The sequence below is a fragment of the Veillonella sp. CHU594 genome (genome assembly GCF_003992265.1).
Lineage (GTDB): Bacteria > Bacillota > Negativicutes > Veillonellales > Veillonellaceae > F0422.
The window spans coordinates 1-57,671 of sequence record NZ_RQVB01000003.1; the positions used below are offsets into that span (position 1 = coordinate 1).

General features: G+C 39.3%; 46 protein-coding genes and 2 riboswitches (1 of these 48 running past the window's edge). Of the genes, 43 read left to right on the top strand and 3 right to left on the bottom strand.

All coding sequences use genetic code 11. From position 1 onward, the window contains the following. Positions 1 to 296 precede the first annotated feature (296 nt). Positions 297 to 2,447 carry an anaerobic ribonucleoside-triphosphate reductase gene (gene nrdD, locus EO111_RS01765; protein WP_127010338.1) on the top strand — a complete coding sequence of 717 codons (2,151 nt, stop codon included), beginning with the start codon at positions 297 to 299 and terminating at the stop codon, positions 2,445 to 2,447. A 25-nt stretch (positions 2,448 to 2,472) separates the two neighbouring features. Continuing rightward, positions 2,473 to 2,970, top strand: coding sequence for an anaerobic ribonucleoside-triphosphate reductase activating protein (gene nrdG, locus EO111_RS01770; protein ID WP_127010703.1), 498 nt, complete (start codon positions 2,473 to 2,475; stop codon positions 2,968 to 2,970). Between the two features lie 267 nt (positions 2,971 to 3,237). On the opposite strand, the gene EO111_RS01775 is transcribed toward nrdG, so the two are convergent. Continuing rightward, positions 3,238 to 3,786 carry a gamma carbonic anhydrase family protein gene (locus tag EO111_RS01775; protein WP_126940236.1) on the bottom strand — a complete coding sequence of 183 codons (549 nt, stop codon included), beginning with the start codon at positions 3,784 to 3,786 and terminating at the stop codon, positions 3,238 to 3,240. A gap of 71 nt (positions 3,787 to 3,857) precedes the next feature. Further along, positions 3,858 to 4,796 carry a nitronate monooxygenase gene (locus EO111_RS01780; RefSeq protein ID WP_127010340.1) on the bottom strand — a complete coding sequence of 313 codons (939 nt, stop codon included), beginning with the start codon at positions 4,794 to 4,796 and terminating at the stop codon, positions 3,858 to 3,860. Positions 4,797 to 5,126: 330 nt separating this feature from the next. Here EO111_RS01780 and EO111_RS01785 point away from each other — a divergent pair, with 330 nt between their 5' ends. From EO111_RS01785 to EO111_RS01930, 30 genes are all read left to right on the top strand, one after another. Beyond that, the gene (locus EO111_RS01785) at positions 5,127 to 5,681 is read left to right on the top strand and encodes a LemA family protein (RefSeq protein ID WP_009354181.1); all 555 of its coding nucleotides are present in this window, start codon (positions 5,127 to 5,129) and stop codon (positions 5,679 to 5,681) included. Positions 5,682 to 5,775: 94 nt separating this feature from the next. Continuing rightward, a complete protein-coding gene (locus EO111_RS01790) occupies positions 5,776 to 6,546 on the top strand; it encodes a YgcG family protein (protein ID WP_127010342.1) in 771 nt (256 codons plus the stop codon). Between the two features lie 190 nt (positions 6,547 to 6,736). Next, the gene (locus EO111_RS01795) at positions 6,737 to 6,874 is read left to right on the top strand and encodes a rubredoxin (protein WP_009354175.1); all 138 of its coding nucleotides are present in this window, start codon (positions 6,737 to 6,739) and stop codon (positions 6,872 to 6,874) included. A gap of 177 nt (positions 6,875 to 7,051) precedes the next feature. Next, complete coding sequence (locus EO111_RS01800) at positions 7,052 to 7,564, top strand: DUF177 domain-containing protein (protein ID WP_127010344.1); 513 nt, start codon at positions 7,052 to 7,054, stop codon at positions 7,562 to 7,564. A gap of 32 nt (positions 7,565 to 7,596) precedes the next feature. Beyond that, on the top strand, positions 7,597 to 7,776 hold the full coding sequence (rpmF, locus tag EO111_RS01805) for a 50S ribosomal protein L32 (RefSeq protein WP_009354192.1): 180 nt from the start codon (positions 7,597 to 7,599) through the stop codon (positions 7,774 to 7,776). A gap of 130 nt (positions 7,777 to 7,906) precedes the next feature. Further along, positions 7,907 to 9,193: a manganese-dependent inorganic pyrophosphatase gene (locus tag EO111_RS01810; protein ID WP_127010346.1), complete on the top strand. Its 1,287-nt coding sequence runs from the start codon at positions 7,907 to 7,909 to the stop codon at positions 9,191 to 9,193. Between the two features lie 64 nt (positions 9,194 to 9,257). Beyond that, positions 9,258 to 11,441 (top strand): DNA helicase PcrA, encoded by a 2,184-nt coding sequence (gene pcrA, locus EO111_RS01815; protein WP_127010348.1) that lies wholly within the window; start codon positions 9,258 to 9,260, stop codon positions 11,439 to 11,441. Between the two features lie 12 nt (positions 11,442 to 11,453). Beyond that, positions 11,454 to 13,442: an NAD-dependent DNA ligase LigA gene (gene ligA, locus EO111_RS01820; protein ID WP_127010350.1), complete on the top strand. Its 1,989-nt coding sequence runs from the start codon at positions 11,454 to 11,456 to the stop codon at positions 13,440 to 13,442. A 68-nt stretch (positions 13,443 to 13,510) separates the two neighbouring features. Continuing rightward, positions 13,511 to 13,963, top strand: coding sequence for a PaaI family thioesterase (locus EO111_RS01825; protein WP_127010352.1), 453 nt, complete (start codon positions 13,511 to 13,513; stop codon positions 13,961 to 13,963). Positions 13,964 to 13,980: 17 nt separating this feature from the next. Next, the gene (gene pheS, locus EO111_RS01830; RefSeq protein WP_127010354.1) at positions 13,981 to 15,003 is read left to right on the top strand and encodes a phenylalanine--tRNA ligase subunit alpha; all 1,023 of its coding nucleotides are present in this window, start codon (positions 13,981 to 13,983) and stop codon (positions 15,001 to 15,003) included. Positions 15,004 to 15,012: 9 nt separating this feature from the next. Further along, on the top strand, positions 15,013 to 17,457 hold the full coding sequence (gene pheT / locus EO111_RS01835) for a phenylalanine--tRNA ligase subunit beta (protein ID WP_127010356.1): 2,445 nt from the start codon (positions 15,013 to 15,015) through the stop codon (positions 17,455 to 17,457). Positions 17,458 to 17,530: 73 nt separating this feature from the next. Continuing rightward, positions 17,531 to 19,984: a DUF3656 domain-containing protein gene (locus EO111_RS01840; RefSeq protein WP_127010358.1), complete on the top strand. Its 2,454-nt coding sequence runs from the start codon at positions 17,531 to 17,533 to the stop codon at positions 19,982 to 19,984. Beyond that, on the top strand, positions 19,984 to 22,359 hold the full coding sequence (locus EO111_RS01845; protein ID WP_127010360.1) for an endonuclease MutS2: 2,376 nt from the start codon (positions 19,984 to 19,986) through the stop codon (positions 22,357 to 22,359). The genes EO111_RS01840 and EO111_RS01845 overlap by 1 nt, the downstream gene beginning before the upstream one ends. 97 nt (positions 22,360 to 22,456) lie before the next feature. After that, positions 22,457 to 24,547 carry a penicillin-binding protein 1A gene (locus tag EO111_RS01850; RefSeq protein ID WP_126940247.1) on the top strand — a complete coding sequence of 697 codons (2,091 nt, stop codon included), beginning with the start codon at positions 22,457 to 22,459 and terminating at the stop codon, positions 24,545 to 24,547. Between the two features lie 14 nt (positions 24,548 to 24,561). After that, the gene (tyrS, locus tag EO111_RS01855) at positions 24,562 to 25,770 is read left to right on the top strand and encodes a tyrosine--tRNA ligase (protein ID WP_127010362.1); all 1,209 of its coding nucleotides are present in this window, start codon (positions 24,562 to 24,564) and stop codon (positions 25,768 to 25,770) included. A 280-nt stretch (positions 25,771 to 26,050) separates the two neighbouring features. After that, a complete protein-coding gene (ppsA, locus tag EO111_RS01860; protein ID WP_127010364.1) occupies positions 26,051 to 28,423 on the top strand; it encodes a phosphoenolpyruvate synthase in 2,373 nt (790 codons plus the stop codon). 51 nt (positions 28,424 to 28,474) lie between these two features. Beyond that, the gene (locus EO111_RS01865) at positions 28,475 to 29,104 is read left to right on the top strand and encodes a CBS domain-containing protein (protein ID WP_009354020.1); all 630 of its coding nucleotides are present in this window, start codon (positions 28,475 to 28,477) and stop codon (positions 29,102 to 29,104) included. An 8-nt stretch (positions 29,105 to 29,112) separates the two neighbouring features. Then, a complete protein-coding gene (locus EO111_RS01870) occupies positions 29,113 to 29,931 on the top strand; it encodes a pyruvate, water dikinase regulatory protein (RefSeq protein ID WP_062402939.1) in 819 nt (272 codons plus the stop codon). 15 nt (positions 29,932 to 29,946) lie between these two features. Beyond that, positions 29,947 to 30,933 carry a deoxyguanosinetriphosphate triphosphohydrolase gene (locus EO111_RS01875; protein ID WP_127010366.1) on the top strand — a complete coding sequence of 329 codons (987 nt, stop codon included), beginning with the start codon at positions 29,947 to 29,949 and terminating at the stop codon, positions 30,931 to 30,933. Between the two features lie 270 nt (positions 30,934 to 31,203). Beyond that, entirely contained in the window at positions 31,204 to 31,506 is a 303-nt protein-coding gene (locus tag EO111_RS01880; protein ID WP_126940250.1) for a TetR/AcrR family transcriptional regulator, read from the top strand. Positions 31,507 to 31,548: 42 nt separating this feature from the next. Further along, positions 31,549 to 31,791 carry a hypothetical protein gene (locus tag EO111_RS01885; protein WP_127009420.1) on the top strand — a complete coding sequence of 81 codons (243 nt, stop codon included), beginning with the start codon at positions 31,549 to 31,551 and terminating at the stop codon, positions 31,789 to 31,791. Further along, the gene (locus EO111_RS01890) at positions 31,772 to 32,938 is read left to right on the top strand and encodes an efflux RND transporter periplasmic adaptor subunit (RefSeq protein WP_009354038.1); all 1,167 of its coding nucleotides are present in this window, start codon (positions 31,772 to 31,774) and stop codon (positions 32,936 to 32,938) included. The genes EO111_RS01885 and EO111_RS01890 overlap by 20 nt, the downstream gene beginning before the upstream one ends. Positions 32,939 to 32,947: 9 nt before the next feature. After that, a complete protein-coding gene (locus tag EO111_RS01895; RefSeq protein ID WP_126940251.1) occupies positions 32,948 to 36,112 on the top strand; it encodes an efflux RND transporter permease subunit in 3,165 nt (1,054 codons plus the stop codon). An 824-nt stretch (positions 36,113 to 36,936) separates the two neighbouring features. Beyond that, positions 36,937 to 38,736, top strand: a complete 1,800-nt coding sequence (locus EO111_RS01900) for a B12-binding domain-containing radical SAM protein (RefSeq protein ID WP_126940252.1) — start codon at positions 36,937 to 36,939, stop codon at positions 38,734 to 38,736. A gap of 1 nt (position 38,737) precedes the next feature. After that, a complete protein-coding gene (locus tag EO111_RS01905; protein WP_127010368.1) occupies positions 38,738 to 39,700 on the top strand; it encodes a TIGR01212 family radical SAM protein in 963 nt (320 codons plus the stop codon). A gap of 10 nt (positions 39,701 to 39,710) precedes the next feature. Next, positions 39,711 to 40,682 (top strand): PhoH family protein, encoded by a 972-nt coding sequence (locus EO111_RS01910; RefSeq protein WP_127010705.1) that lies wholly within the window; start codon positions 39,711 to 39,713, stop codon positions 40,680 to 40,682. Next, entirely contained in the window at positions 40,679 to 41,155 is a 477-nt protein-coding gene (ybeY, locus tag EO111_RS01915) for an rRNA maturation RNase YbeY (protein ID WP_126937302.1), read from the top strand. Before EO111_RS01910 ends, ybeY begins: the two co-directional genes overlap by 4 nt. Beyond that, complete coding sequence (era, locus tag EO111_RS01920; protein WP_127010370.1) at positions 41,148 to 42,047, top strand: GTPase Era; 900 nt, start codon at positions 41,148 to 41,150, stop codon at positions 42,045 to 42,047. Before ybeY ends, era begins: the two co-directional genes overlap by 8 nt. A gap of 162 nt (positions 42,048 to 42,209) precedes the next feature. Continuing rightward, the gene (locus EO111_RS01925; protein WP_127010372.1) at positions 42,210 to 43,511 is read left to right on the top strand and encodes a hemolysin family protein; all 1,302 of its coding nucleotides are present in this window, start codon (positions 42,210 to 42,212) and stop codon (positions 43,509 to 43,511) included. A 149-nt stretch (positions 43,512 to 43,660) separates the two neighbouring features. Further along, positions 43,661 to 44,353 carry a DNA repair protein RecO gene (locus EO111_RS01930; protein ID WP_127010374.1) on the top strand — a complete coding sequence of 231 codons (693 nt, stop codon included), beginning with the start codon at positions 43,661 to 43,663 and terminating at the stop codon, positions 44,351 to 44,353. Between the two features lie 132 nt (positions 44,354 to 44,485). On the opposite strand, the gene cytX is transcribed toward EO111_RS01930, so the two are convergent. Beyond that, entirely contained in the window at positions 44,486 to 45,679 is a 1,194-nt protein-coding gene (gene cytX, locus EO111_RS01935; RefSeq protein WP_127010376.1) for a putative hydroxymethylpyrimidine transporter CytX, read from the bottom strand. 143 nt (positions 45,680 to 45,822) lie between these two features. After that, positions 45,823 to 45,930: riboswitch (TPP riboswitch) on the bottom strand. A gap of 180 nt (positions 45,931 to 46,110) precedes the next feature. Then, positions 46,111 to 46,207, top strand: a riboswitch (TPP riboswitch). 66 nt (positions 46,208 to 46,273) lie between these two features. Here cytX and thiD point away from each other — a divergent pair. The 11 genes from thiD to dprA all read left to right on the top strand — a co-directional run. Next, on the top strand, positions 46,274 to 47,080 hold the full coding sequence (thiD, locus tag EO111_RS01940; protein ID WP_127010377.1) for a bifunctional hydroxymethylpyrimidine kinase/phosphomethylpyrimidine kinase: 807 nt from the start codon (positions 46,274 to 46,276) through the stop codon (positions 47,078 to 47,080). Between the two features lie 94 nt (positions 47,081 to 47,174). After that, positions 47,175 to 47,846 (top strand): thiamine phosphate synthase, encoded by a 672-nt coding sequence (gene thiE, locus EO111_RS01945; RefSeq protein ID WP_206168929.1) that lies wholly within the window; start codon positions 47,175 to 47,177, stop codon positions 47,844 to 47,846. A 378-nt stretch (positions 47,847 to 48,224) separates the two neighbouring features. Beyond that, entirely contained in the window at positions 48,225 to 49,100 is an 876-nt protein-coding gene (glyQ, locus tag EO111_RS01950) for a glycine--tRNA ligase subunit alpha (RefSeq protein WP_009354040.1), read from the top strand. 1 nt (position 49,101) lies between these two features. Then, on the top strand, positions 49,102 to 51,135 hold the full coding sequence (glyS, locus tag EO111_RS01955) for a glycine--tRNA ligase subunit beta (RefSeq protein WP_127010379.1): 2,034 nt from the start codon (positions 49,102 to 49,104) through the stop codon (positions 51,133 to 51,135). A 6-nt stretch (positions 51,136 to 51,141) separates the two neighbouring features. Further along, the gene (locus EO111_RS01960) at positions 51,142 to 52,041 is read left to right on the top strand and encodes a zinc metalloprotease HtpX (RefSeq protein ID WP_127010381.1); all 900 of its coding nucleotides are present in this window, start codon (positions 51,142 to 51,144) and stop codon (positions 52,039 to 52,041) included. Positions 52,042 to 52,163: 122 nt separating this feature from the next. Next, on the top strand, positions 52,164 to 52,505 hold the full coding sequence (gene rplS / locus EO111_RS01965) for a 50S ribosomal protein L19 (protein WP_009354025.1): 342 nt from the start codon (positions 52,164 to 52,166) through the stop codon (positions 52,503 to 52,505). A gap of 250 nt (positions 52,506 to 52,755) precedes the next feature. Beyond that, positions 52,756 to 53,649: a ribosome biogenesis GTPase YlqF gene (gene ylqF, locus EO111_RS01970; protein ID WP_127010383.1), complete on the top strand. Its 894-nt coding sequence runs from the start codon at positions 52,756 to 52,758 to the stop codon at positions 53,647 to 53,649. After that, on the top strand, positions 53,636 to 54,439 hold the full coding sequence (locus tag EO111_RS01975; RefSeq protein ID WP_127010707.1) for a ribonuclease HII: 804 nt from the start codon (positions 53,636 to 53,638) through the stop codon (positions 54,437 to 54,439). Before ylqF ends, EO111_RS01975 begins: the two co-directional genes overlap by 14 nt. 264 nt (positions 54,440 to 54,703) lie before the next feature. After that, on the top strand, positions 54,704 to 55,060 hold the full coding sequence (locus EO111_RS01980) for a YraN family protein (RefSeq protein WP_127010385.1): 357 nt from the start codon (positions 54,704 to 54,706) through the stop codon (positions 55,058 to 55,060). Between the two features lie 15 nt (positions 55,061 to 55,075). Then, complete coding sequence (locus EO111_RS01985) at positions 55,076 to 56,647, top strand: YifB family Mg chelatase-like AAA ATPase (protein WP_127010387.1); 1,572 nt, start codon at positions 55,076 to 55,078, stop codon at positions 56,645 to 56,647. Continuing rightward, on the top strand, positions 56,648 to 57,671 hold the 5' portion of the coding sequence (dprA, locus tag EO111_RS01990) for a DNA-processing protein DprA (protein WP_127010390.1). The gene runs 80 nt beyond the window's last position; only the first 1,024 of its 1,104 coding nucleotides appear in the window; the start codon lies at positions 56,648 to 56,650; the stop codon falls past the right edge of the window.

The window sequence follows — 57,671 nt, forward strand, 5'->3', positions numbered from 1 at the left end:
CTACAAAGTTATATATTTGATTGTTAGACAGGTTACTAAGTATTTGAAAAAACAATTAATTATTTCAGTGCTTATGAAATGACTAGACACTAAAAAAGCAGTACGAATTTTCTACATGTGTAGATACAGAATGGATAGAGCAGAAATTGCTCTTTTTATATGTCCATATTTTGATTTAAATGTGCACCGCATATGTTAATTTTTTTGCTTATGCATTGTTTGTATGATTCATACTAAATCTAATATACCGTATAGTTTATTATGTGCGGTGTAATTAGTATATAGGAGGCTGTATTATGATACATGTGATAAAAAGAGATGGTACTATTGCTGATTTTGATAAAGAAAAAATTATTATTGCTATAGAAAAAGCTATGCATAGTAGTACAGGTGTATATACGCCTGGATTGGCTTTGCAAATTGCTAATGAAATTGAGTCTTATGCAGAAAAAATGGGACGCAATATTACAATCTATGCTATTGAAGATCAAGTATATTATAAACTCCTGGAAAATAATAATCCTGCAACGGCTCGAGCCTATGAAAATTATAAAGCAGTACAAGCTTTCAAGCGTGTAGAGAATACCACAGATAAAGATGTATTTGGTTTATTGAATAAATCAAATGTAGCAGTTCTTGATGAAAATTCCAATAAAGATGCTTCTATTGTATCTACCCAACGTGATTTAATTGCTGGAGAAGTAAGTAAAGATATTGCACGTAGAAAGCTAATTCCTACAGATATCGTACAAGCTCATGACAGCGGTGCTATTCATTTTCATGATATGGATTATATCATCCAACCTATGTTCAATTGCTGTTTAGTGAATTTAGAAGATATGCTAACAAATGGGACTGTTATCAATGGTAAACGTATTGATACACCAAAGTCATTTCAAGTAGCATGTACGGTAACTACACAAATTATTGCACAGGTTGCATCTGGCCAATATGGAGGTCAAAGCATTAATGGGATTGATCGTATTTTGGCGCCTTATGTAAGAAAATCCTATGATAAATATTTAGAGTTAACATTACAAGAGCAGGTCGAAGTGTATGGTATGGCTCCAGATGTAGCAAAGGCAGAGGAAATTGCTTGGCAACGGACGAAAAAAGAGGTAAAAGATGGGATTCAAACTATCCAATATCAAATTAACACCTTAATGACTACGAATGGACAGGCGCCTTTTGTGACATTGTTCATGCATTTTGATCCGAATAGTGAACTAGCAAAAGAAGCTGCTTTAATTGATGAAGAAATTCTAAAACAGCGTATACAAGGCATCAAAAATGAGGCAGATGTATATATTACACCAGCCTTCCCTAAGTTGATTTATGTGTTGGATGAACATAATGTACATCCTAATAGTGAATATTATTATTTGACGGAACTGGCTGCTCAATGCACGGCGAAACGCATGTATCCTGACTATATTTCTGCGAAAAAGATGAAAGAAATCTATGAAGGTAATGTATTTGCTCCTATGGGATGTCGTTCCTTCTTATCTCCTTGGAAAAATGAGCAAGGTAAGTATGTATTTAATGGTCGTTTTAATATAGGTGTGGTAAGTCTTAACTTACCTCAAATTGGTATTTTAGCACAAGGTAAGGAAGATGCTTTTTTTGAGATTTTGGAAAAACGCTTAGAATTAGCTGAAAAAGCATTGTTGTTCCGCTATGAACTATTGAAAGATGTGACCAGTGATGTATCTCCTATTCACTGGCAATATGGAGCCATTGCACGCCTTCCTAAAGGGGCTCCGATTCGACCATTATTAGAAGGTGGATATGCGACGATTTCTTTGGGATATATCGGTTTATATGAGGCGACGAAGCTCATTGTAGGTACATCTAATACGTCAGATGAGGGTCATCGTTTTGCTAGAAAAGTAATGGAACGATTGCATGAAGCTACAGAAATTTGGAGAAAAACTCATAATATCGGTTTTGCTTTATATGGTACACCAGCTGAAAGTTTAACCAACCGATTCTCCTCCATTGATAGAGCTCGGTTTGGTGAGATTCCGGATATTACAGATAAAGGATACTACACTAATAGTTATCATGTGAATGTACGTGAAGAAATCAATGTGTTTGATAAATTTGCCTTTGAGTCAGAGTTTCAACGGTTATCCACTGGGGGATGCATTTCCTATGCAGAAATTCCTAATATGAATAATAATATCCCAGCTTTGTTGACGATGATGCAGTATATTTACGACACTATTTCCTATGCGGAATTTAATACAAAATCAGATTATTGCCATGAATGTGGCTTTGATGGTGAGATTATTGTTAATGATCAGGTGCAATGGGAATGCCCACGGTGTCACAATACGAATCGTGATACCTTAACGGTTATTCGTAGAACTTGCGGATATTTAGGAGAAAACTTCTGGAATGAAGGCCGTACGAAGGAAATTAAAGATCGAGTAATGCATATTTAATAAGATGATGAAAGAAGGATGTACAATGCGCTATGGACAGCTTAGACAATATGATATTGCTAATGGTGAAGGTATTCGTACATCCTTATTCGTTACTGGCTGCACTCATGGTTGTTATAATTGCTTTAACGAAGAGTATCAAGACTTTTCTGCTGGCCAAGAGTGGACCGAATCAGATACAGAGAGATTACTTTCCTATGTCAGTGCGCCTGCATGCAGTGGATTGACCTTACTAGGGGGAGAACCGTTTCAAAATATTGACGGATTGGTACCCTTAGTGGATAGAGTATTAGAGGTGGCACCGCAGAAACCAATTTGGGTCTATTCGGGATATACCTATGAAGAAATATTGGATTGCCCTAATAAACGACAATTGTTAGATCGGTGCCATATCTTAGTGGATGGGAAATTCGTGGATGATTTACGAGATCCAGGATTAGCATTTAGGGGTAGTAGTAATCAACGGATTATTGATATACAAGCGTCCTTGCAACAGGGAGATGTAGTGTTGTATATGGAATAATATGAGCTAGCTAAATTAATATTATAAAATAGCGGATATTTGAACTGTAATGTCAAATATCCGCTTTACATTGACTGATATTCACATTAAATATGTATGAGAGTCAAATAATTATAATAGATTTTTTAGAAAAGATAAGGATACGTCGAGCAACTTATTTTCTACTATAAGACAATAGGTATGCACGATTACGAGATAAAGAGTGAACTAAAAGAGCTGTATAGGGAATACTATACAGCTCTTTTTATAAAAATTCATTGAATTATTTTATACAATAGTTTGGCTAGGGTCCCACACTTCACCATCAGCATCTGGTAAGAATCCATATTCTTTAGTCCACAGTGTTTTGTATTTCACAGCTTGGTTGTGGATTTTTTCAATCATTTTTTCATCTGTACGGATGACTTTGGCAGGGCTACCTACTACTAGGGAGTAGGGTGGAATTTCTGTGCCTTCTAGCACGAGAGCGCCCGCACCGATGATGGAGCCACGGCCGATGTGACAACGGCTAAGAACGATAGCCCCCATACCCACTAATACGTGATCCTCTAGGGTAGAGGCGTGGATGATAGCACTATGACCAATGGTTACAAAGTCACCAAGGATACAAGCGTGGTCATCGTCTACGTGAAGTACAGAATTGTCTTGTACATTGGAGTAGCGGCCTACTACAATTTTATTGACGTCCCCACGAGCGGATACATTTTGCCATACAGAGGCATATTCTTTTAATTCTACATCGCCAGCAAGCTCAGCACCTGGCATAGCGTGACTTTTTGGATCTAATTTTGGATACTTTCCTTTAAATGGTAGCATAGTAACCTCCTAGATGTGGCTGTAAATAATTACGATATATGTAATGTATTAAATTTGCAGATATGATTGGTTTAGATAAATTGTTGTGCCTTCTTGATGGCTTCTTTGGCTTCTGCTACAACAGATTCTACGATGGTTTTGGCAGGCTCTACTTGTGTTAAGCGGTTCAGACCTTGGCCTACTTGCACAACACCGTTGATAGTGTCGCCTTCCACGGCAGCTTTTTTATTTGTACCGATAGCCATAGCTGTCAATTCACTTTTAGGGGCACAACTGTACTCAGCTTCTAAATAACGAGCTGTAAACTCACTTTTAAGACCACGTACTCCGTGATTGAAAGTAAGACCTGTTACAGTGGAGTCAGTATCTGTAGCGTTGATAATAGCTTCTTTACAGTTTTGATGCATTTTACATTCTTCCGCTAAGATGAAACGAGAGCCCATTTGGACGCCAGCTGCACCCATAGTAAGACCAGCAGCGAGTCCACGACCATCTACAATACCGCCAGCGATAATCACAGGGATATCAACTTCTGGCACAACATTTTCTAGCAAGGCCATCGTTGTTTGTGTACCAATATGACCACCTGCTTCTTGACCTTCAATGATGATGGCATCGGCCCCTGCAGCTGCTACACGTTTAGCCAATTTTACATTCGGAACTACGGGCATTACTTTGATACCTGCTGAATGTAATGGTTCGATGAAAGGAACAGGATTACCCGCGCCTAAGGTAACAAAAGCAGGTTTCTCTTCTACGATAACGGCTAAGATATCATCTAAGTTAGGTGCCATTAACATTAAGTTTACACCGAATGGTTTGTCAGTTAAGGATTTGCATTGACGGATTTCTTGGCGAACCCATTCTGTGTCACGACCGCCTGTGGCGATAACACCAGTAGCACCAGCGTTGGCTACTGCGGCCGCAAGGGTGTGCTCAGATGTCCAAGCCATAGCACCTTGAATAATAGGATATTGAATGCCTAATAATTCTGTTAAACTAGTTTTCATAATTCCTCCTATATAGAATAGTGATTCCTTTATTTAAATCACTGGAGCTTTCAACATGCTTTCATTATAGCCTAATGGAATGAAAAAATATAGTTGCTGTAAAAGATGATAAAAACAATGTATAATATAACTAAGCTTATCACTAAGAGATATGTGGCACATGGTGCATATATGATATTAAAATGATAGCAATACATATGTGTATTTTAATGAACGTAGAATAGTGATATGCTTGTATATGAGTTTATTAGGCTTAAAAAAGTTATCTATAAAGCTCATGTATATTATGGCAAATTAGGTATATAAGAATTATAGTGTAAAGGAGGACTTATGAAAAAGTCATGGTTAATTGGTTTAGGTATTGTAGGTGTACTTCTGATTTGGATATTTAGTTCCTACAATGGACTGGTACAAACGGAAGAACAAGTCAATGGTCAATGGGCACAAGTGCAAACGCAGTTGCAACGTCGATCTGATTTAATTCCGAATTTAGTGAATACTGTAAAAGGTTATGCGACCCATGAGAAAGAAACAATTCAAGCAGTGGCAGATGCACGGGCAAAATTAGGTGGTGCCAAAACAGTAGAAGAAACGGCGAAAGCGAACCAAGAATTAAGTAGTGCTCTAAGTCGTTTGTTAGTGGTAGTAGAAAACTATCCGAACTTAAAAGCAGATGCTAATTTCAGAGCTTTACAAGATGAATTAGCAGGTACAGAAAATCGTATTGCAGTAGCACGTAAGGATTATAATGGCAGTGTACAAGCCTATAATATGAAGATTCGTACCTTACCTACATCCATCATCGCTAGTCCTATGGGCTTTCAGGTGAAACCATATTTTGAAGCAGACCAAGGGGCGCAAAGTGCACCGAAAGTGCAATTTTAATCCTTTTAACATATGTACTTACAATGACTATGTATCGTTGGAAGGAATTGAGCTATAGTGCGATATAAAAGGGTATCTTTCATGAGGAGGTAGGATGAGAAAAAAATATACATGGACTACTATTCTCAGTGCTTTATTTGTAACAATAGCATTATTTTGGGGTAACCTGTCTGCTTTTGCCTTAGATGTACCGGGTCCACCAAAAAATGGGTATATTTTGGATCAAACACGGACCTTGACTAAAGAAGATGTTCAGAAGATGAATCGTATGGGGTTTGAGTTACAGCAAAAGACAAAGGCTCAAATCGCGGTTCTGATCATCCCTACTTTAGATGGTGAGGATGTAACAGAGTATGCAAACAAGGTGTTTCGTTCTTGGGGGATCGGTGAAAAGGATAAAAATAATGGTATTCTTTTCTTGATAGCCCTTAAAGATAAACAAATGCGTATTGAAGTTGGCTATGGTTTAGAAGGTGCAATCAATGATGCCAAAGCGGGCCAAATTTTAGATGACTATGCCATACCGTATTTTAAACAAGGTCAAATAGGTAAAGGAGTAGTAAATACCTATGCGATCTTAGTAGGTGAAGCGGCTAAAGAGTACGGTATCACCATTGACGGAAGTCGTACTTATGAAACACAAAATGTAGAGGGATTAACGCCTTTTCAAATGTTGCTTATAGGTGGAGGTATTCTCTTGTTACTCATTTTGGACTTCACTGTATTTGGTGGCGCTATTACACAATCTTTATTATGGGTATTAGCTTCTAGTCGAGGTGGTGGCTCCGGCCGTTCAGGTGGTGGGGGTTTCGGTGGATTCGGCGGTGGATCTTCTGGTGGTGGTGGTGCGAGCCGTCGATGGTAATAGATGTAGATTTGCTAAATGTAGATATCATGATGCAATATGTTCCTATTATGCGTAGTTTGCAAATAGGTATCTAAAAATAACATAGAAAATGATTGAGAATAGATTGAAAGTTTTCGATTGTAGTGGTATACTGATTATAGATAAAGTATCTGAGACAAATCTTATAGTACGAAAGGTGGTGCACACAATGGATAAAAAATACGTTTGCGTAGTATGCGGTTGGGTTTATGACGAAGCTGTTGAAGGCGTTAAATTCGAAGATCAACCAGCTGATTACCTTTGCCCAGTTTGTGGGGTTGGTAAAGACCAATTCGAAGAAATGTAATTAATTTTTCGATAAATTAATCCACATACATAAGGGCTCTCCTATAGGAGAGCTCTTTTTCACATGAGAGTTAATTGCTAAGTCTTGTATGAGTTTTCTGAATACTCAACAACATATAGGGCTAGTATTTGACAAAGATAGTATAGGTAGCTATAATAGTATAGTCGAGGTAAAATTATGAAACTGCAAGTAGAGCAAGCAAAAGAACAGATTGGACGAGTAGTCCCTTTTCTATGTACGACATCAAGTGATGATCTTGGTGACGTATCTGCTTTTCCTTGGAGCCGTCATGATATAACCATTAGTGGTGAGCTTCGTTATGATGGTCAACATTATGTGGTGAATGGTACCATAACAACAAATGGACAATATGAGTGCTCAAGATGCTTAACCGATACTAATTATACCCATACTGTTCCATTTGAAGAGACTTTTGGTGTTACACATTCCAACAATGGAGACGATGATATAATTTCTTTCGATGGGGAAGAAATTGATCTAACGGAGACCATTCGGGAAACATTAATCATCAATGAGCCCTCTCAAGTGTTATGTCAGGATGATTGCAAAGGATTGTGTGTTCAGTGTGGAGCAGATCAAAATGTTTCACCATGCTCTTGTGAATCCTTTGTGGTAGATCCTCGATTAGCAGTGCTAAGAACATTGCTGAAGGAAGAAAATGATGATTAATACCTAGTGATTATGTTAAGGAGGTGCAGATAATGGCAGTACCAAAGCGTAGACTTTCCAAATGCCGTCGAGATCGTCGTCGTGCTAACTGGAAATTAGAAGTACCTGGTTATGTAGCTTGTCCACAATGTCACGAACCAATGATGCCGCATCGCGTTTGCCCAACATGTGGTTCTTACAAAGGAGAACAAGTAGTTTCTAAAAATGCGTAATAGAAACGAATAAGAAGGCCTTGTAAACTGTTGTTTACGAGGTCTTTTTTGTATGCATTTTATGCCTAATTATGGTATAATAAAGAAACATTAATAAATAACTCAAGTGATGATTATAAGAGGTGACATTATGTTAAGAGATACAATTTTAGTAACAGGACATAAGAGTCCAGATACAGATTCTATTTGTTCTGCAATTTCCTATGCAAATTTAAAAAATCAAATGGGCTTCGGAGCACAACCAATTTGTGCTGGTCAAGCAAATAAAGAAACATCTTTTGCACTGAAGTATTTTGGCTTTGAACATCCAGAAATCGTAACTTCTTTTGCTGTAACAGTAGAAGATGTACTAGAAACAATTCCAGCTGTAGATGCAAAAGCTTCTTTGCAAGAAGTATTAGCATGGCGTAAACAATATGAAATGAATCGTATTCCAGTGGTAGAAAATGGTACTTCGTATGTAGGCACGATTACAGCACAACGCTTAATTGATGCTTTAGAAGGCGCTATGGGTGGCAATGCAAATGTAACAGCTAGTGAGATTTGTACAAAAACTTCTTGCCAAGTGATTAGTAAAGAAACAAAATTACGTGACTTTAAAGCTAACTCCCACATTGGTGGATATCCTGTAGTAGACAATGGTACATACTTAGGTATCATTCGTTCTAATGTAGAAGCTCCAAAGCAAAAAACAAAAGTTGTTCTTGTTGACCACAATGAAAAAGTACAAATTATTGACGATATCGAAGAGGCAGAATTAATCGAAAATATCGATCATCATCGTATTGGTGGGTTGGTAACAGACAATCCTATTTTCATTCATTATGAAACTGTAGGATGTACTTGTACAATTCTTGCTAATTTATACTGGCAATATGGCCAAGAGATTCCTAAAAATATTGCTGGCTTAATGCTATCTGCCATTATTTCTGACACAGTATTATTCCGTTCTCCTACTGGCACTGAAAAAGATAAAGAAACAGCTAAAAAATTAGCAACTATCGCTGGTGTTGACCTAGAAGAATATGGAATGTCTTTATTGAAAGCTGGTTCTGATGTATCTGATTATTCCGATGAAAAAATCGTGCGTACAGATTTAAAAGAATTTGAAGCAAATGGCAAAATCATCAGTATTGGCCAAATCCAAGTAATGGATACTACAGATATTTTGGGTCGTAAAGCATGCTTATTAAAAGCGATGGAAGAATTACGTAGTGCCAATAATTACAGCGCTTCTTACTTGATGATTACAAATATCTTAACAGAAGCAACAAACTTAATCTTTGTTGGAGATGCGAATGATGTGGTAGCAGCCGCATTTAATGCACAACCTGTGGACAATGAAGTATATTTAGAACATACATTATCCCGTAAAAAACAAGTAGTACCACCAATTGTGGGTGCTATGAAAGGCTAATCTATAATAGGGGGTGCGTTGTAGTGAAACACAGCGCACCCTTGTTATATGCAAGAGAGGTATTATGATATTTGACGGTTTAAATAAAGAGCAACAAGAGGCAGTATACGCAACTGAAGGGCCTCTTCTTATATTGGCTGGCGCTGGATCAGGTAAAACACGAGTGTTAACATATCGTATCGCCTATTTGTTGACACAAGGGGTAAGCCCCTATGAAATTTTAGCCATTACATTTACCAATAAAGCGGCTAAAGAAATGAAAGAACGTGTGGAAACCTTAGTAGGGGATACAGCACACCGTATTTGGCTTAGTACATTCCATTCCTTTTGTGCTAAATTTTTACGCTTTGAACTAGATTCCTTCATGGGATACAGTAAAAACTTTTCTATCTACGATTCTAGTGATTCTCAAGCAGTTATTAAACAAGCAATTAAAGCACTAAATTTAGATGATAAATATTACCCTGTAGGGGCTATGCAATCACAGATTAGCGATGCAAAAAATAGAATGAAATTAGCTAAGGATTTTCGCAGTGAAGCTCGTGATTTTTATTCACAACAAGTGTCTAAGGTGTACGATTATTATGAAGCAGAATTGCGAAAAAATAATGCTTTAGACTTTGATGATTTATTGCTAGTAGCTGTTAAATTATTACAAGAAAATCCAGCCGTACTAGAAAAGTACAGTCATCGTTTCCGTTATATTATGATCGATGAGTATCAAGATACAAACCATGCACAGTATACATTAGCATCTTTATTAGCTTCTAAATGGAATAATTTATGCGTGGTAGGTGATGTGGATCAAAGTATCTATGCTTGGCGTGGTGCTGATATTCAAAATATCTTGGACTTTGAGAAAGATTATCCTAAGGCAAAGCTTATTAAATTAGAGCAAAACTATCGGTCTACGAAAACAATTTTAGAGGCGGCTAATGCAGTTATTGATTACAATGAGGGGCGCCCTGAAAAAGTATTGTGGACAGATAAAGGAGAAGGTGCCAAAATTCGTCATTTTGAAGCTCAATCTGAACAAGAAGAAGGAGCTTTCATAGGAGATACCATCAAAAAACAAAAGGAAATTCATGATCGTAGTTATGGAGAGATGGCTATTTTATATCGCACGAATGCCCAATCGCGTGTACTTGAGGAATCTATGATCAAACGCGGTATTCCTTACACTATGGTGGGGGGTACTAAGTTCTACGATCGTAAAGAAATCAAAGATATTTTGGCGTACTTACGTATTTTAATCAATCCATTTGATGATATCTGCTTGCAACGTATTATTAATGTGCCAAAACGTAGTATTGGATTAACTACAGTCGGTAAATTACAGGATTTTGCAAGAGAAACGAATAATTCACTATTTATGACATTGAGTCAATTAGACCAAATTCCTACTATAAAAGGTAAAACGAAAGAAAAGTTAGAAGAGTTTATGGGTTTAATTTTTACCTTAGTCAACGAGGCTACAGAGCTTTCCGTACAAGGTATTATTGAGGCCGTACTAGATCGGACTGGATATGTAGTGGAACTAGAGAATAGTACAGACCCACAAGACCAAGCTCGGCTGGAAAATATTGGTGAGTTGGTGTCGGTAGCCAAAGAGTTTATGGATACAAATCCAGAAGGTACTTTACAAGACTTTCTTGAGCAAGTAGCATTGGTGAATGATGTAGATTCCTTTGAACAAGAAGAATCCAAAGTGACGTTAATGACTTTGCATGCTGCAAAGGGACTAGAGTTCCCCGTGGTATTCTTAGCTGGTTTAGAAGAAGGATTATTTCCGCATAGTCGTACCTTGATGAATCCTGAGGAAGTAGAAGAAGAACGCCGTATTGCCTACGTAGGGATTACGAGAGCCGAAGAAGAGCTATATGTATCCAATGCCACTACACGGACTGTATTTGGTAAAACTACAGGGTATTTACCATCTCGTTTTTTGAAAGAAATTCCTAGCGAACTCATGGAAGAAGTACGGACAAAACGAACTGTGAAGGAAGAATTACAACGAAATGTACCATTTCATCAATCTGTAGCGAATCGACCTGTTACAAAACCTATGATTCGAAATCCACAAGTAGTAGATTGGACTGTGGGAGATACTGCTATCCATGCTAAATGGGGTGAAGGAACTGTAGTGGATGTAGTTGGTGAAGGGGCCAATGTAAAATTAAAAATTGAGTTCCCTACACAGGGATTGCGACAAATTATGGCTAAGTTCGCTCCTATACGAAAAAAATAAGGAAATCATACAATGAGTATTCAAGAAGACATTCAACAATTACAAAAAGAATTAGCCCATCATGCGTATTTATATTATGTGAAAGATGCTCCCATTATTTCTGACTATGACTATGATGTATTATATCGAAAATTAGTAGAGTTAGAAACAGCACATCCAGAGTATATTGTGCCGACCTCTCCTACACAACGTGTGGGAGCCAAGGTGGAAGGAAGCTTTGAAAAAGTAGTACATGGACAACGAATGCTTAGCTTGAGCAATGTGTTTAATGATGCTGAAGTAGAACAATTTGGGGTGCGTTGTGAAAAAGAGTTGGGTCACGCGCCGCAATATGTAGTGGAATTAAAGATTGATGGCTTAGCGGTTAACTTACATTATGAAAATGGTCTCTTTGTACGTGCGGTCACACGTGGTGATGGTCGTGTAGGGGAAGATGTAACAGCGAATGTAAAAACCATTCAGTCTATTCCACTAATCATTGACAATGCGCCTCCTTTCATTGAAATTCGTGGAGAAGCCTATATGCCGCATAAGGAGTTCAAACGAATCAATGAAGAACGAGAAGAGGCTGGCTTACAAACGTTTGTAAATCCACGTAATGCGGCAGCAGGATCGTTGCGCCAACAAGACCCAGCCATTACGGCGAGTCGAAATTTAGACTTTTTTGCCTATGCGATTGGTTCATCAGAAGGATCTAACATACATACACAACAGGAATTATTAGAGCAACTCGAAGCTTTTAAATTTCATGTGAATCCTCATTATAAATTGTGTAGTTCCATCGTAGAGGTGATAGAACACATTCATTACTGGGATGTAGAACGTCACAATTTGCCATATGATACGGATGGAATGGTTATCAAAGTGAATGACTTTGAAGACCAAGAGACATTGGGGACCACAGCGAAGGACCCCAAATGGGCGACGGCCTTCAAGTATCCACCAGAAGAAGTGGAAACGATTGTGAAGGACATTACAATCAATGTAGGACGTACAGGAGTGCTCACGCCAACGGCAGAATTAGAGTCTGTGTTCGTATCTGGCACGAATGTATCACGGGCAACTTTACACAATGAAGACTTTATTAAAGAAAAAGATATTCGTATTGGTGATACGGTACGTATTCATAAAGCTGCAGAAATCATTCCAGAGGTAATTTCTGTGGTAGTAGATAAACGAAAATCGGATTCTGTGCCTTATGAAATGCCCAATGCTTGCCCGGTGTGTGAATCTCCTACGGTGCGCCGTGAAGGAGAAGTGGCTATTTATTGTAGTAATGAACATTGCCCAGCGGTAGAGAAGGAAGGTATCATTCACTTTGCATCCCGTGATGCTATGAACATTGATGGATTAGGTCCTAGTATTGTAGAAGCGCTAGTGACAAATCATCGTATTGAAACGGTAGTGGACTTGTATCATTTGAAGGAAGAGGATATTACATCCTTAGAGCGAATGGGCAAAAAGTCGGCCCAAAATTTACTAAAAGCGATTGACGATTCTAAACAACGCGGCTTAGGTCGGGTTTTATTTGGACTGGGTATACGTTTAATTGGTGCAAAAGCAGGGCAAACCATTGCGAAATACTTTACTTCCATTGATAGCTTAATGAATGCCACCATAGATGAGTTGACTAATATTGATGAAATAGGACCTACCATGGCGAAAAGTTTAGTAGAATATTTTGGAAACAAACGAAATCGCCAATTGATTGAAGGGTTACGTCATGCGGGAGTACGGTTAGAAGAGGAAGTACAAGAAGCCGCTGGCAATGAACTGGAAGGACAGATCATTGTATTGACTGGTAAGCTTACTTCCATGGGACGTTCTGAAGCAGGGGCAATTTTAGAAGCTCATGGAGCGAAGGTAACAGGTTCTGTCAGTAAAAAAACTACTTTGGTCATTGCCGGTGACGATGCAGGTAGTAAATTAACAAAAGCAGAACAATTGGGGATCCCTGTGATGGATGAACAAGGATTATTAGATTTAATCAAGGATTTCTAAGTCTATCTATTGATAATGAGGTAGTTTTTCCTCTATAATAAAGTGATAAGCTTGGAAAGGTTAGATATATGGAATATAGAACATTATTAGAATACTTTCAAGAGCATACAAGTTCACATCCTTTTGAGGTGCTACATCATGTTACACTTAAGAATGTGTCACCAGGACATGTGGAACTAGACTTTCACAGTGAAGAACAATTGCACAGTAATCCGCGAGGCGATGTGTATGGTGGGGTACATTTGAGTTTATCAGATTATCTCATGGGATTGGCTTGTATTACACTAGGAAAGCAAGTGACAACGGCTCAAATTAATGGTAATTTTGTAAAATCATTGCCGAACAATGCAAGAATCCGCGGTGTATCCAATGTGGAACACAAAGGTCAAAGTACAATGGTTACATCCTGTCGTTTGTATAATGATATGGGAGAACTTGTCTATATGGGAAGTGGAACTTTTATGGTTCTTGACGATTTGGTATTACCAGAATTGCCATGGTCGTTGTTAGATGAAGAATAGTTGGAGGATAGGAATCAATGAAAGAACAATTGCAAGCATTGCAAGAGAAAGCAATCGCCCAAATTCAAGGGGCTGCGAACTTGCAGGAATTACAAGATATTCGTGTTACCTATTTAGGTAAAAAGGGAGAAGTTACCTCCTTATTAAAAGGATTGGGCAAACTATCTCCAGAAGAGCGTCCTGCTATGGGGGCCTTGGTAAATACAGTGCGTGTAGCGTTGGAAGAAGCCTTAGATACAGTACAACAACAAATGGAATCTGCTGTATTGGCAGCTAAATTAGAACAAGAAACTATTGATATTACATTACCAGGTCGTCCTGTTCGTAAAGGCCATTTACATCCATTAACAAAAATCAACGAAGAAATTGAACAGTTTTTTGTGTCTATGGGCTATGCTGTAGAAGAAGGTCCTGAAATTGAGTCAGACTATTTTAACTTTGAATGCTTGAATTTAGCGGCAGATCATCCAGCTCGTGATATGCAAGATTCTTTCTATATTACCGATTCCGTATTACTTCGTACCCATACATCTCCAGGGCAAGCGAGAACATTGCAAGGTAGCGAAAAAAATGCACCTATCCGCATGATCGCACCGGGAAAAGTATATCGTTGGGACTATGATGCCACACATTCTCCAGTATTCCATCAAGTAGAAGGTCTTGTTATCGATAAGAAGATTACCTTCTCTGACTTGAAAGGAACCTTGGAGTTGTTCTTGAAACACATGTTTGGTGAAGATACAGCTGTACGTTTCCGTACAAGTTTTTTCCCTTTCACAGAACCAAGTGCAGAAGTAGATATTTCTTGTTGCATGTGCCACGGTGAAGGATGCCGTGTATGCTCTCATACAGGGTGGTTAGAAATTCTTGGTTGCGGTATGGTCCATCCTAATGTATTGAAATTGAATGGTTATGATTCAAATGAAGTACAAGGCTTTGCCTTCGGCATGGGCGTAGAACGTATTGCAATGTTGAAATATGGTATTAATGATTTACGTTTATTCTATGAAAATGATAAACGTTTCTTAACGCAATTCTAGGAGGTTACTGTGAAAGCTAGTTTACAATGGATGAAAGACTATGTATCTGTGAATCTTGGCGAGAACCCTCAAGAATTTGCAGATGCCTTAACACAAGCTGGGATTCCAGTAGAAGAAGTGATCAACTGTGATACAGGTATTAAAAAAATCTATACAGGAAAAATTGTAGAAATTACAAAACATCCTGATGCAGATAAATTACAAGTGTGCCAAGTAGAATGCTTAACAGAAGAAGGTGAGCCTGTTACGAAACAAATCGTAACAGCAGCTACTAATGTGGCAGTGGGACAAATCGTTCCTGTAGCGTACCATAAATCTCGTTTAGCAGATGGTACAGAAATTAAAAAAGGCAAACTTCGTGGACAAACATCAGAAGGCATGTTCTGTTCTGTAGCAGAATTTGGCTTATCTACAGATGTAGTGTTACCAGAAGAAGCTACTGGTATTTATATCTTCCCTGAAGGTACAGCTATTGGACAAGATGTAAAAGAAGTACTAGGTCTTAATGATGTAGTCTATGAATTTGAGTTGACGCCAAACCGTGCGGACTGTTTCTCCATGGTTGGTTTAAGCCGTGAATTTGCCGTATTAGATAAAACAGAAGCTACATTCCCAGAGGTAACAGTCCAAGAAGAGGGACCATCTATTGAAGGTCGTTTGAATATTTCTATTGCTGATACAGAGTTATGCTCTCGTTTCATGGGACGTTTGATTGAAAATGTAAAAGTTCAAAAATCTCCATTATGGTTACAAAATCGTTTGCGTAATTGCGGTATTCGTCCTATTAATAATGTAGTGGACGTAACGAACTATGTAATGTTGGAATTAGGTCAACCAATGCATGCTTACGACTATGATCATCTTCATGGACATAGTTTAGTGGCTCGTAAAGCTACAGAGGGAGAAGTGATTCAAACCTTGGATAGCAATGATCGTACATTAGCAAACACTATGCTAGTTATCGCTGATACTGACCGCCCTGTAGGGGTGGCTGGTGTCATGGGTGGTGCTGATAGTGAAGTATCCAATGAAACAACAACGGTTGTATTGGAAGCTGCTGTATTTAATGGGGCTTCTATTCGTCGTACCTCTCGTGCATTAGGCTTGCGCTCTGAAGCATCTGGTCGTTTTGAACGTGGTGTGAATAGCGAAGTGACACCACTAGCTTTAGATCGGGCAGCACAATTGTTGTTGGATATTACACCAGGTGCTGTAGTAGCAAAAGGTGTGATTGATGTATATGCAGCGCCAAAAGAAGTGCGTACAGTGTCTTTCACGAGTGAAGCTGTGAATTCGTATTTAGGTACTAATATTGCAGAAGAAGAGATGATCACTATCCTAACAACTTTATCCTTCGACGTGAAAGTTGATGGTGAGGCCTTAGTGGCTACTATTCCATCTTGGCGTGATGATGTAACAGGCATGCCAGATATTGCAGAAGAAGTAGCACGCATTCACAACTATGATAATATTGCACCTACTACGCCATTGGCACGAATCCAAACGGGAACAGTATCTCCTATGCATGCCTTAGTACATGATGTGAAACATGCTTTGGCTGAAGCTGGTTTAGATGAAATTATTACTTTTAGTTTCATGCATAAAGATAGTTTGCAAGATTTGTTAATTCCTGAAACAGATAGCAGACATCAAGCGATTCCTATTCTAAACCCAATTTCTGAAGAGTTTCCGGTGATGCGTACTACTTTAGTACCTAGCGTCTTAGAAACAGCAAAACGCAATGTAGCTCAAAAGAATTTAGATTTAGCCGTTTTTGAAGTAGCTGCTGTGTATGAGCCTAAGGCATTGCCGCTTACAGAATTGCCAAACGAACGGATGATGGCAGCAGGGGTTATCCTAGGCAAATGGGATCGCCAAGAATGGAATGTAGCGGCTAGAAATGTAGACTTCTATGATCTAAAAGGTATCATTGAATCTGTACTCGCTAATCTTGGTGTTGAAAATTATGCAATTAGCCGTAGTAAAGAGTATTACTTACATCCAGGTGTGAGTGCTAGTATCTCCGTAGAGGGTGTTGAAATAGTACGCTTTGGTGAACTACATCCACAAGTAGCAAGTCATTATGGCATTAGTGGTAAAGCATATTTATTTGAAATGGATTTAGAAGCATTGTTACAAGTGAACCGCAAAGGAATTTCTTTTACAGCAATTTCTAAATTCCCTGGTACTAGTCGTGACTTAGCGATTGTAGCACCAAAAGAAGTGCAAGCTATTGATGTGTTAGAAGTGATGAAACGAGAAGGCGGCGAATATCTTGAGAGTGTTCGTATCTTTGATGTATACGAAGGGGAACATATCCAAGAAGGATATCGTAGCTTGGCGTATACCTTGTCTTTCCGTTCTCATGAAGGCACATTAGTAGATGCTGATATTGAAGATAGAATCCAAGCGATGTTAGCAAAATTAGCAGATAAAGGTTGCACTTTACGATAATACGTAAATCCTACGGGATGTAACAATCGGTCATCTCTCTTATGGGATGACCGATTTATTATAAGGAGTTGTGATGGAATTATTAGCCCCAGCAGGGACAATGGAAAACTTTATGGCCGCCCTTGAAGCAGGGGCTGATGCCATTTATTTAGGCGGTAAGGTCTTTAATGCGCGATCTCATGCGGGAAATTTTGACTATGATGAATTGCGTGAGGCTTTGCGATTAGCCCATATATTACAGGTGGGTATCTATGTAACGGTGAATATCTTGGTAGGTGACCGCGAAAGTAAAGCCTTAGCAGAGCATCTACGGGAATTAGAACGCATTGGTGTAGACGGCATTATTGTGCAAGATCTTGGTGTTGCAAGAATAGCGCGTCAAGTAGCGCCTACCTTAGAGCTTCATGGTAGTACACAAATGACAGCTACTAATTTGGAGACTGTACAATTTTTAGAACGATTGGGCTTTACTCGAGTTGTCTTATCTAGAGAATTGAGCTTGGATGAAATTCGTCATATTTGTAAACATGCGAAGGCTGAAATTGAAGTGTTTATTCATGGAGCACTTTGTATTTCCTACTCTGGACAATGTTTGATGAGTAGTTTCATTGGTGGACGTAGTGGCAACCGTGGGTCTTGTGCCCAACCATGTCGCTTGCCATACCAATTGGTTACTTTAGATGGTGAACAAATTACTCATGATAAAGAGACCTATATCATGAGCCCTAAGGACTTAAACTATAGTGCGTATATGAAAGAGCTCATTGAAGCAGGTGTAGCTTCATTCAAAGTAGAAGGACGCATGAAAAAGGTATCCTATGTGCATGAAGTCATCGGTACGTATCGGACTATCATCGATAGATCTGGACAAGCCACAGAGGCAGATTTTACTCGCTTAGAAGAAGGATTTAATCGTGGGTTCTCTACGGCTTATTTAGAAAATAATGGTTCTAAATCGATGATGACTATCAGTGCTCCTAACCATTTAGGGAAATACTTGGGAGAAGGACAGGTTAAAGGCCGTACGTTATCCTTGCGCACTAAGGAGGCTGTGGCGGAAGGTGACTTGCTGAAAGTCATTGCCCATACGGGAGATGTGCACTATATTACGGTGACGGCGGATATGACTTCCGATCGTGATATGTATCGGATTCCACTTACGGAAACTATTAGTGCAGGCAAGGTGTATCGCGCCAGTCAAGGGGGATATACGAAACAACGGGGGTTAAAAGATTTTACTCGTAAATACAAATCCTATATGTTTTTAGATGGCGAAGAAGGTAGGACTGTGTCATTGACGATGATGTTAGCTTCTGGTCAAACGGTAACAGTCACTGATGAATATGTATTACAAATGGCTAATCATAAACCTACTTCTGTGGAGAAAATTACAGAACAATTAGGTCGTTTAGGAAACACTCTATTTGAGTTAGATCATGTGACGGTTCCAGAAGGTTCTTTCATGTGGCCTAGCAGTGTCTTAAATAGTCTTCGTAGACATGCTGTGGAGGCTATGGAAGAATTGCTAATAGAACAATACGTGGCATCATGGGAAGCACGTAAAGCGAACTTGCCCACAGGGATGGAATTATTAGGAGATATGACAAAAACAGTAGGACAGGTGTTAGGATTTACACAGGTGCATACCCTAGAATCTAATACAAAACAATTAGAAATCTTAGTGGATTCCTTAGAAGGTCTGCAGCAGGCAATCATGACGCCAGTAGACCGTATTGTGTTTGGCGATCCATTACACAGAATCCCAGTAGCATATCCTGTATATGAAGAAGCTGTACAAATGTGTCGTGAGGCTAACAAAGAAATTATATTTAGTACCCCAAGGGTGATTAAGGATAATGAAAGTATAGCCTTTAGGGATATGCTAACCCATATGGTAGAAGCCAATCCAGATGGGATTCGAGTGCATTTCTTAGGGGCTTTGGAAGTATTACATCAACTGGGATATACAGGTGTGGTGGAAGGTGATACAGGATTGCAAACCTTTAACTCTCACACCTTAGGTATACTCAATGACTTAGGATTTAGTACTGTCAATGTGTCCTTAGAGGCTACCTTGCATCAAATGAATACGATGGCAAGTAAAAATATTATGCCTATTGGAGCTATTGTGCAAGGCCGTGTAGAATTGATGATTTCTGAGTATTGTCCTATCAGCAGTTTTGCCGGTACAGGTTATAAACGAGGTTGTCCTGTGGTGTGTACGAAACAAGACTATGCTTTGCAGGATAGAAAGGGTGAACTATTTCCAATTTATACAGATCCATTCTGTCGTACCCATATTATGAATAGCCGTGAGTTAGATATGAAAAGCTATATAGATGACTTACGACGTTCTGGGTTACAACGTCTAGTCCTTGACGGAAGACAACGAAGTCCTAAATGGATTGCTAACGAGGTGAGTATGTATCGTCAATTACTAGAGGGGGCTGTGAAAGCACCGAGCAAAGAAGGAGCTACTCATATCACAAGGGGACACTTTTTTAAAGGAATATTAGGGGAATCATAATGAATAGTGAACAAGTCTTAGACTTTCAACATATACGGCAAAAGCTGGCAGATGTGTGCTCCTCTGCCATAGCTAAAGAATATGCACTGAATTTGCAACCTATGCACAACCGTCAAAAAATTGAAGATGCCCTAGATGAAACCGTGGAAGCTATGCGCTCCTTAGAGCAAGAAGTGGAGCAACCCATCAGTGGCACGAAAGATATTCGTACAACTTGTACGAAAAGTCGTAAAGAAATTATTTTGACTCGTGAAGAGCTTTGGGACTTGCATACTACTATCTTGGCATATAATCGGATGCATCGTTTTTTTAAAGAAAAGTATCTGCTCTACCCATTATTATCTTTGTGGGTACAGGATTTGCCAAGTCATGATAAGCTGACCAAGCGCTTTGAACGAACTTTTGATGCCTATGGTGTGTTACTGGATGGCGCTACACCTAAACTACAACAGTTGCGAATGACCATGAGTCGTACAAAGAATGCTATTAAAAATGATTTACAGCGAATATTACAGGATAAGGATAATCAAAAATACTTTCAAGAAGCTATCGTTACTATGCGTAATAATCGTTATGTGATTCCTGTAAAACAAGAATATCGAGGAGCATTTCCTGGTCTTATTCATGATAGATCTGCTACAGGTGCCACTTTATATATTGAGCCTATGCGATTGGTAGACTTAAATAATGAATTACAAGAAGCTACCTTGGCAGAAGAACAAGAAGTACTTCGTATTTACAAAGAATTAACAGAGTTGGTACGAGCTCATGCAGACACATTATTAGATGCATGTAAACGTGTATCCCATGTAGAATTTGTCTATGGAAAAGCAGAATTAGCCATACGGATGAAAGCTGTCCGTGCCATCATTAGTCAAGGTCGAGAAGTGAACTTACTACAAGCGCGTCATCCTATGCTAGCTCCGAATGTGGTAGTTCCTACTACCATCACTTTAGGGACGAAGTATCGTATTTTGTTGATTACAGGTTCTAATACAGGTGGTAAAACAGTGTCTCTAAAAACATTGGGATTGTTGGCGTTAATGAATCAAAGTGGCTTATGTATTCCAGCTGACAGCGGATCTGCTTTACCAATCTTTCACCATATCTATGCAGATATTGGAGATGAACAAAGCATTGAAGCCAGTTTGAGTACATTCTCTGCCCATATGTCGCAGGTAATTCGGATACTGAAAAAGGTAGGACCAAATGATTTAGTATTACTAGATGAATTAGGTTCTGGCACGGATCCCGAAGAAGGAAGTGCTTTAGGGATTGCAATCATTGAATACTTCCGTAAAAAAGGAGCGCTCATGATGGTGAGCACGCATTATAATGAGTTGAAAACCTATGCGTATCAAACGGAAGGTATTGAAAATGCTCATGTAGAGTTCGATGAACGTACATTGCGACCAACCTACAGATTACATATTGGTGTAGCAGGTAGTTCACATGCACTTAGCATTGCAGCACGCTTAGGATTACCGCAAGATGTGGTGGACTTAGCTCGCAAACAATGGGAACTGAATGGACGTAGTGCTATGGAAGATATGCTTCGTGACTTAAATCAAGAGCTTAGAAAAACGCAAGAACGGGAACGAGCTTTGAAAAAAGAACAAGAAGAAGTGCGCCGTATGCGTACCCAAGTGATGCGTGATAAAAAAGCATTACAAGATAAGAAAAAGGTCATCTTAGAAAAAGCACGCGAAGAAGCGCAAAATATGAAACGATCTATTCGTATTGAAAGTGAACAAATCATTAAAGAGTTAAAAGGTTCTTTTAATGAAACGGACAAGCAAAAACGTCAGGATGCTATATCTAAAGCTAGAAAAGGCGTATCCAATGTAGCTGTTCCAACAGGGACTATTGAAAAACGAGATCCTTTAGATGTGACTAAGGTAAAAGTGGGCGATGTTGTGTTCCTAGATAACTTACAATCCTTAGGCACTATATTGGCTATTCAAGGAAAACGGATTCAAGTTGACATGAATGGACTGACAGTGACTGTGAAAGAAAAGGATTTATTAGCAGCCACTCGTGAGGAAGCCAGTGCCTTATTGCGTAAAGAAAATCCTGTACCTATGTCCAATCGTCAGCGGAAACGATCTGGTATGGCGGTCATTCGTCAACAACAAGCTTCTACTGAGTTAAATATTATTGGTAGAACTGTGGATGAAGCTATTGTAGAAGTAGGAAGATTCATTGACCAAGCTATACTAGCTGGATTAAATTCGGTGCGTATTGTTCATGGTAAAGGAACGGGAGCTTTACGGTCTGGAGTTCATGATTATTTAAGGACCTTGCCAGGTATTAAAAGTTATGACCTAGCTAGTTTAGATGAAGGTGGTGCAGGAGCGACGACTGTAATCCTATAAATGAATCCTTTATGGAATTCTAATTTGTGCAAAAATCTGCAATAGAGTATAATTAAGGGAGTTCTATAGGAAATAATGAGCTTTAGAGAGGTGACGTATGAATCCTAGTTCATCAAGACCCATTCCTCCTAGGAGACGGGTAGTGCAAAAGAAACCGATAAAGAAAAAATCATCTTGGAAACGTTCTTTTTGGATTTTCTTTATCTTATTTATATTGATTGTAGCAGGTGCAGGTTGTGGATTTTTAGGTGCCACTATGTCTTCTTTACCGGACGTGGCTAATGTAAAACCAGCAGCATCTTCACAAATATATGATGCGAATGGTGATTTAATTACTACAGTCCATTCAGAAGAAAATCGATTACCTGTGAAGTTGTCAGAAGTTCCAAAAAACCTTCAGAATGCTTTTATTGCTACAGAAGATAATCGTTTCTATAGCCATCATGGTATCGATCCTATTGGTATCTTACGCGCTGTATGGGTAAATATTATTCATGACGGTGTTGCAGAAGGTGGATCTACGATTACGCAACAGTTAGCACGAAATGCTTTCTTAACACAGGATCGTACCTTTAAACGTAAGATTATGGAAGCTTTATTGGCGTTGCGTATTGAACAACACTATACAAAACAAGAAATTTTAGAAATGTACATGAACCAAATTTATTTTGGTCAAGGTGCATATGGTGTACAAACAGCGTCTCATGTATACTTTGATAAAGATGTGCAGGACCTGTCATTAGCGCAGATGGCAATTTTAGCGGGCTTACCGCAAAGTCCAAATTATTATTCTCCATTTAATAATCTAAAAGCAGCTAAAGCGCGTCAGGCTGTTGTATTGGGACAGATGGTGAAATATGATTATCTATCAGCTGATCAAGCAGAAGAAGCCAAAAATGCGGACTTACACTTGCTAGATAAACCAAAATCTTCTAATGGATATGGCAGAATGAGTTACTTTGTAGATTATGTTATTAATGAAGTATCGGAACGATATGGTGATAATGCAATTTATAAAGAAGGTATGAAAATTTATACTACCATTGATATGAAGGCACAAAGGGCTGCTGAACAGGCTATGGAAAACTTACCAAATTATTATACGGATGAAAATGGCTTACAGCAGCCACAAGGGGCATTGATTTCTATTAATCCTCATAATGGTCATATCGTAGCTATGGTGGGTGGACGTGGTACAGATTCCTTTAATCGTACTACTATGGCGGTACGTCAACCTGGCTCAGCCTTTAAGCCATTTGTATATCTGGCAGCTTTGAAAAATGGAGATACTCCAGGTACAGTATATGTAGATAAACCATCTGAATTTAATGGCTGGAAGCCTCAAAACTATTCTCGTAGACATTCAGGCGCTATGACAATGCGTAATGCAGTAGCTCACTCTAATAACGTAGTAGCTGTATTAGCAGCAGATAAGGTGGGTATGTCAAATGTGTTGGACCTAGCTGAGAAAATGGGGATTTCTACATTAGATAAACATGGTGATGATAACTTAGCTGTTGCATTAGGTGGTTTGACAAAAGGTGTGACACCTATGGATATGGCGGTAGCCTACGGGGTGCTTGCCAATAATGGTGTGAAAGTTAAGCCTGTAGCTATTACGAAAATTATAGATCGTAATGGTAATATTGTAGAGGAAGGTTCTGTTGAGGAAACTCGTGTTGTAGAGCCAAAATATGCATATATGATGACAAATATGCTTGAATCTGTAATTAAATTTGGTACAGGTGGTAATGCTTATTTTGGTCGTCCAGTAGCAGGTAAAACTGGTACTACCGATGAAGAAAAAGATGCTTGGTTTGCAGGTTATACGCCTGATTTAGTGACAGTGGTTTGGATGGGTGATGATAGTGGATCTGAAACTTTACATGGTACCACAGGTGGTCAAACACCAGCTATCATCTGGAGACAATACATGCAAGCAGCTTTAGCAGATACTCCAGCATCTAACTTTACAGTGCCAGAGGGGGTAGGTCCTGAAGCTTATGCAGGCAATACAAACCCAGCTACAGATAAGAAAAAAGATGAGAAAGACAAAAAAGATAAAAAAGATGGAGATGTAGAGGAGGATACTAGTACAACATCCAATGATGAAAGCCCATCTAAATCTAAAAGTAATAAAGGGAAGGAGCCCGTTGTTGCTCCTAGATCATCTAAAAATTCACAGTAACATAGGAGATAATCATGATTAGTGCAGCAGAACAGTTTCGCCTCATTTCCCATGGGGTAGCTGATCTTTTACCAGAAGATGAATTTAAAAGGAAATTAGAAAAATCCGTGGCAACAAATACGCCATTGATTGTCAAATTAGGATTAGATCCAACAGCTCCAGATATTCATTTGGGCCATACTGTTGTTTTGCGTAAGCTTAAATTATTCCAAGATTTTGGACATAAAGTTATCATTTTAATTGGTGACTTTACAGCTCGTATTGGTGATCCAACTGGTAAAAGCGTAACTCGTCCACCTTTGACCGAAGAACAAGTGATTACTAATGCGAAAACATACCAAGAGCAAATTTTTAAAGTCTTAGACCCTGAAAAAACAGAAGTTCGTTTCAATAGTGAATGGTTAAGCAAATTGGATTTTGCGGATGTATTGAAGTTAGCCTCCAAATATACAGTAGCTCGTATGTTGGAGCGAGATGATTTCCACAAACGATATACAGAAGGTCGTCCTATTAGTATTCATGAGTTCATGTATCCATTGATGCAAGGTTACGATTCTATTGCTTTGAAAGCTGATGTGGAATTTGGTGGTACTGACCAAACATTCAACCTGTTAATGGGACGCCATTTACAAGGCGAAGAGGGGATGCCCGAGCAAACCATTATTACAATGCCAATTTTAGAAGGCCTTGATGGGGTTCAAAAAATGAGTAAATCCCTTGGCAACTACATCGGTATTAACGAAGCTCCTTCTGAAATGTATGGCAAAGCTATGTCGATTCCAGATGAATTGATGATGCGTTACTTCATGCTTGTTACCGATATGTCTATTGAAGAACAAGAACAATTGGCTAAGGACTTAGAGTCTGGTGCGGCCCATCCAAGAGATGTAAAAATGAAGTTGGCTCATACCATTGTTCGTTTATACCATGGTGAAGAGGCAGCCAACTTTGGTCAAGATGAGTTTGTTCGTGTGTTCCAAAAACATGCGATGCCAACAGATATTCCAGAATATAAAGTGGCTATTACAGAAGAACCTGTTTTCGTACCACAATTATTATCTGATGCAGGATTAACAGCAAGTAATGGAGAAGCGAGACGATCCATTAAAGCAGGCGCATTCAAAATTGATGGCGAAAAATGCAATGAAGAACATATCGTATTAAAAGATGGTATGGTATTGCAAGTTGGGAAACGGAAATTCATCAAAATCGTCTCTTGCTAGTCTATGTAGCCTGTGGCGGTTTTAACTAAATAGGATAAAGGGAAGAGCACGGCACATTCCTTCGCAAGCTATACAGTGGTTATGCTTGCTCAGGAACATGCCGTGCTCTTCTTGTGTTTGTGTGAGTTAGATAGTAAGAGACGCCACAAGGCTACTACGTCTAACTGCGTTCCTCTGCCAACTCAATTAGGCATACATATAGAATAATGCTTGACTATTTATTATATGTGTTGTACTATATAATTAAATTGTGAATACTATTTCTAATGGAGGATGAATCATGAGTCGTGATACTGCATATGTTCTTTGGTTTGATGAATTGCATCGTGAGGATGTGGATATTGTTGGTGGTAAGTCTTCTTCTTTAGGAGAAATGACTTCTTCTACGAATGTACCTGTTCCTTATGGATATGCTACAACAGCCCATGGCTATCGTTATTTCATGGAAGAAACTGGTTTAGTAGATCGAATTAAAGCTAAACTAGAAGAGTTACATGATGTGGAAAACTCTGCTTTGTTACGTAAGGTGACTGCAGAAGTGCGTCAAATGATTATGGATGAGGAAATGCCAGCTCCATTAGCTGAGGCTATTCGTGAAGGCTATGAAGAGTTAGCACGTAAAGTAGGGGAAGAAAATCCATTTGTAGCGGTACGATCTAGTGCCACTGCAGAGGACTTGCCAGATGCTAGTTTTGCAGGTCAACAAGATACGTACTTAAATGTTCGTGGCGCAGATATGATTATTGCTAAAGTAAAAGAATGCTATGCATCTACTTTTACTGACCGTGCTACCTACTATCGTGTAAAACAAGGTTTCGATCATATGACAGTAGCCTTGTCAGCAGCCATCCAAATGATGGTATACTCCAAAGCTGCAGGCGTTATGTTCTCTGTGAATATTATGAATGGTGATGACAAATCCATTATTATCGAAGGATCTTGGGGTCTTGGTGAGTATGTAGTGCAAGGTACAGTAACACCAGATAATTTCACTGTAGATAAAGGGACGATGCAAATTACAGATCGTATGATTAACGATAAAAATCTTGCATTAGTACGTAAACCAGAAGGGGATTGCGTTGAAATTCAAATTCCTGAAGACCAAGCTCGTCAACAAGTTATCACAGACGAACAAGTTATCGAATTAGCAACTTATGCAAAAGCAATTGAAAAACATTATGGTTGCTATATGGATATGGAATGGGGCATCGATGAGCGCGATGGAAAAGTATGGATTTTACAAGCCCGTCCAGAAACTGTATTCTCTCAAAAGAAAGAAAAAGAAGAAACTGTAGTGGAAGCGACTACAACAGAACGTAAGATTGTTGTAAAAGGTCTTCCTGCGAGCCCTGGTAAAGCAGCAGGTCGTGCCCATGTCATCGAAAATCCAGAAGATATCGATGATTTTAAAGAAGGAGAAATCCTTGTTACTACTATGACTGCTCCTGACTGGGTACCGGCGATGAAAAAAGCTAAAGCTATTGTCACAGATGCTGGTGGTATGACTTGTCATGCGTCTATCGTAAGCCGTGAGTTGGGTATTCCATGTATTGTAGGTACCAAATCTCGTAGTGAAGAGGCAACGAAAACCATTTCTGATGGTCAAATGATTACTGTAGATGCTACCAATGGTATTGTCTATGATGGAATTTTAGAAGAGGCTACCAAAAAAGTAGAACCGGCAGCAGAAGCTCGCTATGTAGAGCCAACACCGATTACAGCCACTAAAATCTACATGAACTTAGGCGATCCAGACTTGGCTGAAAAATATGGTGTATTACCTTGTGATGGTATTGGTTTGATGCGTGAGGAATTCATTTGGACTACATTTATTCATGAACACCCAATGCATTTAATCGAAACAGGTCGTCGTGATTTTGCCATCGATACATTAGCCGAAGGTATGCGTAAAGTATGTGCAGCCTTAGCCCCTCGACAAGTTGTATTGCGTTTGAGTGACTTCAAATCTAGCGAATACCGTGATTTAAATGGTGGTGATAAATACGAGCCAGAAGAATCTAGCGCGTTACTTGGATTCCGTGGCGCTTCTCGCTACTATGATGAACGCTATGCACCAGCGTTCTTGTTAGAATTAGAAGCTATTAAAAAAGTACGCAATGAATTCGGTTTTAAAAACTTGCAAGTTATGATTCCATTCTGTCGTACTGTGAAGGAAGCAGCAGAAGTAACTCGTATTATGGCAGAACACGGCTTACAACGTAATGCAGACTTCAAAGTATGGTTGATGGCTGAAATCCCTGCGAACATTATCTTGGCGGATCAATTCAATCAATATGTAGATGGTTACTCTATCGGTTCCAATGACTTAACGATGCTTGTATTAGGCTGTGATCGTGATAATGAAACTGTACAACATATTTATGATGAAAGAAACTTGGCTGTAAAACGTGCTATTAAACATTTAATTGAAACAGCACACAAAGATGGCAAAACAGTATCCATCTGTGGACAAGCACCAAGTGTGTATCCAGAGTTCTGTGAGTTCTTAGTAAAACATGGTATTGATTCTATTTCTGTAAATCCAGATGCTGTGGTGTCTACGAAAAAAATGGTGGCACAATTAGAACAACGCATTATGTTAGATGCTTTGACAGGCAAAGGTCGTCAAAATACAGAAGCTTTAGATTGGTAATAGATGAGGAGGCTCTGGAAGGAGCCTCCTTTTTCATAGAAAGGTAATAATATGAATCTTTCAAAACGACAAGAATCGATTGTACAAATTGTACAACAAGAAGGGCCTATCACTGGTAAAGCGATCGCTACAAAATTGGACTTAACGAGGTCAGCGTTGCGATCAGATTTAACGGTACTGACAATGATGGGTATTTTAGATGCACGGCCAAAGGTAGGGTATTACTATGTTGGTAAAGTGGCAAATAATCCCTTAGCGGCTGAGATTAATAGTTTCACAGTGGCACAAGTTATGTCCAGTGTGGTAGCAGTCAGTTCCACAGCATCTGTGTATGACACAATTGTTACCATGTTCACAGAAGATGTAGGAACTATCTTAATCTGTGATGATGGTATATTAAAAGGCGTGGTTTCTCGTAAAGATTTATTGCGTGCCTCTCTTGGTGGGTCTGATTTAAATACTATGCCTATTTCCATGATCATGACACCTACTAGTAAAGTCGTAGTGGCATATCCCGATATGCCTGTTGTGGAAGCAGTAGAACGGATGATTGATTTTGAAATCGATTGCGTACCGGTAGTAGATAAGGTATTATTAGAGACAAGTAAAGAATATCGTGTAGTAGGTCGTATTTCTAAAACCACAGTGACCCGTTTATTTTGGGACTGTGGAAAACGATAGGAGTAATTATGGCTAAAATTATTTATGCAATTTCTGACTCCCTAGGAGAAACAGCTGAATCAGTGGCACGTGCTACGGCAAGTCAATATGATAAGGAAACGATTGATATCGTTCGTGTGCCCTATATTAATGATGAATTACAAATAAATGAAGTGGTAAAAGAAGCTGCTACCGGCGGACATGTGATCTGTCATACCATTGTATCACCAGCATTGCGGTCTTATTTAGATACAGCTTGTAAAGCACAGGGTGTGCAAGCCGTAGATATTATGGGCCCTGTTATGGATGCAGTAGGAACTATGACAGATACAGAGCCTAGATTAGCACCTGGTATGATTCATAAACTAGACCAAGAATATTTCAAAAAGGTAGAGGCTATTGAATTTGCCGTGAAATACGACGATGGTAAAAATCCAAAAGGCTTTGAAAAAGCAGATATTGTCATTATTGGTATTTCTCGTACTAGTAAGACACCATTATCTATGTTCTTAGCCTATAAAAAAATAAAAGCAGCCAATTTACCATTGGTACCAGAAGTACCGTTACCAGAAGAATTGTTCCAAATTCCAGGGCGCAAGATTGTGGGGTTAATTATTGATCCTTTCAAATTGAACAATATTCGTGAAGAACGTCTTCGTACCATGGGACTACATGCGGACGCTAATTATGCGAATGTAAGCCGTATTGAAGAAGAGTTAAATTATGCAAAAACTGTGATGAGACGGTTGCATTGTCCAGTACTTGATGTAACTAATAAATCTATCGAAGAAACAGCTGGTATGGTGATGCAAATCATTCAAAAAAATCGTGTCATGGATACACGCTAAGCTAGGAGGTGTCATATGAGTATTCGTGAAATGCTAGAAGAACGAGAATATACTATGTTAAGTCCTTATGCGGCTAAAAGTAGAGAATCTGTAAGAGATCGTAGGGAAGAGCCTGATCCATATCGGACGGATTTTCAACGAGATCGAGATCGTATTTTACATAGCAAATGTTTCCGTCGATTAAAACATAAAACACAAGTATATATTGCTCCAGGGGACCATTATCGGACTCGTATGACACATACCTTAGAAGTGGGACAGATTGGACGTACCATTGCACGGGCGTTGCGGTTGAATGAAGATTTGACAGAGGCTATCGCTATGGGGCATGATGTGGGACATACACCATTTGGACATGTGGGGGAATACGCCCTTCGTGATATGGTAGGTCATTTCAATCATAATGAGCAAAGCTTGCGCATGGTGGAAAGTATAGAAAAGGATGGACAAGGTCTTAACCTCACAACTGCTGTTCGTGATGGTATTTTAGGGCATACAGGCTCTCATATGCCTCTTACCTTGGAAGGGCAGATTATACGCACTGCTGATCGTATCGCCTATTTGTGTCATGATTTTGATGATGCGTTGCGAGCACATATGCTCAGGGTGAATGATTTACCGAAAGAAGTGGTACAGGTCTTCGGAGATACCCATTCCAAAATGATTACTGCCATGGTCACAGATATGGTGACATCCTCTATGGATCAACCGGTGATTTCTATGTCAGAACGTGGTGTGGAAACTATGAATATTTTCCGTCGTTTTATGTTTGAACGTGTCTATCGGGCACCGTCGTTAATTCCAGATCGGAATAAAGGTGACTATGTGGTAAAACACTTATTTATGTACTATAAAGAACATCCCGAGGCGATTCGCCATGAAATCCATCATGACAATCCCATTACAGACCAAGATATTGTGGACTATGTGGCGGGTCTGACAGATAACTATGCGATAAAACTATTTACTGAGTATTATATTCCTAAAGTATGGGATAATTAATCTGCTTTCAAAGAAATGCTGCGCTAAGGCGTGGCATTTTTTGCTTGCAAATTTAGGTTATTCATACCCTAAACTCTTTAAAAATAAAAGTTTGGGTTATTCATACCCTAAACTTTCTAAAAATGAAAGTTTGGGGTATATAGACATCATCGAATTGATGAGTTTCTTAGTTTGACATTTGTTCCTATTTTAAGTAAACTAAAGAGTAGTACTGAGTAGTATACTTTGAGTTTTAATAGATATAAAAGAGAGTATGAAAGGAGGGCTATATTGGTTACGGTTAAAGAGAAAATTTTAGCAGCGGCGGCCATAATGATTGAAGAGCAAGGCATATCATTCCGCATGGATGATTTAGCAAAAGCACTGACTATCAGTAAACGTACGTTGTATGAACAATTTCGTTCTAAACATGAAATTGTAGAAACCATTTTAGTCCATGGGGCAGAAGATTTTTACAGACAGCATGAGAATATTGTGAACAATAAAAGTCTTACTGTAGAAGAAGTATTAGATAGGTATTTTAAAGTACGATCAAATTTGTATGCGGCTTTCAGTGGAGAATCTTTCATATAAATCTTCTTATATATACCGCAACTACAAGAAACGTTGAAAACTTTGTTCAAGAAAGATTGGGACTTACTTAAACACTATTTACTACACCAACAAGAGCAAGGAACTATTGCTCGCTATGTGGATGTTGATATTATCATTATGATGTTGCAAGGTGCTGTACGACGCATTGTGTTTGAAAGCTCCAATCATCATGAGGATATTTATAAATATATGCCAAAGGTTATTTCAGTTATATTACAGGGTATTACAAATAAGGGTGAAATGAATGAAAAAACAAGCGTATAATGGTTTAGTGGCAGCTAGCTTGGCAGCCCTTGTACTTGTATCTGGTTGTGGTGGACAAGCTCCGGGGCAAGGTCCAACGGAGGTTAACTCCTATAAAATCACAGCTACTGATACAAATGTACAAGAATCTTTCAATGGTACTGTATTGGCACAAAATTCTATTGTGATTCGAGCGAATGTATCCGGTCGAGTTGTTGAAAAATATGTAAAAGGGGGCGACACGGTAAAAGCCGGTCAAGCATTGTATCGTCTCGATGGACGTCAATACGAAGCGAACCTAGCTAGTGCACAAGCCAATGCAGCACGATCTAGCGCAGCGTACCAAAACTCTCAAGTCGATTTACAGCGCTATCAAACATTAGCAAATGAAGATGCCATTGCCCGCCAAACACTGGATACACAAGCTAGTGTGGCTGCACAAAATCGCGCAGCCTTAGAAGCTATGGAAGCACAAATCCGCTTAGCGGAAAATAATTTACAAGATACGGTTGTATATGCGCCATTTGATGGTACATTGGAAATGGATGATGTAGATTTAGGTACATTCGTTACAGCTGGACAAACAGCACTTGTCACATTGAACTCTACCGATCCAGTATATGTACAATTTAGTATGAGTGAAGCAGAGTACTTAGAATATAAAAAAGCACATCGTTCTGTAGATGGCGAAGTAGAATTGAAATTGTCCAATGGTGAAATCTATGGTACCTATGATGATAATCACAAAATTGTAAGCACAATTAAAGGTCGCATTGTGGAAGCTGCCAAAAACTTAGATAGCGGTACAGGTCAGCTGATTTTAAAAGCAGCATTCCCAAATCCAAATCATATGTTGTTACCAAATATGTATGCATCCGTTATTACTAGCGGTGAAACTATTCAAGGCGCTATCTTAGTGCCATCTCGTGCTTTATTACAAGTATTGGATAAAACATTTGTGATGGTCATCCGAGATGGTAAAGTAGAACAAGTGCCTGTCACAACAAGTGGTACCAGTGGTAAATACACCATCATTCGTCCTTCCAAAGATGGTAAAGGTTTAACAGTAGGCGATGAAATCGTTGTAGATGGCTTAACAAAAGCGAAAAATGGCGCAGAAGTAAAAGCAACTTTATTAAGCAAAGAAGATATTGAGAAAGGTAATTAGGGTGATATTGTGTCAAAATTCTTTATTAATCGCCCTATCTTTGCCATCGTAATCTCTATTATCATTACATTGCTAGGGTTGATTTCCTTATCAAAACTGCCGATCGACAGATATCCACAGATTTCTCCACCGCAAGTACAGGTACGTACTGCCTACATGGGGGCCAATGCTGAGGTTGTAAGCGAATCGGTAGCGGCAGTCATCGAAAAACAAATCGTTGGCGTCCAAAATATGGATTATATGCAATCCACGAGTACAGGGGATGGTTCCTATAACTTGACAGTTCAATTTGAGCAAGGAACTGATGCCGATATGGATACGGTAAACGTACAAAACCGTGTAGCCCGTGCCTTGGCATCCTTGCCATCCGAAGTACAAACGGTGGGCGTGACCACTACGAAATCTTCTGGTGATATGGCCATGGTATTCTCCTTGGTATCGCCAAATGGTAGTTATGATAGAACTTTCTTGAAAAACTATGCCACTAACTACATGATGGATGCCATCCAATCTGTGAATGGTGTGGGTACAGTGCAGGAGTTCGGTGCTGACTATGCTATGCGCATTTGGCTAGACCCTACAAAAATGTCTAAGTATGGCGTTACCATAACAGATGTAAGCAATGCGATTCGCAGTCAAAACAAACAGGCTGCAGCAGGTGCGTTAGGTTCCGATCCAATTGACAAAGATCAAGCTTTCAACACATCTGTGAAAGTACAAGGTCGTTTGGCTGAAATTTCAGAATTTGAAAATATCGTAATTAAAAAAGATAAAAAGAATAATTTATTGCATTTAAAAGATGTAGCTCGTGTTGAATTAGGGGCACAAAGTTATTCTGTAGAGCCTACAAGCTTCTCAAAAGAAACGGGCAATGATAAACCAGTAGCTGTATTTGCTGTTTCATTAACGAATGATGCGAATACATTAGAAACAATCAATGCTGTAAAAGAGGTTATTCACCAACAAGAAGAAGCATTCCCACCGGATATGCAAGCGAAGATTATTGTAGATAATACAAAATTTGTAAAAGCTTCTATGAAAGAAGTAGTAAAAACCTTTGAAGAAGCCTTGATTCTCGTAGCGATTATTGTGTACTTGTTCTTGCAAACATGGCAGTCTACAGTGATTCCAATGATTGCAGTGCCAGTATCTTTGATTGGTACTTTTGCGGCGTTCCAAGTAATGGGCTTTACTGTTAATACATTGACTTTGCTAGCCATGGTGTTAGCGATCGGTCTCGTCGTGGATGATGCGATCGTCGTAATCGAAGCTGTAGAATATGAAATGCGCTACAATGGGTTGAAACCAAAGGCGGCTACCGTAGCAGCCATGGAAAAAGTACAAGGCCCTGTTGTTGGTATTGCTTTCGTATTGATTTCCGTATTCGTTCCAGTGGCCTTCATGGGTGGTTTAACGGGGGTATTGTATAAACAATTCGCTTTAACAGTAGCTATTTCTGTTATTATTTCTGCCTTTGTAGCATTGACATTGACGCCTGCATTGTGTGGTATTATGTTAAAACCACATAAGCCAAAAGAGACTACTAATATAGTGGGTCGTTTCTTGGAGTGGTTTAATGGATTCTTGGATCGAAGAATCGATCAGTATGGTATTCTTTTAGCTCGTTGGTCCAATCGTCTATGGGCCACATGGTTGGCATTGGCTATCTTCTTAGGTGCAGCTTTTGGTATGATGCGTATGGTGCCAAGTGGATTCGTACCTGCTGAAGATAGTGGCTATTTTCTGGTTGCGGTATCCTTGCCGCCAGGGGCGACTTCTAGTCGTACAAAAGATGTATTAACTGATTTAGGTCATTTCTTGAACGAAGATAAAGATTCTGATGGGACCATCACAGTACCTGGCTTTGATATCTTAGCTGGGGCAGCACAAACGAGTGGTGGTGTAATCTTTACATCCTTAACAGATTGGGGTGAAAGAACGCAACCAGATCAACAGCTTGGCTTAAAGATTCGAAATACTTTCATGCATGGTTCTAAAGATCCACGAGGAACGATTATTCCGTTGAATCCACCATCCCTCCCAGGTCTTGGTAAGACGGGTGGTTTCTCCATGTACCTCATCAATAAAGCGGGTCATAGTACAGAACAAATGAATGCGGTAGTGCAACAGTTCTTAGGAGAAGCTCAAAAACGTCCTGAGTTCCTTAGTATTTATACGACTTTCAATACGGCCACACCATCCTATAATTTTGATGTGAATCGTGATAGAGCGGCTCGTGATGGTGTAGCTGTGACAGATATTTATACAGCCTTACAAGGATATTATGGTGGTATGCAGTTAAATGACTTTACTAAGTTTGGTAAAAACTACAAAGTTATGTTACAAGCGGACAATCAGTTCCGTACCGATCCTAGTATGAATCATCTATTGACTGTTCGTAATGCAGCAGGTCAAATGGTGCCAGTTGATACGTATATTACACCGCAAAAAACGACATCTGCCTTTGTGGTAACACGATATAACAACTTCCCAGCAGTGAGCATTGGTGGTAATACTAAGCAAGGTGTTAGCTCTGGTGATGCTATCAAAGCCTTAGAAGAAGTGGCGAAAAATACATTGCCACAAGGATATACCTATGATTGGGGTGGACAAACTCGTGAGGAAATCAAAGCGGGATCCCAAGTGTTGATTATCTTTGGATTCGGTATTGTCTTTGTATTCCTTGTGTTGGCTGCCTTGTATGAATCTTGGAAAGTGCCATTTGCAGTATTATTATCTGTTCCAACAGGTATCTTTGGTGCTGTTCTTGGTCCATGGTTATTCAATATGATTGGTGCCATGATGAAATCTACACATTTCTTTGCCTTGGATATTTACTTCCAAATCGGCTTACTTACATTAGTGGGCTTGGCAGCGAAGAATGCGATCTTAATCATTGAATATGCTAAGATTCGTGTTGATGAAAGAGGTATGAACTATGTAGACGCAGCTATTGAAGCAGCGAAGATTCGTTTACGTCCTATCTTGATGACGTCCTTTGCATTCATCATTGGATGCTCGCCATTGATGTTGGCAAGTGGCGCTGGTGCTGGTGCCCGTGCATCCTTGGGTGTGACCGTAGTATTTGGTATGATTACAGCCACATTCTTTGGAGTGGCAATCATCCCTATGCTGTTCATCATTATAGAAAAACTAGGCTTTAAACGTCACTAATTAGGCTATGCAGCCTCGTTGGTCGTTGCTTGTAAGGCTATGCAGCCTTGTGGCGGTCTTAATTGAATATGATAAAAAGGGAAGAGCACGGCATACTCCTCACAAACGGTATTTCATAATGTTTGTTCGGAGCACGCCGTGCTCTTCCTGTGTTTGTATCATTTTGTCAGTAAGGGCGCCACAAAGGCTGCTACACCTAACTGTGTTCCTCAGAGTATAGTTAGAGCACGGCATACTCCTTACAAACGGTATTTCATAATGTTTGTTCGGAGCACGCCGTGCTCTTCCTGTGTTTGTGTAATTTTGTCAGTAAAGACCGCCACGAAGGCTGCTACACCTAACTGCATTCCTCCGGGGTAGGAAACTATATTGATACATGTTAATAGTTTGGGTAATTTTGTAGTATAATGAAGATTAGAAGAGTCATTAACGTGTTGTTAGGCTCATCTCTTCCTATTATGGGAGGAGGTGATACTATGACTGCATATGAAAAATTATCTTTATTGATTCAATTTTCTATGTTAATTGTAGAAGTTATTCGTTGCTTTTATAGCTAATGAAAACGCCTAACGAAATGAGGTTTTACGGCCCTCACACGTTAGGCGAAATCAAATTTTGACTTTTTGAGATGAGCCTAACGCCAGCTACACGTTGATGGCTCTTCTTTTTTACATGTCAAGTATACCATACTTTGCAAAAAAATACTACTTGTTCCTACGTCTAACTGCGTCCCTCTAAGAGTTAAATTATGGGAGAGGTTTGTGTTTTGTGGTATAATGAAATAATAGCCGATGAACTAAGTTCATTCGATGAGTGAGGTACAAATGAAAGTTATTATTTCAACGTTGAATTCAAAATATATACATTCTTCTTTGGCGTTGCGCTATTTGCAGGCTTATGGAAGAACGAAAGACGAGGCATATGAGATAGTGGAATACACTATTAATATGCCTATTTTAGATATTTTAAATAATGTCACTACGTTAGACGCAGATGTAATAGGCTTTGCTTGTTATATCTGGAATATCGATATGACATTGCATCTATGTTCTATGATCAAAGCGGTCCGCCCTAGTACTAAGATTATCTTAGGGGGGCCTGAGGTGAGTTATACAGCGCGGGAACTATTAGAAGACCACCCGTGTATTGACTATATTGTACAAGGGGAAGCTGAGGAGGCTTTCACTTCGTTTGTGAAAGCAATTCGTACAGGTCACTCTCCTGTTGATCCTGTCATACCTGGTATCCTAGGTAGAGAACAAGGGAACATTCAAGGGTCTGAAGAGGCTGTAGAGGTGAAGGACCTAAGTACAATACCATTCCCGTACACAGAGGAAGATATGCTTACCTTAGGGAATAAAATTGTCTATTATGAATCTTCTCGTGGTTGTCCCTTTAGTTGCCAGTATTGTTTATCTGGAAATCGCAACACTGTACGATTCTTTCCCCAAGAACGGGTAATCGAAGAGTTAGCTTGGTTCGTAGAGCACAATGTAAAACAGGTGAAGTTTGTGGATCGTACGTTTAACTGTGCGCCTCATCATCATATTCCATTGATGGAGTGGATGCGTGACCATGGGGGACAGACGAACTTTCACCTGGAAATGGAATCCATTTTAATGACTGAAAAAGAAGTAGATATTCTAAGTTCTACTCGTCATGGTCAAATACAGATTGAGGTAGGCGTTCAGAGTACGCATGATAAGACCTTAGAGGCGATCCATCGGCGCAATGATTGGGGTCGTATTCAATCTGTGATACCACCAATCATCAAGGCTGGGCGCACCCATGTGCATATGGACTTAATTGTAGGTTTGCCATATGAAAGTAAATCTATTTTCGAGAAGTCCTTTAATGATTTATTCAGTTTGCAACCTCATGCGTTGCAGATTGGGTTTTTAAAGTTATTAAAAGGCTCTGGCGTGCGTTCCATGGCAGAGTACGAGTATATTGCCAATCCGAAAGCACCTTATGAAGTATTACAAACCCATGTCTTGCCTTATGATGATGTACGCATGTTAAAACATTTTGAAGATGTGTTTGAACGGTTCTATAATAGTGAACGGTATCGCACAGTTTTTGGGTACATTAGTGAAAGCTTAATCCAAGAAGGATCGGCCTTTGCCTATTTTGAAGAAATGACCAAGCTATGGTTAGAAAAAGGGAATCAAGACCGTAAATTAAATGATGCTGATCAAATAGCATTCCTTTATGAGTTCTTTACCTTGAAAGAGGACCAAGTGGCCTGTGATTTATTGCGCTACGATGTATTGACATCTTTCAATGGGAAAATCCGTGATGAACGATTTGGTTTATCTAAGGATAGAAAGCAAGAAATGCAAGATGCCGAGATATTCTGGCGTGAGGAAGCATTAGTTCGACAATACATTTCTAACTATTCCTTTGTGGAGTGGCGTAAAGTGAGACAAGATTACCACACGATAGAGGTGTGTGGTGCTACATTGCCATACTTAGGGATTTCAAGGGGTTCTTATAGTGCTGTAGAGGTCATCATCGATGTAAAAGGTGAGACGAAACCTTTTATACGTCCTCAACAATGTGTAGATACGAATTTGAATTATCCAGAACATATTGCTAGTTCAACTATCAGGGAGGAGGTGTGATATGAGTGATACCACAAAGCCAAAGCGGTATCGTATGATATCTGCTTTTTACAAAGAGCGATATGGGGAAAAGGCTTATAAAATTCCAGTGGCATTACCGTTGACATGCCCTAATCGCGATGGATCAGCAGGTGTAGGTGGATGTACCTTCTGTGGTGAAATTGGAGCAGGCTATGAAAATCGACCAGCCTCTATGACGGTGAAACAGCAAATTCATGAAACAGTGGTGCATATTGCGAAAAAATATAAAGCCTATAAATATATACCGTATTTTCAGAATTTTAGTAACACCTATTTACCACCAGAGAAGTTTCGCCAGTATGTGGAAGAAGCTTGCTTAGAACATGTGGTAGGCATTGCCATTGCCACACGTCCAGACTGTGTACATGATGCCTATTTAGATATTTTAAAAGATATACAAAACAAATATGGTATTGATGTCTATGTAGAATTAGGCTTACAATCGGTGAACTATCATACATTACAAAAGGTAAACCGAGGACATACGATGGCGGAGTTTATCGATGCAGTATTGCGCATCAAGCGTTATGGATTTGAAGTGTGTGCTCATATGATACTGAACCTTCCATGGGACACCATGAACGATGTTATTGAAGGAGCGAAAACTTTATCAGCATTACAAGTAGACCAAGTGAAGCTTCATGCATTATACTTAGTAAAGAATACGAAAATGGCACGTGATTATGAGGCTGGTGAATTTACCTTAATCAGTGCAGAAGAATACGCTCGACGAGTGGTAGAATTTTTACGTTACCTAGATCCTATGATTGTCTTACAACGACTAGTAGGACGTGCGCCAGAGGAAAATACAATCTTCACGAATTGGTCTATGGGCTGGTGGCGCGTACAAGATTTGATTGATCAAATTATGGAAGACGAAGATATTTCTCAAGGTAGCGGCTATGATTATTTACATGGCGCTGCGGTTCAAAAATTTCTGTGAAAGGGAGCATATGGCTAATCAGAGATTTACCATACCTACTTATGACATGGTAGGACCTATCGTGGGACCTCAAGGATCTCACATGAAAGTATTAGAAGAACTAGTAACAGTAGATATATTACATCGAGATACCATTGTGGATATAACAGGTTCAGAGGAATCTGTACAAGTAGCAATGGAAGTGTTAGATGTACTGTTATACTTGTTTAAAAATCATATTAAAATCACTGATCATCATGTGCGAACAGCTACTACGATGATCTTGAAAGGCGAAAAAGAATCACTTTTTCAGTTATATGAAGATACTATCAATGTGACTGTGAAGGGGAATCCTATCATTCCTAAAACAGTGGGCCAAAAACAATATGTAGATAGTATCCGTCGCAATACGATCACCTTTGGTATTGGTCCTGCGGGAACAGGAAAAACCTATTTAGCTGTTGCACTGGCAGCATTTTACTTGAAAAATCGTGAAGTGGATCGTATTATTTTGACGAGACCTGCCGTAGAGGCAGGGGAAAAGCTAGGGTATTTGCCAGGCGATTTACAAGAAAAAGTAGACCCTTATTTACGTCCTCTCTATGATGCTTTACATGATATGTTCGGTGTAGAACGAGTGCAGAAGATGCTCTTACAAGGGACTATCGAGGTAGCACCATTGGCTTACATGCGTGGTCGCACCTTGGAACGTTCCTTTGTGATCCTTGATGAAGGGCAGAATACGACGCCAGAACAGATGAAAATGTTTTTAACTCGCTTAGGGTATCAATCGAAAATGGTGGTCAATGGAGACCCTACGCAAATCGACTTGCCACCGAAGATAACATCTGGTTTGATTGAAGCAGAGCAAGTGTTACAACGCATCAAAGGGATTCGGTGTATTTATTTTTCTGACCAAGATGTGGTGCGTCATGATTTGGTAGGTCGTATTGTGAAAGCCTATGAAGAATATCAACTTTTAGAGAAAGGGAAACGAGAATGATTGTAAGTATTTCCTATGATGAGGGAATCGAACAGAATAGCACTTACGAGGAAGTCATTCAACGGTGCTGTAATGAAGTGGCTCGTGTGTATGGATTACACGAGGAAGATGAATATAGTGTGCTCCTCTGTAACAACGGAAAAATTCAGGAATTAAATCGTGAATACCGTGGTAAAGATATGCCTACAGATGTGTTATCGTTTGCCCTCAATGAAGGAGATGAAGCTTCTATCGAGGAAGAAGGACAGTTATTAGGGGATATTGTCATTTCCCTTGAGCGAGCAGCAGAGCAAGCGAAAGAGTATAATCATGATTTTATTCGTGAACTTGCCTATTTAACTGTTCATAGCTGTTTACACATTTTAGGTTATGACCATATGACAGATGAAGATAAAAAAGAAATGCGCACAGAAGAAGAGTTTGTACTTGGTAATTTAGGTTATGTACGAGAGGATATGCCATATAATGAATAGTGAAAAAGGATTTAAATCAGGCTTTGTAGCCGTTGTAGGACGACCAAATGTAGGAAAGTCTACATTAATTAATGCATTGATTGATGATAAAATTGTTATCGTATCTGATAAAGCGCAAACGACACGAAACCGTATTGTTTGTGTCTATACAGATGAAAAGAAACAAATCGTGTTCATGGATACACCAGGGATTCATAAGCCAAAACATAAATTAGGTGAATTCATGGTAGACCAAGCGGTAGATTCTTTGCGTGAAGTAGAGGCTGTCTTATTTGTAGTGGCAGCTAATGAGAAGCGTGGTCCTGGTGACAACTTTGTCATTGAACAACTTCGTAAGGTGAATGTACCAGTGTTCCTCATTGTGAATAAAATTGATACGATGGAAAAGCAAGACTTGTTAGAGGCTATCGTATCCTATGAAAATAGCTATCCTTTTGAAGCGGTGGTACCGATTTCTGCGAAAGAAAAAGACAATATTGAGGAAGTGGTGAATTTATTAGAAAAACATTTACCGGAAGGTCCAAAATACTTCCCAGATGATATGATTACAGATCAACCGGAACGTTTGATTATCTCTGATATTGTGCGTGAAAAAATCCTGTTACAGACTCATGATGAAATTCCTCATGCCATTGCTGTTGATGTAGATGAAATGAAGACAAGAGAGGATGGCACTACCTATGTACGAGCTACTATCTATGTAGAGCGAGATTCTCAAAAAGGTATCATCATTGGTAAACAAGGAGCCATGTTAAAAACTATTGGCCGCCAAGCTCGTGGTGATGTAGAGCGTTTATTGGCTACAAAAGTATTCCTAGATTTATGGGTAAAAGTGAAAAAAGACTGGCGCAATAAATCTGGTATGTTATCTGAATTGGGATATCGGAATTAATACTTAAGGCCGGTTATTTTATGGCACGCTGTTAATTTTTTAGGTCATAGTGTAGACAATATTACGTATGAAAAATCACATACCTTGAGATAGAGTATGGTATTGTTAAAATAGTGTATATAGAAAGGACTGATTTATATCGATACCCCCGTCACGGGTGGCATGATTCTATTTGCCATCTTTTGTATTTTAATCATTAGTTTGTTTGTTATAAGTAAATTCTCCTTTGCTCGTTTACGAGAAGAACATCTAGAAGATATGGACTCCTTGAGTGATGGAAAAAAAGAAGAATTACGTGAATTATACCAACGGCCAGAACGGTTTATGAATACGTCCACTTTCTTTATTCTCTTCTTTATAGTCGTTTTAGCAGTCTATGTAGGACGCTATTTAGAAGATGGGACTGATGTGGTATTACATTATTTAGGAGTGTATGATGCCACATATGCCATTATAGTAGAATGGATTGTATTAGCATTATTTGCTGTAGTAGTGCTCATATTTGGTGAAATTATTCCCAAAGGGCTGGCATTATCCTTCCCTGAACGCTATGTGGGGACTACAGTGACGATTGTTCGGTTAGCTGGAAAAATTGTAATTCCTTTTGTATATCTTGCGGAACAAATTGGTAATACAGTACTGAAAGCTTTCAAAGCTCCCTATCGTACAGAAATCGATCTAGTGCATACAGAAGAAGAAATCCGTGCCTTGGTAAGCCGTAGTCATCAACAAGGTGAAATTGACCATGTGGAAGGTGAGCTTATCGATAACGTATTCGATTTTGTGGATCGCATTGCGAAAGAAGTTATGATTCCTCGACAAGATGTGGTGTGTGTATATACCCAAGATAGTTTTGAAGAGACCATGCATATCGTATCCTCTACAAGCCACACAAGATATCCATTGTGTTTAGAAGATAAAGATCATATTATCGGCCTTGTGCATATTAAGGATTTAATGGAACGCCGTGAAGAGGCGAGTAAAGATTTACGTTCCATACGTCGTAATATTCTTATCATTCCAGAAGTGATGAAGTTATCTGTTCTATTACAACACATGCGGACACGTCGTATTTATCAAGCTATTGTGGTGGATGAATACGGGGGTATGGTTGGCTTAGTAGGTTTAGAAGATATCCTAGAAGAACTGGTGGGGGATATTCAAGATGAGCACGAACGTGACTTGCCTGCCATTGTTCAAAATCCTAATGGAACTTATAACTTTGCCGGTAAAGTGCTGGTGGATGAGGTAGAAGATCTATTGGATATTTCCTTTGGTGATGTGGACGAAGATACTATTGGTGGTGTTATTTTCGGTATGTTAGAGCGAACACCTGCCATTGGTGACGTCATTACCGTAGATGGATATACTTTCACAGTCACAGAAATGCAAGGATATCGAATAGAACGTGTATATGCCGTGCCAGTGCCTGTTGAAGAAAACATAAATGACGAATCAAATTAATAGATACGGTATGCAAGAATCATGTAGATTTTAAGTTTTTGTAGGCTATATAGAGTATGTATATGTAGAAAAAATCAAGAGTATATACAAGGATGATACATGTATTGCTGAATTAGTAGTAATATACTGTTAAGTATGAGGAATTGTAAATGAAAGCAAATACGTTTACTAGTGAAGCCATCGTACTGTGGCGTAAAAAACGAAAATACTATAGTATCTATGCATTTCTCACGAAGTTAGAAGGCATTATACTTTGTTCTGTTCCTCATAAACGTAAAGCTAACTATAAAGAAGGAGCGTATTTGCAACCTTTAAGCCGTTTATATTTGACAGTAGCACCTAACGGAGACATGTACGATATTATCCAGATAGATGGGATTTCTACACGCGATTATGAAAGTTTAGAAGATATTTCCTATGCTACTTTTAGCGGTGAACTGGTAAGTGCTTTATTTGAAAAAGGTAAATTAGACCGCAGTGTATATACGAACATGAGCCGATTTTTACAATCTATACAGGATAAACCCATTCGCTTAGGTTCTATTGTGCTGGGGTGGCATATGTTAAGTCTGGCGGGATTTGTGCCACAAGGGCAACATTGTGAAGACCCTGAGGTAATGGCAAGTCTTTGCGATGAAATCTATGAAGCCTGTCAGTATGTAATGAAACAAGAGCTACAACAAGGTATAACAATGCTTTTGAACTATGATTGGATTCCTACAAAGCCTCTACGTCTTACTGCGAATCAATGGGATCAATTAGAAATTCTATTGCGGAAACTTTTGACCTATCAACTAGGATATACATTGCATAGCATTGAGTTTTTAGAGACGATGATATAATTAATATATTAAAATGAAAACAGGAGCTACCTTTCATAGAAGGAATGCTCCTGTTTTGATTTGTGAAGTTATTGTAAAATGTATAATGAAATAATGAGTGCTTATATACGCACTAAATAGTATAGTAAGCGGTTATATTTCTTTTTTCTTTTTAGAAATTAGGCTAATGATATAGGCTGTTGCAATGGTTGCTAATGCTGTTCCTACGATAGTAGATAGGCTAGCTCCTAAGAATGGGTTGCTGTCAAGGAATTGATGGTACATATAAGTACCAGATGCCCAACAAATGATATACAAACTAGGTCCATGGTCAAGGTGTGGACAATGACGTAATAAGAAATAGTGAGTTAATAAAATAGCAATCATTGGGGCAAACACGGATCCAATCATATATAAGAAAGGAATGATATTATCCATTGGATAGATGGATGCACCGATGGTGCCGATGACGGTAACGATAATACCAATGGTACGACCAGAATATTTAGATTGCAAGCTTTCAGAGGAAATACCTGCAGATAGGGCATCCATAAAAGTAGTTGTGACAGTAGAGAATACGATGATAATTAACCCACCAAATCCTAAACCAGCATGAAGTAGAACCTTTGCAATGTTGCTTTCATTTGTATAGAGGGCCGCAGCGAGGCCTAATACATACATGACAGAGCTAGTTACGCCGTATACGATGGCACTAGATGCAGTACCTGCCACAGGGTTCTTGGATAATCGAGTATAATCACTAATCAATGGTAGCCAAGACAACGGCATAGCGATGGATAATTCCAAGGCCGCTGTGAAAGTCATTTCATCAGTGATGATTCCTTGGCTGTGAATGGAACTTTCTTGTAACAAGCTAATCAACAAATAGATGCAGAGGATACCTAAGCCGTAGCCCATGATGCTGTTGATGTATCCCATGTTACGGATACCGATGAAGAGCCATACAATGATGAGGGCCCCGATAATGAAAGTCCACGCAGTGAATGGTAGATTCCATAACTCTACGGCACCAAGAGCACCGTCATAAATCATAATACCGGTCCAACCAATCAGTTGTAGAACGTTTAAAATAGAAAATAATTTCATGCCCCCATTGCCAAAGACAGTGGATACAGTTTGCATAGAACTCATTTGTTCACGAGCACCGATGAGTCCTGCACCAAATAATAACAAGCAGCCGATGACGTGACCGATGATGATGGCTAATAGGCCGTCGGAAAATCCTAGGGGCGCAAAATAGGTGCCCGTCATAATTTCCGCAATGGAAAGAGCGGCGCCGAACCAAATGAGGGACAACCGCGATGATGAAAGTTGTGTATCAGTCATGAATACTCCTATCCATGCCAGTGGGAACAAAAAAGACTAATCCAAAATGATTAGCCTGTAGATGATAGATATTCTTGAGATACCTAGTATTGCAAACAGGAACCATGTGGTAATGTGTCCTTATGTGTTTGTATAGGTACTACAAAAATATACTAATATATCCCTACGTTGGCATTATCCAAATCAGGTTATGGGTTAGTAGCACATAGCCACTTCTCAGCCCACTTTAGTGAGCACCCCTTACAGATGTATTATACGAATTGAATGATACTACGTCAATAGCAATATATAGGTGAATGTAATGTATCATATGAAATATATAGGATATATGAATATCTATATTGAGAGGAAATATCTTCTAGTGAAAGTAGCTTAGCTGTAATTTATTGTATTGCATTAGAGTATATTTCATGTTATAACTAAATTAATATAAGAACCACTAGGGGTGCTTATGCTGAGATTGATGAGTGTCAAAACCCTAGACCTGAACCAGATAATGCTGGCGGAGGAAAGTGGATGGCATCGAATACTAGATATTGTATAAGAACCGTCCCTAGGATTGGTTCTTTTTTGTTACTAGTAAAGGAGATACCTATGAAATTACATAAAGCGTTAACAATTGCAGGAACAGATCCAACAGGCGGTGCAGGGGTGATGGCGGACTTAAAAAGCTTTCAAAGTCGTCATGTCTATGGGATGGCTGTTATTACATCCGTAGTGGCACAAAACACAAGAGGTGTAACGCAAATTGCCCATATGGATGTATCCATGATTGAAGCACAGTTACAATCGGTGTATACAGACATTGTACCGGAAGCAGTGAAAACTGGCATGTTAGCCACAGCAGAGATGATGGAACTCATCGGGACATATATAGATCCTAAGGTACCCTATGTGTTAGACCCTGTGATGATTGCCACCAGCGGGGATCGATTGATTTCCGATGAGGCGGTGAAAGCTTTACAAAGTACATTGATTCCGAAAGCGACCTTGATTACACCGAACCGTAGCGAAGCCGAAGTACTGGCAGATATGAAAATTGATACGGTAGAAGCTTTGCATACAGCAGGGATTCGCATTTTACAAGAATTAGGTCCTCAAGCAGTGATCATCAAAGGTGGTCACATCGGAGATGAGGCCACAGATTACTTGTTTATAAAAGATACCATGTCCATGCGTCGCTCTTGGACAAGTCCTAAATACGACACAGTACATACACACGGCACAGGTTGTACTTTCTCCGCTGTCATTACAGCAGAACTAGCTAAAGGAAAATCTTTGGAAGATGCGATTACCATTGGTAAAGAATATATCCGATTAGCTATTTTGCATAACCCTGGGCTGGGTACAGGCAATGGACCGGTGAATCATATGGCCTATGGGGATGAATATTCTGAGTAATACAGGTATGATCCATATCATATCGACTATACTTGGTGTCATGGTATACTATAAGTGATCTTTTATAGTTGGCATTAAAGAAACGAGGATTATTTTGAAACATCATGATATAGATACAGTGCGCTCCATGATGGGATTATACTTCATTTGTGGAACACCGAATACGAAGGATATTCACAAGACCCTTACAGAAGCTTGTAAAGGGGGTATTACTTGCTTTCAACTTCGTGAAAAAGGAGAAGGTGCTTTAGGAGGTGACGAAAAAGAACAGTTGGCACGAGAGTTGCAACACATTTGTAAGGAATATGGAGTTCCTTTCATCATTAATGATGATGTAGAATTAGCTGAAAAGATAGGCGCTGCTGGCGTCCATGTGGGACAAGACGATATGGACCTTGACGAAGTACGCAAACGATTGCCTCACGCTATTGTGGGTACGTCCATTAATTCTGTGGAAGAGTTAGAGAATACAAAGTTGGACTATGTGGATTATATCGGTGTAGGTCCTATGTACGAAACAAGCACAAAAAAAGATGCCAAAACTGTGCGAGGGCCCGAATTAATTTTAGCTTTACGTGCTCATAACCCGACAATTCCAATGGTGGCTATTGGTGGCATTAATCGAGATAACTTTGATGATGTCTTAGCGGAACCAGTGGACGGTATTGCGGTAATCTCAGCTATCACAGAAATGGAAGACATCGAATATGAAACGGCCATGTGGATAGAGAACATGGAATGGTGTAAGATGTTCTTGGAAAAATAATATACAGAACATATTGCTAGACCTTTGTGGTACAGGGGGATAGTAAAAGCAATTAAGAACTTACATCAGTAATTCAGCGGATACACCTTGACACTAATCCCTTTTATCCATACAATAGTATATATACATAAGTGATGAAGCAGAGGAGTATACTCCCGTTAGCGAGTGAGGACGGTGAAAGCTCACAAATGAGTAGAAGGCGCTGTGGAGCATGGGCAGGAACGTTGTACCATACTAGGTATGGACAATTAGTAAAGGCTATTTTTTAAAAGAGGGCATTAGCCAATTAGGGTGGAACCGCGGGTATATCTCGTCCCTGTAGCGATTTTCGTTGCAGGGACTTTTTTTATTCCCTGTAAAACATAAGGAGGAATGGAAATGACATTTCAAGAGATGATTTTTACACTCCAAAACTTCTGGGGTGAACAAGGTTGCATTTTGCAACAACCATATGACATTGAAAAAGGGGCGGGTACTATGAACCCTGCTACGTTCTTACATGCATTGGGACCAGAACCATGGTCTGTATGTTATGTAGAACCATCCCGTCGTCCTGCGGATGGCCGTTATGGTGACAATCCGAACCGTTTATTTCAACATCATCAATTCCAAGTGATTATTAAACCTTCTCCAGACAATATTCAAGAATTATACTTGCAAAGTTTGGCTGCTCTTGGCATTCATGCAGAAGATCACGATATCCGTTTCGTAGAGGATAACTGGGAGTCTCCAACATTGGGCGCTTGGGGCCTTGGTTGGGAAGTCTGGTTAGACGGCATGGAAGTAACGCAGTTTACGTACTTCCAACAAGTGGGATCTATCGATGTAAAACCAGTGTCCGTAGAAATTACATACGGCTTAGAACGTTTGGCTATGTACATTCAAGGCGTAGAAAATGTATACGATTTGCAATGGAACGAACAATATACATACGGCGATGTATGGCATGCGAACGAAGTAGAACAATCTACGTACAGCTTTGAATTAGCAGATACAGATATGTTATTCAAATTGTTCGATATGTACGAAGCAGAGGCGACACGTGTATGTCAATTAGGTTTCGTGTTGCCGGCTTACGATTATGTGTTGAAATGTTCTCACACATTCAACTTGCTAGATGCACGTGGTGCCATTTCTATTTCTGAAAGAACAGCTTTCATCGGTCGTGTTCGTAACATGGCTCGTATTTGTGCACAAAACTATTTGGCGAAACGAGAAGAACTTGGTTTCCCATTGTTGAAAGGAGATAAATAAGATGGCTAAGGATTTACTCTTTGAAATTGGGGCAGAAGAAATTCCTGCAGGATTTTTGCCAAATATTATTAAACAATTAGGTGAATTAGCAACAGCTGCATTGGCAGAGCGTCACATTCCACATGGCGCTGTAAAAGTCTATGCCACACCTCGCCGTGTTGCATTACTCATCAATGACGTAGCAGAACGTGGTGAAGATGTTCATGAAACACATAAAGGTCCATCTGTATCCATTGCTTATGATGCTGACGGCAATGCTACAAAAGCAGCCATCGGTTTTGCTCGTGGTAAAGGATTAGATGTATCTGAATTAAAAGTAGTAGATGGTTACATCTTTGCGGACACAACAACAGCTGGTTTAGATACAAAAGAAGTCTTATCTGACGTATTACCATCCTTGATTACAGGTTTAAGTTTCCCTAAATCCATGCATTGGGGCGATTTAGAAGAACGGTTCGTTCGTCCAGTACGTTGGTTGGTGGCATTATTTGGACAAGACGTAGTGCCGGTGATATTTGCCAATGTAACAAGTACAAATGTAAGCCGTGGACATCGTTTCCTTGGTGAGTCTGAATTGACTATTACAGAACCAAAAGACTATGTGGATACATTAACTAAGAACTTTATTATGATCGACCAAGACGTTCGCCGTGAGACGATCCGTAAACAATTAACAGAATTAGCAGCCACTAAAGGGGCTACTGTGGTGTGGGATGAAGATTTATTAGACGAAGTTACATTCTTAGTAGAATATCCAACAGCACTTTGTGGTACTTTTGATGAAAGCTATTTAGCGTTACCATCAGACTGTATTATTACACCAATGAAAGACCATCAACGCTATTTCCCAATGGTGGATGGCAAAGGAACATTACTTCCTATGTTCTTAACTGTTCGCAATGGGGATAGCAAATCTCTAGAAGTGGTAGCAGCTGGTAATGAACGTGTACTTCGTGCTCGTTTAGACGATGCGAAATTCTTCTTTAATGAAGACCGTAAAACGCCATTAGCTGGTCGTTATGAAGCATTGACAAAAATTGTCTTCCAAGAAGGTTTGGGCAATTTAAAAGATAAAACAGAACGTCTCTTAACATTAGGTGCTGCCTTAGCACAAGAAGTAGGCTTTACAGATACAGTTACTTTAGAACGCGCTACACATCTTGCTAAAACCGACTTAACGACAGGTATGGTGAGCGAATTTACTGAATTACAAGGTATTATGGGTAAAGAATATGCTCTACTAGATGGTGAAACTCCAGCTGTAGGGGAAGCAATTTTTGAACAATACTTGCCTCGTTTTGCAGGGGATATCTTACCAAGTACCGATGCAGGTCGTATTTTGAGTATCGTTGATAAAGTAGATACCATTGTAGCTACGTTCAGCCGTGGTTTAATTCCAACAGGTTCCCAAGATCCATATGCATTACGCCGTCAAACGATTGGTATCATCAACATTTTGATGGATAGTAAATGGTCTTTATCCATGCGTCCAATCTGGATGAAAGCAATGGAATTATTAGGCGTGGCTAGTGAAAAACAAGAAGAATTACTAGGTCAATTAGAAAACTTCTTCATCCTTCGCTTGAAAAATATCTTGCTAGAACAAGGCATGCCATACCAAGTAGTGGATATTGTATTGAGCCAAGAGACTGTCACAGTTGCTTTAGCAGAAGGTTTGGGACAAGCCTTAACAGCAAACCGTATTGATGAAAACGAACCATTAATGCAGGCTTACACACGTATTTTTAATATGGTAAAAGATGTGACTTTCACAGGCGTTGACGAATCCTTGTTAAAAGAAGATTCTGAACAAGCCTTGTACAAAGCGGCATTGCCGGTATATACAACAAATCGTAATGCCTTAGAAGCTGGGGACTATGTGAAAGCTGTAAGCTTGGCAGAATCCTTGGTGCCATATATTGAAACATTCTTTGAACATGTTATGGTTATGGATAAAGACGAAACAGTGAAGCAAAATCGTCTTCAATTATTACGTATGACTTACGAAGTAAGTAACTTAGGTAAATTGAAATAAAATCTTATGATTATTACAGTACTCACATTTTTTGCGAATGTATTTATCATTGGCAGTATTCTGTACATGTACCAAGTTATCTTTGGTCCTATTGATCATCCTTTTCTGATGAAAGCGATGGACCTCTTTCATGTGCGTATTAACCTGGAAAATATTAGCTATGCCGTAGCAGGTACATCTGTGTTACTTGTGGCGGCACTAGCGCAAATTCCTTGGTTTCATCGCATTACCATGTGGCTCTATGGGGGACGTCGTCCTATAGGGCAAGAAGTAGAGATTCTACAGATGATTCAGAAGGATATACAAAACCATACTGGTATCGATATGTCGCAATTCGACTGGTTTATCAAAAATGATGATTCTATCAATGCTTTTGCAATGGGGCATAATCGAATTTGTATTAATACGGGGGCTATCATACAGTTGCCATATGATGAATTATTGGGCATAGTGGCTCACGAAATGGGACATATTCATCATAAAGATGGGGCCTACGGATTTTCTTGTTTCTATATGAACTATTTGGGACAAATGTGCATTCGTGTGTACGAACTATTTGCGCGTGTCATATTATGGATTCAATATTTGCGACTACCGATAATTACATTCATTGTGCAAATCTTCTACCTTTGCGTGGTATTGCAGATACTTTTCATGCAGTGGGTTATTAAAGCGCCTTTGATCATTATTGACTTATTCACAGGTAGACGAGCCGAATATCGGGCAGATAAATATGCTTATGAAATCGGCTTAGGCGCTGAATTACATAATGCATTAGTTACCTTACGCAACTATACAGTTGAAACTGGTGAAAGTGGGCTCATTAGCAAACTCTATAGCACACATCCAGCTACAGAAAAACGTATCGAACGATTGCGACAATATGTAGAGGGGAAGATAAAATAAATTTTACATTTCCCTCTTGCATAAAAACTTTTATTTATGATAGAATAGTACTGTTAATTTGAGATGGTCCTCTGCTTATAAGGTGTAAGTAATGAACGTCTGCAAAATAGGAGGAAAAAATCGTGAATATTATTGATGTATTAGAAAAAGAACAGCTTCGCTCTGACATTCCTGAGTTCCGCGCTGGTGATACTGTAAAAGTACACGTAAAAGTTGTGGAAGGTAGCCGTGAACGTATTCAGGTTTTCGAAGGTTTAGTAATCAACCGTCAAGGTGGTTCCGTTCGTGAAACTTTCACAGTTCGTCGTATCGCTTCTGGCGTTGGTGTTGAACGTGTATTCCCACTTCACAGCCCACGTCTAGCAAAAATCGAAGTAACTCGTCGCGGTATCGTTCGTCGTGCTAAATTGTACTACTTACGTAACCTTACTGGTAAAGCTGCTCGTATTCGCGAAAAACGCTAATTTAAAAGGGTTAGCCATGAGACGTAAGTCTATGGCTAGCCTTTTTTTATTTCCTTTAGAAACTGCTAAATAGTAGGGCATATTAGTTATGAAATCCTAGATGAGAGTTTGCTACTTGATAGTCAATTTTATATACTTTCATAAAATGTAGATAGTTTGATAGTAGTATGTCATAAAAGATATTAAATTAGCAGAAAAAAATAACCGTAAAATGAGCATATGATATAGATAATAGACGAATAGGTGAAGTATGAGTCAAGAAATTTTTCCGATCGTGCAGTGGTTCCCAGGTCATATGGCAAAAGCCACTCGCATGATTACGGAACATAAAAAGAAAGTTGATGTGGTTATCGAATTACTAGATGCACGTATTCCTCGCAGTAGTGCGAATCCAGTTATTCGCGAGTTGATAGGCGATAAGCCACATGTAGTGATTTTAAATAAATGCGATTTGGCAAATCCAAAAGCTACAAAAGAATGGATTGAATTTTTCAAAAATGAAGGTATTCATGCTATTGCTATTGATTCTAAAAATGGCAAAGGAAATAAGCAACTCGTGAAAACTGTAGAATCCTTAGCACAGCCCATTATCGATAGATGGCTAAAAAAAGGAATTAAAGGTCGTACTGTGCGCACTATGATTCTAGGGATACCCAATGTAGGTAAATCTACATTAATTAATAAACTAGCTGGTTCTGCAGCGACAAGAACTGCCAATAAACCGGGTCATACTCGGGGTCAACAATGGGTGAAAGTAGGTAAAAATCTAGAATTATTAGATACGCCAGGTGTATTATGGCCTAAGTTTGAAGACCAACGAGCAGCAGCTCGGTTAGCGATGACAGGAGCTATTTCCGACGATGTGTATGATTTAGATTCTGTTATTAAGCAGTTGTTGGCATATTTAGAAGAGTATGAACCGACATTATTGCATGAGCGTTATAAATTGACGGAAGAAGAGCGTACATCCGTAGATACCATGTTAGAGGCTATTGGTCGTCGTCGTGGTTGTTTGGTAAGCGGTGGCGTCGTGGATTATGACAAGGTGCGCCGTGTGATTTTGACGGATTACAGAAATAACAAATTGGGATACATTACCTTTGATGGCGTCGATGAGGAGCCGTACTATGTTGACGAAGAGTGAGTTTCAGGAACTTAAAGTTAAAGATATTAAAAATCTACTGCAAGGTGAATGCCCTTTTGATTATGTACAATGGGCATTAGAAGATTCTCGTGAATCCGTGAAACACGCAGCTGGTGTGTATTTACGAAAGCAGAAAAAAGTCTTAGAAGAGCAACAGCGTTTGGAAGCCATGTACACCTATGAAGAAAGTTTTTATGAAGAAGGAAAATTTTTAGTGGCTGGTGTAGATGAAGTGGGTAGAGGTCCTATTGCAGGTCCTGTGACAGTAGCAGCTGTTATTTTACCACCTCATTGCAAACTAGTAGGCCTGAATGACTCTAAAAAACTGAGTCCAGAAAAACGAGATGCCTTATTTGAACAAATCATGGAGGTAGCAGTAGCGGTGCACTGTGTGTCATATGAGGCAGAAGTCATTGATACACTCAATATTTATGAAGCTACACGACAAGCTATGTATGAGGCGATTCGTAATTTACCAGTACAAGCAGAGGCTGTATTATCGGATGCGATGAAATTACCAGATTTAACGATACCTGTAGAATCTTTGATTAAGGGAGACTCTAAAAGTGCATCTATTGCGGCTGCTTCCATTGTAGCAAAGGTAACACGGGACCGCTTCATGGAATCTATGGACGAAGAGTATCCAGGATTTGGGTTTGCGATCCATAAAGGATATTATACAGATGTACATAAGCAGGCCATAAAAGACCTTGGCATTACACCATTACATCGTCATAGTTTTGAACCTATCAAATCGATTGTGGCAGGTAAGCCTGTAGAAGAAATCTAAGTATTAGTATATCGTTTAGGTTATACATGCTTAGGATAGCTATAAAGATATCTCTGCCTATAGCAATTTCATTGTTTGAAAATAGTTATAATATTATATTACTTATAAAAGCATTCTTATAGAGTATTCTATGAGGATGCTTTTTTGCATATCGATAATTGTATATGGATTATAACACTCTTAGTAGAGTACCCTCCTAACAGTGTGGGTTGTACGGTTTACATTCTTTTGTAATGAAAGTAATGTAGAACTAAGGAGGTGCCTATGAACCACATTGAATTAGGAAGATACGGTGAAGACCTAGCTACCAACTATTTAAAAAGCCAAGGCTATGATGTGTTGGAACGAAATATACGCTATCGATTTGGTGAAGTAGATATTATTGCTAAAAAAGAAAATATGCTCATTGTGGTTGAGGTGAAAACGAGACGGACCCAAACCTATGGGATGCCCTGCGAGGCAGTGCATTGGAAAAAGAAACAACATATACGTCATGTTATATCTATGTTTTTGGCTACCCGTGATATAGAGTATGAATCTATACGATTTGATGTCATAGAAGTATATGTGCCTCAAGTGGGAGATTCTGAATTACGGCATATAAAAGCGTGTCATTTATAAGATGGGAGGAGTATCATGTATGCAAAAACCTATGGAGTATGTGTGAGTGGTATTGATGGATATGTGGTGACTGTAGAAGTAGATATTAGCCCAGGTCTACCAAGCTTTGATATTGTTGGCTTACCAGCGACCTCTGTGAAAGAGGCAAAAGAGAGAGTACGATCGGCTATCAAGAATGGGGGCTTTGAGTTTCCTATGAAGAGAATTGTGGTCAATCTAGCACCTGCCCATATTCGTAAAGATGGGTCTTCTTTAGATTTAGCTATTGCCATGGGAATTTTAGCTGCTCAAGAATCGGGAAAACATAAGAAAAAGGAGTCTATACATTGGAATCACCATATATTTATAGGAGAATTATCGTTAGATGGTTCTTTACAACCAGTGATGGGAATGTTATCTATGGTGATGGGAGTGACAAATCAGGAGTTAGGGAATGACAATAGTTATCTTTCTAAGGTAGAAGATATTATAGTGCCTATAGGAAATCATGAAGAGGCTATTAGTGGGTCCTCTATACCTGTATATGGATTATCTACATTAGCTGAAGTGGTGGAAGTATTAGAAGATTCTGAAAAGAAAGAAAATCTATGTGCGCAGATAGCTATAGTGCCATCAAAATATAGTGCGGAAATACTAGATTTACAAGATGTAAAAGGGCAAGTAATGGCAAAACGGGCCTTAGAAATATCTGCTGCTGGTGGTCATCATTTACTGATGACAGGACCTCCAGGTTCGGGAAAAACCATGTTAGCTAAACGATTGCCGTTTTTATTGCCTCCTCTTTCACGGGAGGAGCAACTAGAGGTAAGCCGCATTTATAGTGTAATGGGTTTATTAAAAAGTGGCCGATTAATGGAACAACGACCATTTCGCAGTCCTCATCATACGAGTACATTAGTGGCTATGGCGGGAGGAGGACAACCGCCAAAACCAGGAGAAATTACCTTGGCACATAAAGGCGTTTTATTTTTGGATGAAGCACCAGAATTTCGTAGGCCCGTCATAGAGGTTCTGAGACAGCCCTTAGAAGAACGACAAGTACATATTGCACGCATCGGAATGGCAACTACCTATCCCAGTGATTGTATTGTTGTCATGGCTATGAATCCATGTCCATGTGGATGGTTTGGAACGGAAGAAGATCATCGATGTACTTGTACAGCTACGCAAATTCAAAGATACCAACGAGTGTTATCAGGACCTATTTTGGATAGAATGGATCTAGTAGTACCCGTAGAAAGACCTACTTTAACAGAGATATATGCCCCTAAGGATGAAGTTAGTACAGAGCAAGTACGTAGCCGTGTTATCCGTGCTAGATCTATGCAAGCTGAAAGATATAAAGGAACGAATATTGGGGTGAACTCACATTTAAGTCATAGTGATATAGAAATGTATGTGAAACTTTCTAAGCAAGCTAAAGAATTGCTAGATTCAGCTTTTACTACATTACATTTGAGTTTACGTAGCTATGACCGCATTATCAAAGTGGCAAGAACAATCGCTGATTTAGCAGAATCTGAGGAGATTTTAACAGACCATGTGGCAGAAGCTTTGAGTTATCGGCAAGTACAGGAGGGATTATAAATGAAAGATGAAATTTATGCGAGTGCTCTCCAACATGTAGTAGGATTAGGAAATGCAAGCTTAGGTAATTTGTTTACCTATTACGAAAGTGCCAAAGAAGCTTGGCATCATGTGTTATATCACAATGTGGAACCATCATTGGGTTGTAAATATGAATTATTTGATGAAATTCGCCGTCCTATCAATGAAAGCTTTCTATTACAATTAGAAGAAGATTTAGAGCGTTATCATATGGAAGTGATTACTTGGGAATCTCCATACTATCCAAAATCTTTATTAGAAATTTATAATAGTCCCCGAGTGTTGTATGGACGTGGAAATATAGAAGTGTTGCAACATATGGATCGTTCTTTGGCGATGGTAGGCGCTAGAAAGTGCTCTACCTATGGTGTACAAGTAGCTAGACACTTTGGACGGGCTTTATCTAATTTAGGCATTATTGTTGTTAGTGGAGGCGCCATGGGAATCGATCGTGCTAGCCATGAAGGGGCCTTGCAAGGACAAACTCCAACGATTGCTGTTATGGGCTGCGGTTTAAATGTAACCTATCCAAGAACAAACCGAAATTTATTTTTAGAAATTTTAGAAAAAGATGGATTGCTATTATCAGAATATGGACCGCACATGCAAGCAAAGAGTCATCACTTTCCTTCTCGAAATCGAATTATCAGCGGTATGACGAGAGGCACTATTGTTGTGGAAGCAAAAGCTAGTAGCGGATCTTTGATTACTGCTGATATGGCGATTAATGAAGGGAGAGATGTATTTACCATACCTGGTAATGTATTGACGCATACTTGTGATGGAAATCATTGGCTTATTCAACAAGGAGCTACGGTATTAACAGATCCTGAACAAGTATTGCGTGAATATGGTTGGCAAAAAGTCGCAAAGTATAGTAACATGGATAGTAATAAAGTAAACATAGTGAATGAAGAAGAACAAAGTGTGTTGAAGGCCATGAATCCTGGTGGAAATACAACGATTGAAGAACTTGTACATACCACGCAATTGTCTTTATCAA

Bases quoted from the DNA above. Each gene is read 5' to 3' on its own strand.
- nrdD (WP_127010338.1), top strand. From the start codon at position 297: ATGATACATGTGATAAAAAGAGATGGTACTATTGCTGATTTTGATAAA.
- nrdG (WP_127010703.1), top strand. From the start codon at position 2,473: ATGCGCTATGGACAGCTTAGACAATATGATATTGCTAATGGTGAAGGT.
- EO111_RS01775 (WP_126940236.1), bottom strand. From the start codon at position 3,786: ATGCTACCATTTAAAGGAAAGTATCCAAAATTAGATCCAAAAAGTCAC.
- EO111_RS01780 (WP_127010340.1), bottom strand. From the start codon at position 4,796: ATGAAAACTAGTTTAACAGAATTATTAGGCATTCAATATCCTATTATT.
- EO111_RS01785 (WP_009354181.1), top strand. From the start codon at position 5,127: ATGAAAAAGTCATGGTTAATTGGTTTAGGTATTGTAGGTGTACTTCTG.
- EO111_RS01790 (WP_127010342.1), top strand. From the start codon at position 5,776: ATGAGAAAAAAATATACATGGACTACTATTCTCAGTGCTTTATTTGTA.
- EO111_RS01795 (WP_009354175.1), top strand. From the start codon at position 6,737: ATGGATAAAAAATACGTTTGCGTAGTATGCGGTTGGGTTTATGACGAA.
- EO111_RS01800 (WP_127010344.1), top strand. From the start codon at position 7,052: ATGAAACTGCAAGTAGAGCAAGCAAAAGAACAGATTGGACGAGTAGTC.
- rpmF (WP_009354192.1), top strand. From the start codon at position 7,597: ATGGCAGTACCAAAGCGTAGACTTTCCAAATGCCGTCGAGATCGTCGT.
- EO111_RS01810 (WP_127010346.1), top strand. From the start codon at position 7,907: ATGTTAAGAGATACAATTTTAGTAACAGGACATAAGAGTCCAGATACA.
- pcrA (WP_127010348.1), top strand. From the start codon at position 9,258: ATGATATTTGACGGTTTAAATAAAGAGCAACAAGAGGCAGTATACGCA.
- ligA (WP_127010350.1), top strand. From the start codon at position 11,454: ATGAGTATTCAAGAAGACATTCAACAATTACAAAAAGAATTAGCCCAT.
- EO111_RS01825 (WP_127010352.1), top strand. From the start codon at position 13,511: ATGGAATATAGAACATTATTAGAATACTTTCAAGAGCATACAAGTTCA.
- pheS (WP_127010354.1), top strand. From the start codon at position 13,981: ATGAAAGAACAATTGCAAGCATTGCAAGAGAAAGCAATCGCCCAAATT.
- EO111_RS01840 (WP_127010358.1), top strand. From the start codon at position 17,531: ATGGAATTATTAGCCCCAGCAGGGACAATGGAAAACTTTATGGCCGCC.
- EO111_RS01845 (WP_127010360.1), top strand. From the start codon at position 19,984: ATGAATAGTGAACAAGTCTTAGACTTTCAACATATACGGCAAAAGCTG.
- EO111_RS01850 (WP_126940247.1), top strand. From the start codon at position 22,457: ATGAATCCTAGTTCATCAAGACCCATTCCTCCTAGGAGACGGGTAGTG.
- tyrS (WP_127010362.1), top strand. From the start codon at position 24,562: ATGATTAGTGCAGCAGAACAGTTTCGCCTCATTTCCCATGGGGTAGCT.
- ppsA (WP_127010364.1), top strand. From the start codon at position 26,051: ATGAGTCGTGATACTGCATATGTTCTTTGGTTTGATGAATTGCATCGT.
- EO111_RS01865 (WP_009354020.1), top strand. From the start codon at position 28,475: ATGAATCTTTCAAAACGACAAGAATCGATTGTACAAATTGTACAACAA.
- EO111_RS01870 (WP_062402939.1), top strand. From the start codon at position 29,113: ATGGCTAAAATTATTTATGCAATTTCTGACTCCCTAGGAGAAACAGCT.
- EO111_RS01875 (WP_127010366.1), top strand. From the start codon at position 29,947: ATGAGTATTCGTGAAATGCTAGAAGAACGAGAATATACTATGTTAAGT.
- EO111_RS01890 (WP_009354038.1), top strand. From the start codon at position 31,772: ATGAAAAAACAAGCGTATAATGGTTTAGTGGCAGCTAGCTTGGCAGCC.
- EO111_RS01900 (WP_126940252.1), top strand. From the start codon at position 36,937: ATGAAAGTTATTATTTCAACGTTGAATTCAAAATATATACATTCTTCT.
- EO111_RS01905 (WP_127010368.1), top strand. From the start codon at position 38,738: ATGAGTGATACCACAAAGCCAAAGCGGTATCGTATGATATCTGCTTTT.
- EO111_RS01910 (WP_127010705.1), top strand. From the start codon at position 39,711: ATGGCTAATCAGAGATTTACCATACCTACTTATGACATGGTAGGACCT.
- ybeY (WP_126937302.1), top strand. From the start codon at position 40,679: ATGATTGTAAGTATTTCCTATGATGAGGGAATCGAACAGAATAGCACT.
- era (WP_127010370.1), top strand. From the start codon at position 41,148: ATGAATAGTGAAAAAGGATTTAAATCAGGCTTTGTAGCCGTTGTAGGA.
- EO111_RS01925 (WP_127010372.1), top strand. From the start codon at position 42,210: ATGATTCTATTTGCCATCTTTTGTATTTTAATCATTAGTTTGTTTGTT.
- EO111_RS01930 (WP_127010374.1), top strand. From the start codon at position 43,661: ATGAAAGCAAATACGTTTACTAGTGAAGCCATCGTACTGTGGCGTAAA.
- cytX (WP_127010376.1), bottom strand. From the start codon at position 45,679: ATGACTGATACACAACTTTCATCATCGCGGTTGTCCCTCATTTGGTTC.
- thiD (WP_127010377.1), top strand. From the start codon at position 46,274: ATGAAATTACATAAAGCGTTAACAATTGCAGGAACAGATCCAACAGGC.
- glyQ (WP_009354040.1), top strand. From the start codon at position 48,225: ATGACATTTCAAGAGATGATTTTTACACTCCAAAACTTCTGGGGTGAA.
- glyS (WP_127010379.1), top strand. From the start codon at position 49,102: ATGGCTAAGGATTTACTCTTTGAAATTGGGGCAGAAGAAATTCCTGCA.
- EO111_RS01960 (WP_127010381.1), top strand. From the start codon at position 51,142: ATGATTATTACAGTACTCACATTTTTTGCGAATGTATTTATCATTGGC.
- ylqF (WP_127010383.1), top strand. From the start codon at position 52,756: ATGAGTCAAGAAATTTTTCCGATCGTGCAGTGGTTCCCAGGTCATATG.
- EO111_RS01980 (WP_127010385.1), top strand. From the start codon at position 54,704: ATGAACCACATTGAATTAGGAAGATACGGTGAAGACCTAGCTACCAAC.
- EO111_RS01985 (WP_127010387.1), top strand. From the start codon at position 55,076: ATGTATGCAAAAACCTATGGAGTATGTGTGAGTGGTATTGATGGATAT.